The 57,671-nt window shown below is 61.1% G+C and carries 49 protein-coding genes and 2 pseudogenes (1 of these 51 running past the window's edge); 31 read left to right on the top strand and 20 right to left on the bottom strand.

Features of this window, described 5'->3' with window-relative positions:
* Positions 1–46: 46 nt before the first annotated feature.
* The 5 genes from purU to DevBK_RS12670 all read right to left on the bottom strand — a co-directional run bounded on the left by purU (position 47) and on the right by DevBK_RS12670 (position 5,536).
* The gene (purU, locus tag DevBK_RS12690) at positions 47–901 is read right to left on the bottom strand and encodes a formyltetrahydrofolate deformylase (protein ID WP_317185717.1); all 855 of its coding nucleotides are present in this window, start codon (positions 899–901) and stop codon (positions 47–49) included.
* A 372-nt stretch (positions 902–1,273) separates the two neighbouring features.
* The gene (locus DevBK_RS12685) at positions 1,274–2,086 is read right to left on the bottom strand and encodes an ABC transporter permease subunit (RefSeq protein WP_061908259.1); all 813 of its coding nucleotides are present in this window, start codon (positions 2,084–2,086) and stop codon (positions 1,274–1,276) included.
* 1 nt (position 2,087) lies between these two features.
* The gene (locus DevBK_RS12680) at positions 2,088–3,041 is read right to left on the bottom strand and encodes an ABC transporter permease subunit (RefSeq protein WP_061908258.1); all 954 of its coding nucleotides are present in this window, start codon (positions 3,039–3,041) and stop codon (positions 2,088–2,090) included.
* 175 nt (positions 3,042–3,216) lie between these two features.
* A complete protein-coding gene (locus DevBK_RS12675) occupies positions 3,217–4,371 on the bottom strand; it encodes an ABC transporter ATP-binding protein (RefSeq protein ID WP_062630685.1) in 1,155 nt (384 codons plus the stop codon).
* Positions 4,372–4,429: 58 nt separating this feature from the next.
* Positions 4,430–5,536 carry a polyamine ABC transporter substrate-binding protein gene (locus tag DevBK_RS12670; protein WP_200913650.1) on the bottom strand — a complete coding sequence of 369 codons (1,107 nt, stop codon included), beginning with the start codon at positions 5,534–5,536 and terminating at the stop codon, positions 4,430–4,432.
* 414 nt (positions 5,537–5,950) lie between these two features.
* On the opposite strand from DevBK_RS12670, the gene DevBK_RS12665 reads away from it, so the two are divergent.
* The 4 genes from DevBK_RS12665 to DevBK_RS12650 all read left to right on the top strand — a co-directional run bounded on the left by DevBK_RS12665 (position 5,951) and on the right by DevBK_RS12650 (position 9,440).
* Positions 5,951–6,898: a pseudouridine-5'-phosphate glycosidase gene (locus tag DevBK_RS12665; protein ID WP_317185716.1), complete on the top strand. Its 948-nt coding sequence runs from the start codon at positions 5,951–5,953 to the stop codon at positions 6,896–6,898.
* Positions 6,895–7,779, top strand: coding sequence for a carbohydrate kinase family protein (locus DevBK_RS12660; RefSeq protein ID WP_317185715.1), 885 nt, complete (start codon positions 6,895–6,897; stop codon positions 7,777–7,779). The genes DevBK_RS12665 and DevBK_RS12660 overlap by 4 nt, the downstream gene beginning before the upstream one ends.
* Before the next feature lie 66 nt (positions 7,780–7,845).
* Positions 7,846–8,337, top strand: coding sequence for a hypothetical protein (locus tag DevBK_RS12655; protein ID WP_317185714.1), 492 nt, complete (start codon positions 7,846–7,848; stop codon positions 8,335–8,337).
* A 134-nt stretch (positions 8,338–8,471) separates the two neighbouring features.
* Positions 8,472–9,440, top strand: a complete 969-nt coding sequence (locus DevBK_RS12650) for a zinc-binding dehydrogenase (RefSeq protein WP_317185713.1) — start codon at positions 8,472–8,474, stop codon at positions 9,438–9,440.
* Positions 9,441–9,483: 43 nt separating this feature from the next.
* Here the strand turns inward: DevBK_RS12650 and DevBK_RS12645 are convergent, their stop codons facing one another.
* The 3 genes from DevBK_RS12645 to DevBK_RS12635 all read right to left on the bottom strand — a co-directional run bounded on the left by DevBK_RS12645 (position 9,484) and on the right by DevBK_RS12635 (position 12,641).
* Positions 9,484–10,395 carry a hypothetical protein gene (locus DevBK_RS12645; protein ID WP_317185712.1) on the bottom strand — a complete coding sequence of 304 codons (912 nt, stop codon included), beginning with the start codon at positions 10,393–10,395 and terminating at the stop codon, positions 9,484–9,486.
* A 21-nt stretch (positions 10,396–10,416) separates the two neighbouring features.
* Positions 10,417–11,250 (bottom strand): hypothetical protein, encoded by an 834-nt coding sequence (locus DevBK_RS12640; RefSeq protein ID WP_317185711.1) that lies wholly within the window; start codon positions 11,248–11,250, stop codon positions 10,417–10,419.
* A gap of 74 nt (positions 11,251–11,324) precedes the next feature.
* Entirely contained in the window at positions 11,325–12,641 is a 1,317-nt protein-coding gene (locus DevBK_RS12635; protein WP_317186107.1) for an NAD(P)H-dependent oxidoreductase, read from the bottom strand.
* A gap of 151 nt (positions 12,642–12,792) precedes the next feature.
* Between DevBK_RS12635 and DevBK_RS12630 the strand changes: the two genes are divergently transcribed.
* From DevBK_RS12630 to DevBK_RS21010, 5 genes and pseudogenes are all read left to right on the top strand, one after another.
* Positions 12,793–13,083: an STAS domain-containing protein gene (locus DevBK_RS12630; protein WP_061908249.1), complete on the top strand. Its 291-nt coding sequence runs from the start codon at positions 12,793–12,795 to the stop codon at positions 13,081–13,083.
* A complete protein-coding gene (locus DevBK_RS12625) occupies positions 13,080–13,445 on the top strand; it encodes a response regulator (protein ID WP_061908248.1) in 366 nt (121 codons plus the stop codon). The genes DevBK_RS12630 and DevBK_RS12625 overlap by 4 nt, the downstream gene beginning before the upstream one ends.
* A gap of 31 nt (positions 13,446–13,476) precedes the next feature.
* Entirely contained in the window at positions 13,477–15,780 is a 2,304-nt protein-coding gene (locus DevBK_RS12620) for a chemotaxis protein CheA (RefSeq protein WP_061908247.1), read from the top strand.
* 109 nt (positions 15,781–15,889) lie between these two features.
* Positions 15,890–16,378 (top strand): chemotaxis protein CheW, encoded by a 489-nt coding sequence (locus DevBK_RS12615; RefSeq protein ID WP_061908246.1) that lies wholly within the window; start codon positions 15,890–15,892, stop codon positions 16,376–16,378.
* 1,000 nt (positions 16,379–17,378) lie between these two features.
* Positions 17,379–17,495: pseudogene (locus tag DevBK_RS21010) on the top strand (zinc-binding alcohol dehydrogenase family protein); the annotation flags it as partial.
* Between the two features lie 226 nt (positions 17,496–17,721).
* On the opposite strand, the pseudogene DevBK_RS21005 reads toward DevBK_RS21010, so the two are convergent.
* A pseudogene (locus tag DevBK_RS21005) lies at positions 17,722–18,146 on the bottom strand (VOC family protein).
* A 248-nt stretch (positions 18,147–18,394) separates the two neighbouring features.
* Positions 18,395–18,748, bottom strand: coding sequence for a hypothetical protein (locus DevBK_RS12605; RefSeq protein WP_061908243.1), 354 nt, complete (start codon positions 18,746–18,748; stop codon positions 18,395–18,397).
* 163 nt (positions 18,749–18,911) lie between these two features.
* Between DevBK_RS12605 and DevBK_RS12600 the strand changes: the two genes are divergently transcribed.
* From DevBK_RS12600 to DevBK_RS12530, 15 genes are all read left to right on the top strand, one after another.
* Positions 18,912–19,502, top strand: coding sequence for a chemotaxis protein CheD (locus DevBK_RS12600; protein WP_061908242.1), 591 nt, complete (start codon positions 18,912–18,914; stop codon positions 19,500–19,502).
* Positions 19,503–19,731: 229 nt separating this feature from the next.
* Positions 19,732–20,574, top strand: coding sequence for a protein-glutamate O-methyltransferase CheR (locus tag DevBK_RS12595; protein WP_317185710.1), 843 nt, complete (start codon positions 19,732–19,734; stop codon positions 20,572–20,574).
* Entirely contained in the window at positions 20,571–21,617 is a 1,047-nt protein-coding gene (locus DevBK_RS12590; protein ID WP_062629443.1) for a chemotaxis response regulator protein-glutamate methylesterase, read from the top strand. Before DevBK_RS12595 ends, DevBK_RS12590 begins: the two co-directional genes overlap by 4 nt.
* 106 nt (positions 21,618–21,723) lie before the next feature.
* On the top strand, positions 21,724–22,113 hold the full coding sequence (locus DevBK_RS12585) for a response regulator (RefSeq protein ID WP_061908239.1): 390 nt from the start codon (positions 21,724–21,726) through the stop codon (positions 22,111–22,113).
* 224 nt (positions 22,114–22,337) lie between these two features.
* Entirely contained in the window at positions 22,338–24,845 is a 2,508-nt protein-coding gene (locus tag DevBK_RS12580; protein ID WP_317185709.1) for a methyl-accepting chemotaxis protein, read from the top strand.
* A 146-nt stretch (positions 24,846–24,991) separates the two neighbouring features.
* On the top strand, positions 24,992–27,037 hold the full coding sequence (locus tag DevBK_RS12575; RefSeq protein ID WP_317185708.1) for a methyl-accepting chemotaxis protein: 2,046 nt from the start codon (positions 24,992–24,994) through the stop codon (positions 27,035–27,037).
* A gap of 501 nt (positions 27,038–27,538) precedes the next feature.
* Positions 27,539–29,239 carry a methyl-accepting chemotaxis protein gene (locus DevBK_RS12570; RefSeq protein WP_317185707.1) on the top strand — a complete coding sequence of 567 codons (1,701 nt, stop codon included), beginning with the start codon at positions 27,539–27,541 and terminating at the stop codon, positions 29,237–29,239.
* A 126-nt stretch (positions 29,240–29,365) separates the two neighbouring features.
* Complete coding sequence (locus DevBK_RS12565; RefSeq protein ID WP_062629447.1) at positions 29,366–30,961, top strand: globin-coupled sensor protein; 1,596 nt, start codon at positions 29,366–29,368, stop codon at positions 30,959–30,961.
* Between the two features lie 57 nt (positions 30,962–31,018).
* Positions 31,019–31,402 carry a methylglyoxal synthase gene (locus DevBK_RS12560; protein WP_062629448.1) on the top strand — a complete coding sequence of 128 codons (384 nt, stop codon included), beginning with the start codon at positions 31,019–31,021 and terminating at the stop codon, positions 31,400–31,402.
* A gap of 156 nt (positions 31,403–31,558) precedes the next feature.
* Positions 31,559–32,341: an ABC transporter ATP-binding protein gene (locus DevBK_RS12555; RefSeq protein WP_062629556.1), complete on the top strand. Its 783-nt coding sequence runs from the start codon at positions 31,559–31,561 to the stop codon at positions 32,339–32,341.
* The gene (locus DevBK_RS12550) at positions 32,341–33,045 is read left to right on the top strand and encodes an ABC transporter ATP-binding protein (RefSeq protein ID WP_061908233.1); all 705 of its coding nucleotides are present in this window, start codon (positions 32,341–32,343) and stop codon (positions 33,043–33,045) included. Before DevBK_RS12555 ends, DevBK_RS12550 begins: the two co-directional genes overlap by 1 nt.
* A 3-nt stretch (positions 33,046–33,048) precedes the next feature.
* Positions 33,049–34,053, top strand: a complete 1,005-nt coding sequence (locus DevBK_RS12545) for a branched-chain amino acid ABC transporter permease (protein WP_317185706.1) — start codon at positions 33,049–33,051, stop codon at positions 34,051–34,053.
* Positions 34,050–35,339: a branched-chain amino acid ABC transporter permease gene (locus tag DevBK_RS12540; protein WP_317185705.1), complete on the top strand. Its 1,290-nt coding sequence runs from the start codon at positions 34,050–34,052 to the stop codon at positions 35,337–35,339. Before DevBK_RS12545 ends, DevBK_RS12540 begins: the two co-directional genes overlap by 4 nt.
* A 68-nt stretch (positions 35,340–35,407) precedes the next feature.
* Positions 35,408–35,938, top strand: a complete 531-nt coding sequence (locus tag DevBK_RS12535) for an MbcA/ParS/Xre antitoxin family protein (protein ID WP_317185704.1) — start codon at positions 35,408–35,410, stop codon at positions 35,936–35,938.
* 2 nt (positions 35,939–35,940) lie between these two features.
* The gene (locus DevBK_RS12530; RefSeq protein ID WP_317185703.1) at positions 35,941–36,597 is read left to right on the top strand and encodes an RES family NAD+ phosphorylase; all 657 of its coding nucleotides are present in this window, start codon (positions 35,941–35,943) and stop codon (positions 36,595–36,597) included.
* A 100-nt stretch (positions 36,598–36,697) separates the two neighbouring features.
* Here the strand turns inward: DevBK_RS12530 and DevBK_RS12525 are convergent, their stop codons facing one another.
* Entirely contained in the window at positions 36,698–37,894 is a 1,197-nt protein-coding gene (locus tag DevBK_RS12525; protein ID WP_061908228.1) for an ABC transporter substrate-binding protein, read from the bottom strand.
* Between the two features lie 222 nt (positions 37,895–38,116).
* On the opposite strand from DevBK_RS12525, the gene DevBK_RS12520 reads away from it, so the two are divergent.
* Both DevBK_RS12520 and DevBK_RS12515 read left to right on the top strand, forming a co-directional pair.
* Positions 38,117–39,163, top strand: a complete 1,047-nt coding sequence (locus DevBK_RS12520; protein ID WP_317185702.1) for a glycine betaine ABC transporter substrate-binding protein — start codon at positions 38,117–38,119, stop codon at positions 39,161–39,163.
* A 177-nt stretch (positions 39,164–39,340) separates the two neighbouring features.
* Positions 39,341–40,876, top strand: a complete 1,536-nt coding sequence (locus tag DevBK_RS12515) for a bifunctional diguanylate cyclase/phosphodiesterase (protein ID WP_317185701.1) — start codon at positions 39,341–39,343, stop codon at positions 40,874–40,876.
* Positions 40,877–40,906: 30 nt separating this feature from the next.
* Here DevBK_RS12515 and proX read toward each other — a convergent pair whose 3' ends face one another.
* The 3 genes from proX to DevBK_RS12500 all read right to left on the bottom strand — a co-directional run bounded on the left by proX (position 40,907) and on the right by DevBK_RS12500 (position 44,260).
* Positions 40,907–41,923 carry a glycine betaine/L-proline ABC transporter substrate-binding protein ProX gene (gene proX / locus DevBK_RS12510; protein ID WP_317185700.1) on the bottom strand — a complete coding sequence of 339 codons (1,017 nt, stop codon included), beginning with the start codon at positions 41,921–41,923 and terminating at the stop codon, positions 40,907–40,909.
* 87 nt (positions 41,924–42,010) lie between these two features.
* Positions 42,011–42,937 carry a proline/glycine betaine ABC transporter permease gene (locus tag DevBK_RS12505; protein WP_317185699.1) on the bottom strand — a complete coding sequence of 309 codons (927 nt, stop codon included), beginning with the start codon at positions 42,935–42,937 and terminating at the stop codon, positions 42,011–42,013.
* A 75-nt stretch (positions 42,938–43,012) separates the two neighbouring features.
* A complete protein-coding gene (locus DevBK_RS12500; protein WP_317185698.1) occupies positions 43,013–44,260 on the bottom strand; it encodes a glycine betaine/L-proline ABC transporter ATP-binding protein in 1,248 nt (415 codons plus the stop codon).
* Between the two features lie 376 nt (positions 44,261–44,636).
* Between DevBK_RS12500 and DevBK_RS12495 the strand changes: the two genes are divergently transcribed.
* From DevBK_RS12495 to DevBK_RS12480, 4 genes are all read left to right on the top strand, one after another.
* Positions 44,637–45,053, top strand: a complete 417-nt coding sequence (locus DevBK_RS12495) for a TIGR01244 family sulfur transferase (RefSeq protein ID WP_061908222.1) — start codon at positions 44,637–44,639, stop codon at positions 45,051–45,053.
* Between the two features lie 109 nt (positions 45,054–45,162).
* Positions 45,163–48,603: a pyruvate carboxylase gene (pyc, locus tag DevBK_RS12490; RefSeq protein ID WP_317185697.1), complete on the top strand. Its 3,441-nt coding sequence runs from the start codon at positions 45,163–45,165 to the stop codon at positions 48,601–48,603.
* 362 nt (positions 48,604–48,965) lie between these two features.
* On the top strand, positions 48,966–50,819 hold the full coding sequence (locus DevBK_RS12485; RefSeq protein ID WP_410494070.1) for an ABC transporter ATP-binding protein: 1,854 nt from the start codon (positions 48,966–48,968) through the stop codon (positions 50,817–50,819).
* A complete protein-coding gene (locus tag DevBK_RS12480) occupies positions 50,816–52,714 on the top strand; it encodes an ABC transporter ATP-binding protein (RefSeq protein ID WP_317185696.1) in 1,899 nt (632 codons plus the stop codon). The genes DevBK_RS12485 and DevBK_RS12480 overlap by 4 nt, the downstream gene beginning before the upstream one ends.
* Before the next feature lie 40 nt (positions 52,715–52,754).
* On the opposite strand, the gene DevBK_RS12475 is transcribed toward DevBK_RS12480, so the two are convergent.
* Positions 52,755–53,045, bottom strand: a complete 291-nt coding sequence (locus tag DevBK_RS12475) for a YkvA family protein (RefSeq protein WP_317185695.1) — start codon at positions 53,043–53,045, stop codon at positions 52,755–52,757.
* A 179-nt stretch (positions 53,046–53,224) separates the two neighbouring features.
* Here DevBK_RS12475 and ispG point away from each other — a divergent pair, with 179 nt between their 5' ends.
* Entirely contained in the window at positions 53,225–54,466 is a 1,242-nt protein-coding gene (gene ispG, locus DevBK_RS12470) for a flavodoxin-dependent (E)-4-hydroxy-3-methylbut-2-enyl-diphosphate synthase (protein ID WP_317185694.1), read from the top strand.
* 86 nt (positions 54,467–54,552) lie between these two features.
* On the opposite strand, the gene DevBK_RS12465 is transcribed toward ispG, so the two are convergent.
* The 5 genes from DevBK_RS12465 to DevBK_RS12445 form a co-directional block, all read right to left on the bottom strand.
* Positions 54,553–54,981, bottom strand: coding sequence for a PACE efflux transporter (locus DevBK_RS12465; protein ID WP_061908216.1), 429 nt, complete (start codon positions 54,979–54,981; stop codon positions 54,553–54,555).
* A gap of 105 nt (positions 54,982–55,086) precedes the next feature.
* Positions 55,087–55,722 (bottom strand): class I SAM-dependent methyltransferase, encoded by a 636-nt coding sequence (locus DevBK_RS12460; RefSeq protein ID WP_317185693.1) that lies wholly within the window; start codon positions 55,720–55,722, stop codon positions 55,087–55,089.
* Entirely contained in the window at positions 55,719–56,186 is a 468-nt protein-coding gene (locus DevBK_RS12455) for a YbaK/EbsC family protein (RefSeq protein ID WP_061908214.1), read from the bottom strand. The genes DevBK_RS12460 and DevBK_RS12455 overlap by 4 nt, the downstream gene beginning before the upstream one ends.
* 11 nt (positions 56,187–56,197) lie before the next feature.
* Positions 56,198–56,830 carry an MOSC domain-containing protein gene (locus DevBK_RS12450; protein ID WP_317185692.1) on the bottom strand — a complete coding sequence of 211 codons (633 nt, stop codon included), beginning with the start codon at positions 56,828–56,830 and terminating at the stop codon, positions 56,198–56,200.
* A gap of 3 nt (positions 56,831–56,833) precedes the next feature.
* Positions 56,834–57,671, bottom strand: partial view of a farnesyl diphosphate synthase gene (locus DevBK_RS12445; protein WP_317185691.1) — the 3' portion only. The gene runs 65 nt beyond the window's last position; 838 of the gene's 903 nt are visible here — the last part of the coding sequence; its start codon lies off the right edge, out of view; the stop codon is at positions 56,834–56,836.

Genomic DNA, 57,671 nt, shown 5'->3' with positions numbered 1-57,671 from the left:
CCGGCCTTCGCCGGGATGACATTCTGTGGTTGTGGCGCTTAGGCGCCTAACCGAAAACCACCGTCTTCTTGCCATTGAGCATCACCCGGCTTTCGAGGTGCAATTTCACGGCTCGAGCAAGCACGCGGCTTTCGATGTCGCGGCCGGCGGCGACGAGGTCGTCGGGGCTCATGGCGTGGGTGACCCGGGCTGTTTCCTGCTCGATGATTGGGCCTTCGTCGAGATCGGGCGTGACGTAATGGGCGGTGGCGCCGATGATTTTGACGCCGCGCTCATGGGCCTGGTGATAGGGCTTGGCGCCCTTAAAACTCGGCAGGAACGAGTGGTGGATATTGATCACCTGGCCATAAAGGCGGGTGGAGAGATTGTCCGAGAGCACCTGCATGTAGCGCGCGAGGACGACGAGATCGGCGCCGACGGATTTGACGATCTCGAGCACCTGGGCTTCCTGGTCGGCCTTGGTGTCCTTGGTGACGGGCAGGTAGTGGTAGGGAATGCCGGCGTCTTCGGCGATCTTTTGCGCGTCGACGTGATTGGAGATGATCGCGGCGACATCGGCATCGAGCCAGTTGACGCGGATTTGGTAGAGCAGGTGAAGGAGCGTGTGGTCGAATTTACTGACCAGCACGACGATTCTCTTGCGGCGGCTTTCGTCGCTGAGCGCGGTCTTCATGTCAAAGCGCTCGATGGGTGAGCGGAGCGCCTTTTCGATGCGGTCGCGGCCCATGCCATCGGGCGCGGTGAAGGCGAGGCGCATGAAGAAGCGGCCGGTTTCCTTGTCCCAGAACTGATTGGATTCGGCGATATTGGCGTTGAGCGCCGCAAGTTCGGTGGTGACCGCGGCGACGATGCCCGGGCGGTCATTGCACGAAAGGGTCAGGACGAAATTGGCCGAGGACAAGGCGGGCCTCCGGAGAAAGAGTGAGGCCAGCGGTATCAATGGCCCGCGGCTTTCCGTCAAGCCCTTGCGGGCGCGGGCCGTCCCTCGGGCCAGAAAAAGGAAAAGGGCCGCTCCGCGGAGCGACCCTTCCCTGAGTGACAGGCGCTGAGCCTGAGGAGGCGCGTGCTAGCCGAGATCACTCCCTGACTGCACCGACATTCCCAGGACCTCGAGCACCGAATTCTCAAAAGACACTGGATCACCTCCTTCACGTTGGTTGAACATGTGAGGAGCTTGCGCCTCATTTTTCGGCTTGTCTAGTCACAAGATTTTCACGGGGCGGTGACCCCCACCTAACCTCCCCCTGGGAGGGGGAGGGATCGGGCCGGTGGATCAGGCTCTAGCTTTTTTCGGCTTCGTGCGGAGCTGGATGATCGTCGCGATCAGGACGCCGGTGGCCACGATGCCGATGATGATGGTGGCGAGGGCATTGACGTCGGGAGAGACGCCGAGCTTGACCTTGGAGAAGATCACCATGGGCAAGGTCGAGGAGCCGGGGCCGGAGACGAAGCTCGCGATCACCAAATCGTCGAGCGAGAGCGTGAAGCCGAGGAGCCAGCCGGACACGAGAGCCGGGGCGATGATCGGGAGCGTGATATCGAAGAAGGTGCGGACGGGCGAGGCGCCGAGGTCCATGGCAGCTTCTTCAAGGCTCCGGTCGAAATCCGATAGGCGCGACTGCACGACGACGCAGACATAGGCCATGCAGAAGGTCGAGTGGGCGATGACGATGGTCAACATGCCGCGGCCACGGGGCCAGCCGATAAAGCTTTCCATGGCGACGAAGAGCAGCAGGAGCGCGAGGCCAGTGATGACATCAGGCATGACGAGCGGAGCCGAGACCATGCCGGAAAAGAGCGTGCGACCACGGAAACGGCGGAAGCGGACGAGGGCGACGGCGGCCAGTGTGCCGAGGACGAGGGCGATGCTGGCGCTGAGCGCGGCGATCTGGAGGCTGAGCCAAGCGGCATTGAGCATCTGCGGATCGCGGAACAGCTCGCCATACCACTTGAACGAAAAGCCGGACCAGACGGTGACCAGCCGGTTTTCATTGAACGAGAAAATGACGAGCGAAACGATGGGCGCGTAAAGGAAGGTGAACCCGAGGGCCGCTGCGATGGGGAGGAACCAGCCACGACGGAACATGCTACTTCTCCACCACGGCGCTTTGGGCGCGCTGCATCAGCATGATCGGTACGACGACGACGACCAGCATGGCGACCGCCACGGCGGCGGCGCGTGGCCAATTGGCGGCGGTAAAGAACTCGTCCCAAAGGACGCGGCCGATCATCAGGGTTTCCGGCCCGCCGAGGAGCGAGGGGATGACGAATTCGCCAATGGCCGGGATGAAGACCAGCATGGAGCCGGCGATGATCCCCGGCAGCGAGAGCGGCAGGGTAATCGAGAGGAAGGTACGCATGGGGCGGCCGCCAAGATCGGCGGAGGCTTCAAAGAGCGACACGTCGAGTTTTACCAGCGTCGTATAGAGCGGCAGGATCATGAAGGGCAGGTAGGTGTAGACGATGCCGACATAGACGGCGAAATCGGTCTGCATCATCACGAGCGGTTCGATGCCGAAAAGGCCGAGGAGCTGGTTGATGACGCCGTTGCCGCGCATGAAGCCGGTGAGCGCGTAAACGCGGAGGAGGAATGAGGTGAAGAAGGGGAGGATCACCAGCATGAGAAGGATGTTGCGCCAGCGATCGTCGGCACGGGCGATGGCATAGGCCATCGGATAGCCGACCAGCAGCGTGATGACGGTCGAAATCGCCGCGATGCGGATCGAGGAGAGATAGGCCGCAACATAGAGATTGTCGGTGAAGATGCGGATGTAGTTGGAGAGGTGCAGGGTGAGTTGCACCGTGCCGTCCTCGGTCGAGAGGAGGGCAGAATAGGGCGGGCGGCCGAACTGCTTGGTCGCGAGCGAAATGCCGAAGACCACGGCAAGCGGCACGAGGAAGAAGATCAGGAGCCACAGGGCCGGCGCGAAGAGCACCAGCATGCGGCCGGAAATGCCGACCTTGGCGAGGCCACGTTCGACGGCGTTCCAGGGTTTGAGGCGCCGCGGTGGCGGGATGGTGGGGTCGTGGGTGGCGGTCATGGGGCGGCCCCATTGGTGCAAATTGGCTCGGTCCGCTCCCTCTCCCTTGGGGGAGAGGGTTGGGGTGAGGGGGCCTTGATGGCAGCGTGAAAAGGAAAGGCCCCCTCACCCGGCGCTATGCGCCGACCTCTCCCCCGAAGGGAGAGGTGGCCTTCGGCCATGTGGCACAAAATGGTCATACCGTGAGCACCGAGCCGGAGCTGTCGCCCCAGGTGACGTAGACTTTTTCTTCCCAGGTGATGGCGTCGGGGTTGCCGCGGACGGAGTTGGTTTGGCTGACGCGGATGCGTTTGCCGCTTTCGAGGGCGACTTGGTAGAGCGAGATATCGCCGAGATAGGCGATTTCTTCGACGACGCCGGAGGTGACGTTGGCGTCGTGGAGCGCTTCGGGCTTTTCGCGGCTCAGGGACATTTTTTCGGGGCGGATGGCCCACCAGAGGAGCTGGTCGGGGGCGCAATCGACGCCGTGGCCGACATAGATGTCGCAGCCGAGTTCGGCTGAGCGGATGCGGACATGGCCCGGCTCATCCTCGGTGACGACGCCTTCGACCATATTGGCCGAGCCGATGAAATTGGCGACGAAGCGGGAATTGGGGAATTCGTAGATGTCGGTGGGCTCGCCGATCATGGCGATTTCGCCCTGGTTCATGACGCCGATGCGCGTCGCGAGCGTCATGGCTTCTTCTTGGTCGTGGGTGACGACGATGAAGGTAACGCCGAGCGATTCCTGGATTTTCACCAGTTCGAACTGGGTTTCTTCGCGCAGCTTCTTGTCGAGCGCGCCAAGGGGTTCGTCGAGGAGGAGGAGTTTGGGGCGCTTGGCGAGTGCGCGGGCGAGGGCGACGCGCTGGCGCTGACCGCCGGAGAGCTGATGGGGGCGGCGGCGGCCATAGTCCTGGAGCTTGACGAGGCTCAGGAGTTCGGCGACGCGATCGGCAATCTCGCCTTTGGGCAGATGATCGCGCTTGAGGCCATAGGCAATGTTCTGCTCGACAGACATATGCGGGAAGAGCGCATAGGACTGGAACATCATGTTCACGGGACGATTATAGGGCGCGACATTGGTCATGTCCTGGCCGTCGATCTCGATGGTGCCCGAAGTCGGGGTTTCGAAACCAGCCAGCATGCGCAGCAAGGTTGACTTGCCCGAGCCCGAACCGCCAAGGAGGCAGAAGAGTTCGGAGCGGTAGATGTCGAGCGAGACGTCGTTGACCGCAGAGACGTCGCCGAATTTTTTCGTGACGTTCTTGATGCGCACGAAAGGCTTATGGTTTGCAGTATCGCGCCATGGACGCGTATCGACTGCAAGCTGCTGCGGCTTCTTGGCCATGGCTGACTCTACGAAAAAGAGTGAAGGGGCGACCCGGATGGATCGCCCCAACTTAAAATTACTGGCCCGTTTTGATGCGGGTCCAGGTTCGGGTCAAGACCTCTTCGAATTCAGGCGAATGGGCCTTCATGGTGAAGCCCTTGGCGAGGGTTTCGGCCGAGGGGTAGATCGAGGGATTGGACTTGACGTCTTCGTTCACGAATTCAAGCGAGGCCGGGTTTGGGTTGGCGTAAAACACCGTGTTGGTGATGTCGGCAACGACCTTGGGCTCGAGGATATAATTGATGAACTTCATGGCATTGCCCGGATGGGGCGCATCAGCCGGGATGGCGAGGAAGTCATAAAGGGTAGGCGCGCCTTCCTCGGGGATGAGGTAGGCAATCTCGGTGCCTTCGGCGGCAGCGTCCGCGGCGATGAACATGTCGCCGGAATAGCCCATGGCGAGGCAGATTTCGCCATTGCCCAGATCGTCGATGTATTGCGAGGAATGGAAATAGCGGATCGAGGGCTTGATGGAGTTGAGGAGCTCCTCGGCCTTGGCGAGGTCTTCTTCGCTTTCCGAGTTGGGATCGAGGCCGAGATAGTGAAGCGCGGCGCCGATGACTTCGGAGGGGCTATCCATCACGGCAACGCCGCAGGAGGCGAGCTTGCTGACGGTGGCTGGATCAAAAAGAATGTCCCAGCTCGTCGGTGCTGCATCGGTCCCGAGGGCTTCGGCGACCTTGGCCTTGTTGTAACCGAGGCCGATGGTGTTCTGCATATAGGGAATGCCATGGGCATTGTCGGGATCGAGCGCTGCGGCTGCTTCCATGGCGGCGGGATCGAGATTGCCGATATTGGTGAGCTGGGCCTTGTCGAGCGGCAGGATCAGGCCGGCCTTGATCTGGCGTTCAAGGAAATTGCCCGAGGGGACGACGATGTCATAGCCGGAATTGCCGGCGAGAAGCTTGGCATCGACGATCTCGTTATTGTCGTAGACGTCGTAATTGACCTTGATGCCAGTCTGCGCCTCGAAATTGGCGATGGTATCTTCGGCGATATAATCGGACCAATTATAGACGTTGAGGACCGGCTCTTCCTGCGCGAGGGCAGGGCTTGCGGCCAGAAGGGCGCCAAAGGCGAGGGCGAGCGTCTTGTTCATAACCTCAAAGCTCCTGATGGAAATTCGATTAAAGGCATTGGCCCAGGGCAGGGCGGTGTTGCGCCGCAAGCGGCAGGCGTCGCGGGGAAAACCGCGTTCAAGCCCGAGGGCTCATCTTGGAGTGCTCGCGGCGGAAACGTACGGCAAATCGGGATGCGTTAGGAGAGGGCGCCCAAGGGCGCCCGGGAGTGTCGCTGCGATCGGCCCATTAAGGGGCGAATATCGAGGCGCAAGGCGCGCGCCGTCAACAAATGACCTGGTCAGCGAAGTGCCCTTTCCCGCTCGGATAAGGGGCAAACTAAAGCCATTTTCCTAGGGCGACAAGACGCACCAACAGAAGTTTTTCTTGCCGCTTGACCGCAAAAAGCGGCAAGCGCAAAAGCTCGATCCAAACCGGCAGGGACAGCACCTGCCTCAACCTTTTTTTAGGGGGCACCGATGACCGGCAAGGCCTATCTCTCGATTTCGGCAGACGTGAAGGCCGCGCTTGCCGCCGGCAAGGCGGTCGTGGCGCTTGAATCCACCATCATCACCCATGGCATGCCCTATCCGCAGAACCTTGCCATGGCCAAGGAAGTGGAAGATGTGGTGCGGTCAACCGGCGCGACGCCGGCGACCATCACCATCATGGATGGGCGGCTTTGTGTTGGCGTTTCGGGCGAAGACCTCGAGCGCCTGGCGCAGGAAGGCCACAAGGCGGCAAAGGCCAGCCGGCGCGACGTGGCGGCGCTGCTCGCCAATGGCGTAATGGCAGGCACGACCGTTGCGACGACGATGCAGATCGCGGCGCTGGCCGGAATCAAGGTTTTTGCGACCGGCGGTATCGGTGGCGTCCATCGCGGGGCCGAGGACAGCTTTGATATTTCGGCTGACCTTGAAGAGCTGGGGCGGACACCGGTGGCGGTGGTTTGCGCGGGCGCCAAGTCGATCCTCGATATCGCCAAGACGCTCGAAGTGCTCGAAACCAATGGCGTGCCGGTGTTGGGCTTTGGCACCGATCATTTCCCGGCCTTCTGGGCGCGCGAGAGTGGGTTTGGCGTCGATCACCGCTTCGACGATGCGGAAGGCGTCGCCAAGATGCTGGCGATCCAGGCCGATCTCGACATGGGCGGCGTGCTGATTGCCAATCCGATCCCGGCGGAAAACGCCTGGGAGGCGAGCGCCATCGAAGGCTTTATCGCGCAGGCGCTGGCGGATGCCGATGCCAAAGGGATCAAGGGCAAGGCGACGACGCCGTTCCTGTTGCAGCGGATTTTCGAACTGACCGAAGGCAAGTCGCTCGTTTCCAACATTGCGCTCGTCAAGAACAATGCGCGGGTGGCCGGCGAGATCGCCGTGGCGCTGGCCAAGGTGCAGGCCGGCAAAGCGCCCGTTCGCCGCGCATGAGCAAACGCGTTCTCGTCGTCGGCGATGTGATGACCGACGTCATCGTGCGGCCCGAGGGGCCGGTGGTGATCGGCTCGGACCGGCGCGCGGCGATCGAGACGCGGCCGGGCGGGTCAGGGGCCAATCAGGCGGTGTGGCTTGGGGCTGCGGGGGTCGAAGTGGCCTTTGCGGCGCGGGTCGGCATGGTCGATAAGGCGAGTCACGAGGGCCGGTTTCGGCTGCGCGGGGTGACGCCGTGCCTGTCGGGCGACGAGAAACTGCATTCGGGCATGCTGGTGACGCTGGTCGATCCGAGCGGGGAGCGCAGTTTTCTCACTGATCGCGGGGCCAATCTCAATCTTTCGGCCGAGGATCTGCCGGATAGTTTGCTCGACAATACCGGGCTGGTGCTGGTTTCGGGGTATAGCTTTTTTGCGCCGGGGCCGCGGGCGGCGGTGCAGTCGCTGCTTTCCCGGGCGCGGCGGCGGGGGACGGCAGTCGCTATCGATCCGGCTTCGATCGGGTTTCTGGGTGAGGTTGGGCCGGCGTTTTTTCTCGACTGGGTCGGCAAGGCGGACTGGATCTTTGCCAATGGCGACGAGGCGGCCATGCTGACCGGGACGGAAGATCTGGTGCTGCAGATGGAGCGGCTCGGGGCGCAGTTCGAGCGGGTCGTCATCAAGCGCGGGCGGGATGGCGCGGCGCAGGGTGGGGCCGGGGGCATGGTTATGAGCCTGCCGGCGCCGACGGTCGATGTGGTGGACTCGACGGGCGCCGGCGATGCCTTTGCGGCCGGGTTTATCGCCGAACTCATGGCGGGGCGCGACCTCTCGGTCTGTCTCGCGCATGGGATCGAGAACGGCGCGCGCGCCGTACAGTTTGTCGGCGGACAACCTCGTTAGCGTTTTGCCGTCTTTTCTCCACTTTGGGTCGCGACACCTGTGGCCCGAGCATGGAGGACTTTTGTAATGCTGAAAAAAATGATCATCGCCAGTCTGTTGGTGGCGGCTGGGGTGCAGCAGGCAGCGGCGGATGGCAAGGTCTATGTCAAGCTGCCCGATCTTTCGTCCTATACCGATCATCGGGCGGAAGAATTTCTGACCGAAGTGGTGCTGGCCAATGTGGTGTCGAGCAATTGCGCGGGCTTTGAGATCACCGATGCCGAGTGGTCACTCCTAACGGATTCGGCCGATATTCTGGCTTATGGGCAGCTCAAGCTCAGCACCGACGACTATGACAGTTATTTCTATAAGCCGGCTTTCGATGCGCTCGATAAGCCTGAGACCTGCGAAGAAAAGGGTCCGGGAGTCGAGCAGGTGTTGAGCGAACTCGTGGCCCAGGGTGGGTCGCGCGATCCGCTGCCGGACCAGGAAAAGGCTTATGAAGAATGGCGCGCCTATATGGATGCGCTTGAATCAGGCGCCAGCACGCCGGCGCCGACAAAGACCAAGACCAAGTAGTTGTAACGGCCCGCGAGAAATTTGCGGGCCTTGCCCTTTCGGCACAGACGAGCCATGCGCACGACGAATAGGCGCACTGGTTGACGTTAACGGCAATTAGCCTATGTGAACCACTTAACTGAAAGGAACTCGCGATGAAGCGTGCGGTCTATTCCCAATTTGGCACTCCCGAAACCGTTCTCAAGTTTGAAGAGGCGGACCGACCGCAGCCGGGTGAGGGGCAGGTTCTGGTGAAAATGGTGCTTTCGCCCATCCATAACCACGACCTCATGACCATTGCGGGCCAATATGGTTTCAAGCCGCCGCTGCCGGCCGTGCCGGGCACCGAAGCGGTCGGGATCGTCGAGGCGCTGGGTGCGGGCGTGACCAATTTGAAGGTGGGTCAGCGCGTGGCGGGCGGGGCTGAACAGACCTGGGCCGAATTTTATACCGCCAATGCCGCGCGGCTCGTGCCGGTGCCCGATAGCGTCAGCGACGAGACTGCGTGCCAGCTCGTGGCCATGCCGCTTTCGACCAAGATGCTGCTCGATACGCTCGAGGTGAAGGACGGCGACTGGATCGCCATCAACGCCGCCAATGGCGCTGTGGGCAAACTGCTCGCCCAGTATGGCGCGGAAAAGGGCGTCAAGGTTTTGGGTCTCGTGCGTCGCGCTGCGGCGGTCGATGAACTGGCCAAGACCGGCTTTACGACCGTCGTCGCGACCGAAGGCGCCGATTGGCGCGACAAGGTCCGGGCGATTACCGGTGGTGCACGGATCGTGCGCGGCATTGAATCGCTTGGTGGCGACGGCGCCAATGAACTTTCGAGCATTCTGGCCGATGGTGCGCAGCTTGTCAGTTTTGGCGCGATGACCAATACGCCGCTCAAGATCTCGGCCGGCGAATTGCTGTTCCGCAATATCACGGTCAAGGGCTTTTGGGGCGCGAAGCCGCCAGTGAAGCCTGAGCGGGTTGGCGTTCTGCTCGGCGAACTGATCAAGGACGCGGCCGAGGGCAAATTGGTCCTCGATATCGAGGCGGCCTATACGATCGACCAGGTGGCGGAAGCCGCCAAGGCGAGCGGCGAACCGGGCCGCAAGGGCAAGATCGCCATCAAGGCTTAAGAGAAAAGACCCCGCCGATGAGGCGGGGTTTTTGTTTGGGGTTTTAGTCGGTCGGCTGGTGGGTGACGTCGAGCTTGAAGCTTGAGAGGAGTTTCAGGCCGTCGCTGAGGTCATCAAGGAGCAGCTTATGGAATGGGACAGCCGGGTTGGCCTCAAGGTGAAACCGATAATCGCCGCGCAAGCGTGGAAAGCTGTTGATCAGTGTCGTAAGGGCCGCTTTGGAATCATCAGAGATGGTGCTGTCGGGCAGGCCTGTCACAACGGCGACGGCGGCCTGTTGATAACTGGCCACGATGGCACGCGGATCGCCATCCGACGGCAGCGAGGCAATGACACCTGGACTAGTCATGACGCTGAAGAAGCGGGCGTCCTGAAGGGTAAAGGTGAGGTCTTCAATAGCCCCCGGTAGATCATCGACCCGATCGAAATCGGTGGGCGTTTTATCAAAGCCCGAGGCTTTCGCGGCTAGGGCGATCAGGCTGTCGTTGAAGCCGCGGACGCTGAGATCGTTCAGGTTGAACGTGCCAGTGGACTTGTCCCAACTATAGTCGAAATGAATGTCCATCGGCTCTGACTGGATTTCGATGATGTAGTCGTTGAGCGCGCTGCCGGTTTCGGGAGCGAAGGTAAAGCCGGTCAAGGTGATTTCCACTGCCGCGGGCAGTTCGAAATCTTCGGGTTCGACGTCGAAATCGAATTTGCCCGAAAAGAGGTCGGGCGATCGGATCACGATGTCGGCGACGCTGTAGCGGGTATAGGGACCAAAATTGACGAAGAAATTGGTGGCGTGACAGCCGTCGGGCACATCCTCGAACGTTGAATCCTTGGTCGCGTCAACGAAGCCAAGGGACTTGGCGAGGTCGACGCAGATGCCCTGAGGCTCGGGAAATGTCTCCTGGGCCAGAACTGGGGAGGCGGCAAGGATCACAAGGGCAGGCAGGAGGAGAATACGCATATCGGCTCCAGCAGTGTCAGGTTAGCGCTTGGCAGCAGTGGCTTCTATTTTGGCATCGTAGGGAATGGCATCGGCGAAGGCATCGAAGCTGCCTGCCACAAGCGTATTGATGGCAAGGCCCTCCTCGCTTTCGAACTGCAAGGTCCAGTTTCCCGATAGATTGGGCAGGGCCGTCAGGAAGCGGACGAGGGATTCCGCGCTCTTCTTGGAAATGCGGCTTTCGGGCCAGGAACGGATCGTGGTGGCGATGGCGGTTGTGTCTTCTGCCGTGGGCGAGCCGATGATGAGCATCAGGCTGGGCAAGAGGACCGCAGAAAGGCCGGTATCGACGAGGGACAGTTCGAATTCGTGCAGCAGACCTTTTTCGTTCTCCAGGGGCGAAGCCTCGAGATCGGTATTGTCGAACTGAGAAAGTTTTGCAGCGAGCGTGAATTGCCCCAGAGCGCCAGCATCGAGATGGAGGCGCTCGAGATTGGCCGTCATCGCATCGGGATCGGTGTCATAGACAAGCTGCAGATTGAAGTTCTGGCCGGGCAACAGTGCAAACCCGTTGAGAATCAGGTCAGCCGATTCAAAGACCTCGCCGGTGGGCCAGACAGCGAGGAGGTCTGGGGTCCGGATGATCATTTCATCGATGTCGATGCTGACATAGGAGTCGAAGGGCAAGCCGACATGGGTGAAGCGGCAGCCGTCCTCCAGGTCTTCGATTTCGGTTTGTGTTGTGCGGTCGATTTCCCCGCGAGCGGCTTTGAGGAGGGCGCGGCAATCTTTGAGAGGCGCAAGCGCTTCCTGGGCGTGGATCGGGGCGGATGCGAGAAGGGTGGTCGCGATCACGCTAGCCAGGAATCGCTGCATATTGTTGCCCCGCTTCAAAAATCCCCCCGGCACATGCCGGGAGAAGCAGGGCGAGATTGGGGCAGTTTTTGTTTTCAGATGAGGCCGAGGAGTTTGTCCTGTGCTTGACGCAGGGCGAAGAGGCGCGTGGATGTGTCGGGCTGGCTATTGGCGGTGGTGAGGAGGTCGCCCTTCAGGATAGGCGCCGTGACCTTGCCGCCTTCCAAAAGACCGACGGGGAGGGCGCCCTTGGCGCGGGCGTCGGCCGCGGTCATGGCATAAGAGCGGTAGCAGGTCTCGCCGATCGCATCGAGCGGTTCGCCCGGGAGAAGATCGCGCTTGGCGACGGCGCAGACTTCGGCGACGGGGCGCGGCAGCGGCACCATGTCGGGCTTGCCGGTGAGCATGATCCGCGCGCAGGTCAGCGGCACTTCAAGGCTCGTCAGGTGATAGGGGCGGAAGAAGGCGTAATAGGGCCCGTGGCCGATATGGAGATCGTCCATGCGTTCGATGATGCGCGGATGCTCAGCCTTGACGATGACGAAGACGCCGGGGGCGACGCCCTTGCCGATGGTGAAATCGACGACACCCGAGGAATTGAGAATGCCGCCATCGGCCTTGGGAATCAGCACCTTGGCCATGTCGTCGCGATCGGCCTTGGGGCCGTGCATGCCCGGAATATCGGGCATTAGGCCCGTGGCATTGGCGATGGCGGTCATTTCGACGGCGGTTTTCGAGCCATCGACGAATTCGACCAGCATGCGCGGGTTCATGTTCCGGCGGGTGGCTTCCTCGCGATAATCGTCGGGGACGGCATCATGCTTGAGCGGATTGTTCTTGCCCTTGCCGGCAGCGACGATGTCGAGGCCGAGAACGGAAACGAACTCGATCAGCTCCATGCAGGAAGAGGGTTCGTCGCCCGCGCCGACGGAGTAGACGACGCCTAGGCGGTCGGCCTGGGCCTTGAGATAAGGCCCGATGGTGACGTCGGCCTCGACATTCATCATCACCAGATGCTTGCCATGTTCCATGGCCGTGAGATCGAAATCGGCGGCGACGCCAGGCTTGCCGGTCGCGTCGATGACGACGTCGATATTTGGCGTGGTGACAAGGGTTTCAGCCGAGGTGATGGCGATCTTGCCCTGCTCGATCGCAGCGGTTGCGGCGCTTGGCGTATCGACAACCTTGCCATGGCTCTCGTCGCCATAGGCGATGGTCATGGCGGCAAGTGCCGTGTGCGGTCGGCGCGTGGCGATCGCCGCCATTTCGACGCCCTTCATCAGGCTCATCTGGGTGACGAGATCGGTGCCCATTTCGCCAGAGCCGATGACGCCGACGCGGATCGGCTTGCCGGCTTCGGCGCGGGCGGCGAGATCACGGGCGAGCCCGGTCAGGGCGATTTTGCTGGTCATGGCGTGGAGCGTCCGGTTGGTCGGGGTCTGGTTACAGGCAGTCGCCTGCCGCATCAAGCGCAGCGTCGCGTCAGGTGTTTCCCTGATTAGCACTTCTTAAACCGTTCCAGTCGATTATGGCGCTGGAGAGAAATCCGGGGGCAAGCCAAGAATGGCACAACAGGAAGCAAGCGCGGTCACCTTGCCAGAGGTCATCGACCTCGATGCATTGGACGCTATTCGCGACAAGCTGATCGATGCCGTTGAAGATGGCCCGGTAACCGTCGTCGCCAGCTCCGTGCAGCGCGTCGCCACCAATGGTCTGCTGATGCTGATCAGCGCAGCCGAGACCGCCCGCCGGAATCACAATGAATTCGCTGTTGAAGCGCCAAGTGCTGCCATGTTGGCCGCCATCGAACGGCTTGGCCTCGGCACACAGTTTTCCGGGATGATGAAGCCATGACCTTGCGCGTACTGACCGTGGATGATTCGAGAACCATCCTCGCCATGCTGCACCACACGCTGAGCAATGCCGGCTTCGAGGTGCTGCAGGCCGAAGACGGCAAGCAGGGGCTCGACGTCTTGATGAGCCACAATGTCGATGTGGTGATCACCGACATCAACATGCCCGTCATGGACGGCATCGAGTTCATCAAGAATGTGCGCGCTTCTGGCCAGTACCAGAGCCTGCCGATCCTGATCCTCACTACCGAAACCAGCCAGGACAAGCGCGATCAGGGCAAGGCCGCGGGCGGCACCGGCTGGATCGTCAAGCCTTTCGACCCCGACAAGCTGATCAGCGTCATCAACCGCGTGGTCCACTAACACACTACCTCCCGAAGGCTGGTACGCCGCCATGAGCGACCTCGACGACTTTAAGGCCACCTATTTCGACGAATGTTCCGAGCTCATGAACGAGCTTGAAGAGCAGTTTGCCGCCATCGAGAGCGGGGAGCGGGATGCGGATCGGCTCAATGCCGTGTTCCGCGCTATTCACTCCATCAAGGGTGGCGCCGGCGCTTTCGGGTTCTCCGGCCTTGTGGGCTTTGCCCATGCCTATGAAACCCTGCTCGATTATGTGCGCGACGGTCGCGTCGAGATGACCGACGATGTGGTTACGCTCTGCATCCGCGCCAATGACATCGTTGCCGATTTCATCAACGCCGCCCAGACCGGCGAAGAACTCGCAGCCGATTATGGCGCCGAGGAAAAGCAGCGCTTCGACGCCATCGCCCGCGGCCAGCGCGGTGACGAGGACGAGTGGAGCGGCGAGATCATCGAGGAATTCGATATCGAATTCACTCCGGTGCGCGTCGAACTCGCCGTCGAATCCGAGCCTGAAGTAGTCGTCGAGGCTGTGGCTGAATCCGAGGCCGATACGTTTGACGCCCCCCCTATGCCGGCCGAGCCGGGTCATTGGGAAGTGCGCTTCACGCCGTTCCGCCAGCTCTATTCACGCGCCAATGATCCGCTGCTGCTGTTCCGCGAGCTCGGTGCGCTCGGCGAGATCAACGTCAAGGCGATCCTTTCTGAAGTGCCGCCGCTGAGCGATTTCGAGCCGTTCGGGGTCTATTGCTCCTGGGAGATCTCGCTGTTTGCGCCGGATCTGACGGAAGCTGCGATCCGCGAAGTCTTTGAATTCGTCGATGGCGATTGCCGCATCGAGGTCGTGCCGCTTGGCCAGGCTGCGGCACCAGCCGCAAAGCCCGCTGCTGCGCCCAAGCCGGTTGCAGCCGCGCCTGTCGCTCCGGCAAAGGCAGAAAACTTGCTGGCGCTGACGGAAGACGAAGTCGTCGACGCGCCGGCGAAGCCCGCTACTGCCCCGGTTGTCGAAGAAGAAGCCGGTCTCAGCTTTGCCGATCTCGCGAGCGAAATCGTTGCTGCTGCACCGCCGAAGATTGTTGCGGCGCCGACACCAAAGCCTGCAGCGCCAAAACCTGCTTCCGCCGAAGGCGGCGAAGAAGGCGGCAATCGCAGCGTTGGCGTCCAGTCGATCCGCGTCGATCTCGATAAGGTCGACCGCGTGGTGAACATGGTCTCCGAACTCGTGATCACCCAATCGATGCTCACCCAGCAGATGGATGAGAACCTGCGCGCCCGCTACACCGAACTGGTGCGCGGCCTCGAAGTTCTCGCCCAGACCACCCGCGGGCTGCAGGACTCGGTCATGGCCATCCGCGCGCAGCCGGTCAAATCCGTGTTCAGCCGCATGCCGCGTCTGGTGCGTGAACTCGCGACCAAGACCGGCAAGAAGATCAAGCTCGAAACGATCGGTGAAAACACCGAAATCGACAAGACCGTCATCGAGCAATTGTCCGATCCGCTGACCCACATGATCCGCAACTCTGCCGACCACGGCATCGAGGATCCGGAAAAGCGCAAGTCGCGCGGCAAGTCCGAAATCGGCACCATCCGTCTTTCGGCTGAGCAGGCCGGCGGCAATATCCTCATTATCGTCGAGGACGACGGCAACGGCATCAACCGCGAACGCGTGTTGCAGCTTGCCCGCGACAAGGGTCTCGTTGCGCCAGACATCACTCCGACAGACGAGCAGATCGACCAATTGATCTTTGCCCCGGGTTTCTCGACGGCAGAAGCAGTCAGCGACATTTCCGGCCGCGGCGTCGGCATGGACGTGGTGCTCTCCAACATCAAGAAGATCGGTGGCTCCGTCCACGTCCGCTCCTGGACCGGCAAGGGCTCGCGCGTCACGCTCCGCCTGCCGCTGACGCTGGCCGTGCTCGACGTCATGCTCGTCAAGGTCGGCGAGTCGCCCTACGTCGTGCCGCTCTCCTCGATCGTCGAGACCATGCAGTGTTCGGGCGCAACCTTTGAACGCGTGCCGTCCGGTGGCCAGGTGCTGCAGGTGCGTGGGGAATATGTGCAGGTCATCGACGTGGCCCAGCGCTTCAACATGCACTCGACCAAGGCGGCCGACGAACGCTTCGTCGTCCTCTGCGAAAGCGAAGGCAGCCAGAAGGTGGCTCTTGTGGTCGACGACATCATCGGCCAGCAGCAGGTCGTCATCAAGTCGCTCGAAGAAAACTTCGAGCAGGTCGAAGGCATTGCCGGCGGCACGATCCTCGGCGACGGCAATGTTGCGCTGATCGTCGACGTACAGGGTCTGCGCACGACCATGATCCATCAGAACGCGGCCTAGTTGGGCCAAGTGACCCGGCCCTGTTGGGCCGAGCCAAACTAGTAAAAAGCGGCCACGAGCCGCCTTGAGTGAGTAGCCGACCTTTCGGGGCGGCAGAAAGGCCAAGAGAATGGAAGCGCTTAGCCTCCGCGAAGAGAATGGCGACAAGTCGGGCGTCGTCGGCGCCAACACGCTGCAGCTCATCGCCTTTTCAATAGGCGAGCAGACCTATGGGGTGGAAATCACCACGGTGCGCGAAATCCGCGCCTGGAACGGTGCGACCCCGCTGCCGAACACCCGCGAATTCGTGCGCGGCGTGATCAATCTGCGCGGCACCATCGTGCCGATCTTCGACCTCCGCGCCCGCTTCGGCGATGGTCAGACCTCGCCCACCAAGAACCATGTCGTCGTGGTGATGAGCGTGGGTGACAAATGGGTCGGCATCCTCGTCGACGCCGTCAGCGACATTCTCACGGTCAACCGCGAAGAGATCCACAATGTGCCGGAAGGCAATGCGATCGACACCGAACTGCTCAACGGCATCGTCACCCACGAAAGCCGCATGGTCGGCCTGATCGACCTCCACGCCGTGGTCACCGGCGCCAAGCTCGACGGCTAGTTTTTTGGGATTTTGGATTTGGAAGGGGCGCCGGGAGGTGCCCTTTTTGTTTTTGGGGTTATGTCGGAGTTGGAGTGGTTTCCGAACTGGCAGCTTCCGGTTCTTGCCATTATGAACCGGACATGGCAGCCACTCGGTCGTTCTACATTATTGATCCAATCCGGGCGCGTTAGATGTTGATGAAAGAATATGCTGGCAGGATCTGAACGCCTCTTTATCAAGGGTCCCGTTGGCAAGATCCAACTGACAATGAGTTACCCCGCAAGCATGCCGAAAGGTGTAGCCCTAGTTAGCCACCCTCAACCGCTTCTAGGCGGCTCGCCTCGGCATCCGGTGCCCCACAACGTAGCACGGCGGCTGAGTAGGGTAGGATGGATTGCCGTTAGACCTAGCTTTAGAGGGGTCGATGAAACAGACGGAGAATATTCGGATGGGGAAGGTGAGGCCGAAGACGGTCTAGCCGTCGCACAGCACATGCGCCAGCAACACCCAGGCTTGCCTTTGGCGTTGGTGGGTTTTTCTTTTGGGGCCCACGTGTATGCACGTCTTGCCTGTCTCCTTGAGAAAACCGATCCTGCTCAGAAGATCGTGCTGATGGGGTTACCAATAGGACTGGTGCCTGGAGGGCGAACTTATCCGGCGTTAGACATTCCTGCTCGCACATTGCTTCTGCATGGACAGGAAGACGCAATGGCATCACTAAGCTCCTTGCTCGATTGGGGCGCCCGCGACCATCATCCGGTCACGGTTTTTCCCCATACGGATCACTTCTTCAAAGGGTGTCTGGAGCAGGTCTTGGACCGTGTTGTGCGACACCTTGGTTGAGACGACAAAACCCGGAATTCTGTTGAGCGGTGCAAATCTTAAGCTTCGCCCTAGCGGCCTATCGTTGCTGAAGAAGCGGCACATCGTTTCGACCGAGATTCTGTTAGAAAGGACCAATGAGCCGCCACGTTTTGCCACTATGAACAGTAGCGCCTGGTCGACATAACCCCGCCAGGTTGCAAATATAGTCGATGCAGGCAAAATACGGACGACCGCCACCGAAGTTCATCCTCCGATCAATGCGGCTAACGTCAAGGCGCACGCTCTTATCGAGTGTGGCAAGGCTCGCTGAAAGGCAGCGCTCGATGTTTTTTCATCGCTTTGCGCGTGCAAGCACTCAAGACCGTATTCCACCGGCATGTCCTTGTCTGCTTAAGGGAACGCTTTCAGCGTCGTAATGGCGGGAAACGGGGTCGAATGCGGGCCGCACCTTCCAGCAAGCACGAGACTGGCGTTCCGCACGGCATTGGGTCAAGGTGGTCATGGGCATTCAGGAGCCCATGACCTAGTGGCGCTTATCAGTCTTCTGCGGGGAGCATCTGTGGATTCCAGACTATCTCCCACAGATGACCGTTCGGATCGCGGAAGTACCCAGCGTAGCCGCCATAAAACGTGTCCTGAGGCGGCTTGATAATCTCAGCACCCGCTTGCTGCGCCGCCTCAAGCGTGTTGTCGACTTCTGCTCAGTGCAGAACATTCTGCCCGATAGTGACGGCGGTCGAAGATACCGGATGTTGGGCAGACCAGTGTCGTAAGCGATATCGTCCTGAGCCCAGATCGCGAGTTTTAATCCGCCCGACAATTCGAAAAAGGCAACGGCACCATGGTCGAACTCGCGGCCCACAATACCTTCAGTCGGCAGACCGAGCCCATCTCGATAGAAAGCAAGCGATTGTTCGAGGTCGGCAACACCCAGCGTGAGAACGGAAATTCGAGGTTTCATGTCCATACCCTTTCTATCGGCGCCTGCAGGATGCAAGCGATTTGATAGTCTTGGGCCGTTACCAGAGTAACGGAAGGACCCGTTTGGACGGGGGCCGGGCCAACCTTCCCGCACCTAACCTGTTTCAGACGAGAAAAGACTAGAGCGGCGAACGCTCGGCGTCACGTGGAAGGTCCGTTTCCAGGGAGATCCTCTTCAACAGCCAAAGGCCGCAATGGGGTCGGAAGCCGTCGCCCCTTCGTCTCCGCCTAGAACAGCTCGATGTCGCCGTGGTTTTGGTTGGCCGCTATGCCTGACAGCGACGGGACGCGGAGTTCGTCGAGGGTGAGGCTCTGCCAGATTTCGTCGTAGACGCTTTCGGGGGCGGTTGGGGGGAGGAGCGAGAACTGGCGGGTGGCGAGCGCCATGTTGCGGCAGCGCTGTTCGATGCGGTCTTGGCCCTGGAGCGCCGTGATGATCATCTGCATGGCCTGGCGCACGGACGAGTCACGGCTCAGGGGCGTATCGGAGAGCACTTCGAGGGCCGCGGTGATGCCTTCGAGCAGCGAGGTCGACTGACGCGCCGTTTCGTCCAGCTCTCGTGCCAATTTCTGCAGCGACATACACTTACCCCGCGATAGATACGTTCAACCTAACTCGGTATTTCTAAACCGGTTCTTGCCGACGCAAGTCATAGAAGGGTTGCGCGCTTAGCGTGGTTAGCAATTGGCTAACGACTTATCGCTATTGTCCGACCAATTAGACGACACGGGTAGACCTTCGACTATGGGCCAGAACAGTTCCCTGCCTCCCGAATTCGACAGAGGCGTTGTAACGACGGTCCACCAGGGCGATTGCCACGTCTCCTCCGCTCAGGACGTCACCTTTTCGACCGTGCTCGGCTCGTGCATTTCCGCCTGCGTGCGGGATCGCGTCGCCAATGTCGGGGGCATGAACCACTTTCTCCTCGCCGAACAATCCGGCTCGGCCAAGGATCGCTATGGCGCCTCGGCCCGCTATGGCGCCTTTGCCATGGAGCAGCTGATCAACAAGGTGCTCTCGGTCGGCTCGGGCAAGAAGGGCAATCTCGAGATCAAGGTCTTTGGCGGGGGCAAGATCAATTCCGCGCTCGACGATGTCGGGGCCAAGAACATCGAGTTCGTCCGGCAGTTTCTTTCGGACGAAGGCTATATGGCTTCGAGCGAGGATCTGGGCGGTAATTTTGCCCGTCGCGTGCTGTTCAAGCCCCATTCGGGGCGCGCCTTCGTCAAGCGGCTCGACAGCGATGTCGGTGCCAATGTTGCGCGCGAAGAAATCGCGCTCGCGAAACGCCGCGTCGTCGTGGCGCCGCCCGTCGACGATATCGAATTGTTCTAAGCCCGTTTTGCTTAGCTGGCTTTTGGGCCAGCCGGCATTTGACACGCTTTCTTTGTCCTTGTTCACAATCGACAAATATTGGCGTCTGGCACGAGGCGAATTTACCCAATCTAAGGAATGACACCCCCAATATCGGTTCTGCTCGCCAAGCGCGGGACCAGCAGGATGATCCGCGTCGGCAGCCTGGGCACCTTGGTTGTTTCGAGCGCGTCGAGTCGGGGAATGTTTCATGGATCAGGGAGAGATTTCCCTCAGCGAGCGCGAGTTTTCGCGGATCAAGGATCGCGTCTATAAGGTCGCCGGCATTTCGCTGAGCGATGCCAAGCGGACCCTCGTCGTTTCCCGCCTCTCAAAGATCGTGCGCGCTCTCGGGCTCAATAGTTTCGACGCTTATGTCGACCATCTCGAAAAGGGTGCGTCGGGCGTTGAGGGGCAGGATTTCGTCAATGCTCTCACGACCAATCTCACGCGCTTTTATCGCGAAGATCATCATTTCGAACACCTGCGGACCCATGTCCAGGCGCTGATGAGCCGCAAGCCACGCGGCCAAAAACTGCGCATTTGGTCGGCCGGCTGCTCGACGGGGCAGGAGCCCTATACGATCGGCATGGATTTGCTTGGCGCTTTCCCCGAATTGAAGCGCTGGGATTTCAAGATCCTCGCCACCGACATCGACACCGCCGTGATCGCCAAGGCGGCACGCGGGATCTATCCCGACAACGAATTGTCCGGGCTTAGCGCCGAGCGCTCGCGGCCGTTCCAGCGCCGCAATGACGGCACGGTGGAAGTGCCGCAGGCGGTGCGCGAACTGGTCTCGTTCAAGCAGCTGAACCTCATCACCGAATGGCCGATGAAGGGCCCGTTCGACGCAATCTTCTGCCGCAATGTGGCAATCTATTTCGACAAGCCGACCCAGGGCATGGTGTTCGGCCGGTTCGGCAAACTCCTGGCGCCCGATGCCTTCCTTTACATCGGGCACTCGGAAAATCTCGGGTCTGGCGGCGAAGGGTTCCGTCTCGTCGGCAAGACCATCTACCAGTCCCGCGCGCAGGCGAAGCGAGAAGCAGCATGACAATCAAGGTTCTGGTCGTCGACGACTCGGCCCTCATCCGCGAAGTCCTGACACGCATGCTGATGCGTGAGGGCGACATCCAGGTGGTCGGGACGGCGACGGACCCCATCGAAGCGCGCGAAAAGATCAAGCAGCTCAACCCCGATGTGCTGACGCTCGATATCGAAATGCCCAATATGAACGGGCTGGCTTTCCTCGAAAAGATCATGCGGCTGCGGCCCATGCCCGTCGTCATGGTCTCGACGCTGACCAAGAAGGGCGCGAGCGAAACGCTGCTGGCGCTTGAACTTGGCGCGGTCGATTTCGTCGCCAAGCCCAATACCGATCTGTCTGGAGGCCTCGAAGCTTTTGGCGCCGGCCTTCGCGATAAGATCCGCGACGCGGCCAAGACCAATGTGCGCGGCGTCGCTGCGCGCGGCGAAATGCCCAATGTCGGGGTCAAGACTGCAGCAGCGCCCGATGGCGCGCTGATCGCGATCGGCGCATCGACCGGTGGCGTCGAAGCCATCCGCGCCGTTCTGACCAATATTCCCAAGGATTGCCCGCCGATCGTTATCGCCCAGCACATGCCGCCGGGCTTTACCGGCCGGTTTGCGGCGCGCCTCGACGAACTCTGCGCCATCAAGGTTGTGGAAGCCGAGGATCGCATGGTGCTCGAACGTGGCCATGCCTATGTGGCCAAGGGCGATTATCATCTGCGCGTCGAGCGCAGTTCGGGCCAGCTCAAGTGCCGCCTCAGCCAGGATGAGCTGACGAGCGGGCACCGGCCAAGTGTCGATGTGCTGTTCGAATCGGTCGCCAAATCCGTCGGTTCGATGGCGGTCGGCGCGATCCTGACCGGCATGGGCAGGGACGGCGCGCGTGGCCTCAAGCTGATGCGCGATGCCGGCGCCTATACGGTGGGTCAGAGCCAGTCTTCGGCCCTGGTCTACGGCATGCCGCGCGTTGCTTTCGAGGAAGGCGCGGTGGTCGAGCAGGCTGCGGTCGAACAAATTGCCGCAAAGCTGGCCAATGCGCTGGTTCGCCTGCGTTCGGCAGCGTAAGCGCGACAAGCTTAACCCTCGGGTTGAGAGAATTGTAACGCTTGTTGCCTAGGATGCTGAGAAATACCGGGACACCATGCCCGGCGCATAAGAGGTTAGAAGGTCCATGCCCAAAGCAAGTGCTGTCAGCGTTTTGATCGTTGATGACCAGCAGTCCATGCGTGGTATCTGCAAATACATTCTCAATCAGCTCGGCTTCAAGGAAATCACCGAGGCCAAATCCGGCCGTGATGCCCTTGGCAAGCTCGAAACCACCAATATCGATCTGATCATTTCCGACTGGAACATGGACGATATCGATGGGCTTACCCTGCTTAAGGTGATCCGCAAGCATCCAAAGACCCAGGCCATGCCGTTCATCATGGCAACGGGCCGTTCGGACGCCGAGCAGGTCAAGGAAGCCATTTCGGCGGGGGTGAACAACTACATCATCAAGCCGTTCGACGTTTCGACCATGAAGAAACGTATCGAAGCGGTGATCGGCGCGCTGACCTAAGTCAGTTCTGCCAATAGATTTGATCGAGACGCCCGCAGAGCCCTCTGCGGGCGTCTTGCATTTTGGCGGCATAAACCTGCGATAAGCCCAAGCGTAATAAGTGGTTAAACCTAGATATGTAACGATTGCAGCCATCTAATTTGGTCCGGCCCGGGCGGCGCAGCAGCGCTGTCCGGAGAACGGCTGGCCGAATGGTTGGGACCATTCGGGATCGGGGGGAAATCGTGAAATTCTTGCCACACCTGCGAATCGCGCAGAAGTTGCCATTGGCTCTGGTGGGTTCGGCCCTTTTGGTAAGCGCAGGCGTCGGGCTTGCCAGCTACAATATCGGGCTCGGAACGGTGCGCGAGCAGCGCGACCAGTCGATGGAGGCTGCGCTCTCGACGGCCGCGAGCCAAGTCAGCGAATATTTCTCGAGCGCGCAGGTCGATCTGCAGCTTTTCGTGCAGCGCTCGGACACGGTGACCGCGACCAAGAACCTGACGCGCGCGCTCGATGAATTGCGCATGGGGCTCAAGGAACGGGCCGCGCTGCAGCTTCAGGCCGCCTATATCACGGACAATCCCAACCAGGAGGACCGCGCCGCGCTCGATAGCGCCAATGGCAAGGGCGCGACCTATGACGCGCCGCACAAGCGCTTCCACCCCGGTTTTCGCACGCTCAAGGTCGAGCGTGCTTATTCCGACGTCTTGCTGATCAGCCCAGTGGGTGACGTCGTTTATTCGGTCGCCAAGAACACTGATTTTGCCGGCAACGTCGTGAACGATCCGGCGCTGGCATCGTCAGGTCTCGGCCAGGTCTTTGCGGCGGCAAAGGATTTGCCGGAGGGGTCGGCGGCCTTTGTCGACTACACTCAATATGGTCCGACCGGTACGCCGCAGAGCTTTATGGCCATGCCCGTCTATGAAAAGGACGAGGCGACCGGCGTGATGGTGCTGTCCATTTCGCCGGCGACGCTGAGTGCGCGGATTTCGAGCCTTTCGGGTCTTGGGCAGACCGGCGAAGTGGTGCTTGTGGGGCAGGACGGTTTGTTGCGCAGCGAATCGCCGCGCACCAATGAGCCCGATGTGCTGACGACGACGCTAACCTCCGATGTGGTGGCGGGCGCATTCTCTGGCGCAACCGGGGAAGGCACGAGCACGGATTATCGCGGCGCGACCATGGTCGTGCGCGCGGCGCCTGTGACGGTTTCCGGGGTGACCTGGGCAGTGACTGCGGTGCAGCCGGAGGCTGAAGCCTATGCGGCCGTGGTCGATATGCGCAACATGACACTCCTTGTCGGCGGTTTGCTGCTTGCGATCGCGGCGGTTGGGGGCTTCTTTTTTGCCCGCTCGATCAGCCGGCCGATTTCGCGCCTGACCGATACGATGGAAAGTCTCGCCGAGGGGGATCTTTCGGTCAGCGTCGAAGGCGGCAAGCGTCACGACGAAATCGGCGCCATGGCGCGGGCGGTCGAAGTGTTCCGCCAGAATGGCGTCCGGATCGCAGAAATGACGGAAGCCGAGGCCGCTTCGATCATTCGCGGACAGGCGGAACGCGCGACGATGATGCAGGATCTGCAGCGCTCGTTCGGCGCGGTAGTGGATGCGGCCATCGCCGGCGATTTTTCGCGCCGGGTGGATGCGGAATTCCCCGATGAGGAACTCAATGCCTTGGCGCGCTCAGTCAATGGTCTCGTCGGGACTGTCGATCGCGGTGTCGGCGAAACCGGCGTCGTCCTTTCGGCGCTCGCCAATACCGATCTTAGCCGCCGGATGGAGGGCGACTATCAGGGTGCCTTTGCGCGCCTCAAGTCGGACGTCAATGCGGTTGCCGATCGCCTGACCGATGTGGTCGGCGAATTGCGCGAGACCTCGACCACGCTCAAGACCGCGACGGGCGAAATCCTTTCCGGTGCCAACGACCTTTCGGAACGTACCACCAAGCAGGCGGCGACGATCGAGGAAACCTCGGCGACGATGGAGCAATTGGCGTCGACAGTGCTGCAGAATGCGCAGCGCGCACAGGAAGCCAGCGCTGTCGCGGCCGATGTGACGCGCTCGGCGGAAGTGGGCGGCCAGGTGATGGCCGAAGCAACCGAAGCCATGGCGCGGATCACGCAGTCGTCCTCGAAGATCTCGAATATCATCGGCATGATCGACGATATCGCCTTCCAGACCAACCTTCTCGCGCTCAATGCTTCGGTCGAGGCAGCGCGGGCGGGCGAGGCGGGCAAGGGCTTTGCGGTGGTTGCCGTCGAAGTGCGGCGCCTCGCGCAAAGTGCGGCAAGCGCCTCGGCTGACGTCAAGCAGCTGATCGAGCAGAGCGCCAGCGAAGTCAAAGGCGGGACGCGGCTCGTCGACGATGCCGCGGCCAAGCTCCATGCCATGCTCGAAGCGGCGCGCTCGTCCAACACGCTGATGACCGGCATTGCGCGGGAAAGCCGCGAGCAAGCTTCGTCCATCGAGGAGGTCAATACGGCCGTCCGGCAGATGGACGAGATGACCCAGCACAATGCGGCTCTCGTCGAGGAGATGAACGCAGCGATCGAGCAAACGGAAGCCCAGGCCACCAAGCTCGATGGTATTGTCGATATTTTCAATACGAGCGGTGGACGGTCTGCGGCTCCCGCGCGGGTCGAAGCGCCGGCAGACGGCGTGCGCGGCCTGCAGCAAAAGCTCAAGTCGGTGGCCAAGAGCTATCTCAGCCACGGCAATGCCGCGGTGAAGGCGGATGACTGGAGCGAGTTCTAAAGGCCTGATGTGAAATAAAAAGGGGCGATATCGCCCCTTTTGTCTCTCCGCTACCATACAAGAAACCCCGCATTAACCCGTAATTTCCTAGGATTGCGCCCGAGGAAATTTGAGGTGGCGCCCGCTTGGGTGCCTTGGGGGGATTCATGAAGGCATTTTCAATATTCGGCAGCATCAAGCTCACCACCGCGATCGCGGGCCTGGTGCTGACCAGTATCTTGATCACGATCACGGCTTTTTCCGTGAGCAATTATCTGGGGCTGGAGAGTCAGGCAGTGACCCAGGCGCAGATGCAGCAGCGCACCGACCTCAAGACTGCCGCGACGATTCTCGAAAAGCGGCTGGCAAGCTCGATCATCACCTGGACTGACGATAATAGCATCGGCGCGTTCCAGACCTATTCGATCCCGCGCTTTTACGACAACAGCACCATAGACTCGGTGACCCGCGTCACTGGCGGTCAGGCCGCAATCTTTGCGCTCGACCCGGCCAATGGGCAGTTCATGGCCAAGACCACGAGCTTTCCGGGCGAGGGTGACGAGCGGGCAGTTGAATTTGCGCTTGATCCAAATAGTGCTGCGGCGGCAGCGCTGGCGCAGTCCCAGCCCTATGAGGGCTCGGTCGAGATTTTGGGGACGACTTATTGGGGTGGGTTCTATCCTGTGCTCAAGCTCGACAACACGCTTTTGGGCGCGTTCTGGGTCGGCGCGGATCTGACGGCGGCGGGTGCGGCAGCGCAGGACGCCGTGCCGGGTATGCTGATGATGGGCGGCATTTTGCTTGTGGTCATGGGGTCGCTGACCATTCTCGTTGCGCGGCAATTGACCAAGCCCGTGCCGCGCCTTGCAGAAACCATGGAGGCCATCGCCGACGGGCAGTTCGAGACTGTTGTGCCCTATCTGGCGCGGCGCAACGAAATCGGCGCCATGGCGCGGGCGGTGGAAGTGTTCCGGGAAAATGGGCTGCGCGTGAGCCAGATGACCGAGGCGGAAGCCGCGCGCATCATTGCCGATCAGGCCGAGCGCCAACAGATGATGACGGAACTGCAACGCGCCTTTGGCGATGTGGTCGATGCCGCCATCTCAGGCGACTTTTCGCGGCGCGTGCATGCCGAATTCCCGGATGACGAACTCAATTCGCTGGCGCGGTCGGTCAATGGCCTTGTCGATACGGTCGATCGGGGCGTGGGCGAGACCGGGACGGTGCTGGCGGCACTCGCCAATACCGACCTGACGCAGCGCATGGAGGGCGATTTCGAAGGCGCTTTCGCGCGGCTCAAGACCGACGTCAATGCCGTGGCCGACCGCTTGAGCGATGTCGTGGGGCAATTGCGCAGCACATCGGGGACGCTCAAGACCGCAACCGGCGAAATTCTCTCCGGCGCCAATGATCTCTCCGAGCGCACGACGCGCCAGGCGGCGACGATCGAAGAAACCTCGGCCGCTATGGAGCAATTGGCGACGACCGTGATGGAAAATGCAGCGCGGGCCAAGGACGCCAGCGCCAACGCAGCGCAGGTGACGCGCACGGCGGAGGATGGCGGCGCGGCGATGCAGGACGCGACGCAGGCGATGGAGCGGATTACTCAATCCTCGTCGAAGATTTCCAATATCATCGGCATGATCGACGATATCGCGTTCCAGACCAATCTCCTCGCGCTCAATGCCTCGGTGGAAGCGGCGCGGGCAGGCGATGCCGGCAAGGGTTTTGCCGTGGTGGCCGTCGAAGTGCGGCGCCTGGCGCAAAGCGCGGCGCAGGCATCGTCGGAAGTGAAGGTCTTGATCGAACAGAGCGGCAGCGAGGTTGCGACGGGATCGAAACTGGTCGAAGAGGCCGCGAGCAAGCTGACGTCGGTGCTGGGCGCTATCCGTGAGAATACGAGCTCTCTCGAAGCCATTGCGCGCGAAAGCCGCGATCAGGCGGGCGCGATCGAAGAGATCACCGCCGCGGTCAGGCAGATGGATGAAATGACCCAGCACAATGCGGCGCTGGTCGAGGAAACTAATGCCGCGATCGAACAAACCGAAGCGCAGGCGACGGAGCTCGACCGGATCGTTGATATCTTCAAGATCGATGGCAGGCCGGCGGCTCGGAGCCTGGCCGCTGCGCGTCCGGCGCCGATGCGTGCCCCTGCGCCAGCGTTCCGCACACAGGGCAATGCAGCGATCTCGACGGATTGGGACGAGTTCTGATCCCGGTTAGTAGTTCCATGCAGACGGCGTCCTCCGGGGCGCCGTTTTTCTATTGATGACAGTGTCATAGCTGTTTACGCCGGATTAACCGTGATGCGGCATCCTGTGCTTGGACGCAGATTTGGACGGCTGGCAGCGATTTCCCTGATCGAACAGGGTATTCCTCCAACGGCCGCTATGACCTCCGGTGGAGCATGCGTCCCAGCATCACCTCCGCACCATTTTCAGAACGGCCACTTGTTGGGCTTCGTTGTCGCGCCGCTGTGCGCGCAAAAAGCGAATATTGTTCTACACTGACAAATCAATCTCCGTAATTCTACAGAGGTTTTATTGTCGTTTTCAGATTTTTCCACGTGTTTCTGCGAGGAATGTTTTCATTGCTCGGCGGAGCACTGCATCCGGAAAACCATTCCATTGGTATGAAAGGATTTTTTAACCAGGCGGGCGCAATTTTGCCTCAGGGGGACAAAGCGGCTGTCACCCCGGACAATGGGGCTAATCATGAGAACTCTGGGTTTTGGTCAGAGTGCTTCTATCCGAGACCTGGAAGCGAAAAGTGCGGCTTTGTCCCGCAGCCAGGCAATCATCGAATTCACGCTTGATGGCACGATCATCACGGCCAACGACAATTTCCTCAGCGCGATGGGTTACCAGCTCGAGGAAATCGCGGGCAAGCACCACTCGATGTTCTGCGATCCCGCTTTTGCGGCGAGCGCTGACTACAAGGCCTTTTGGGCCGCGCTGCGCAGCGGCACCTATCAGTCGGCAGCCTATCGCCGGCTTGCCAAGGGTGGGCGCGAGATCTGGATCCAGGCGAGCTACAATCCGGTGTTCGACCGGTCGGGGAAGCCCGTCAAGGTGATCAAGTTCGCGACCGACGTGACCGAACAGATGCGGTTGGCGGCTGATCACGAGGCACAGATCGCGGCGATCTCGCGCGTACAGGCCGTGATCGCCTTTAATCTCGACGGCACCATCATCGAGGCCAATGAGAATTTCTTGTCGACGGTCGGCTATCGGCTCGAGGACATCAAGGGCCGGCACCATTCGATGTTCTGCGACCCCAAATTCGTCTCGACTTCGGACTATCGTAATTTCTGGCAGCGGCTTGGCGCCGGGGAATATGTCTCGGCCGAGTTTCAGCGCTTCGGCAAAGGCGGCAAGGAAATCTGGATCCAGGCCAGCTACAATCCGATCTTCGACGCCGCCGGCAAGGTGGTAAAGGTCATCAAGTTTGCGACCGACATCACTGAGCGCAAGCGCGCCGAGGGGATCATCAAGCTTCTTACTGAAAGCCTTGCACGCATGGCGAACGGGGATTTGGGTGGGCGCATCGAGACCAGTTTTACCGGGCAATATGAAGAGCTGCGGCAGGCCTTCAATCAATCGCTGACCCAGCTCGAGGGCATTGTCGGCAATCTGCGCAGCACCTCGCGGTCGTTGAAAACCGCGACCGCTGAAATCCTGACCGGTGCCAACGATCTTTCCCAGCGCACGACGCGGCAGGCGGCTACTATTGAAGAGACCTCGGCAGCGGTCGAGCAATTGGCGACGACAGTAGCCGAGAATGCGCGGCGCGCGGCAACGGCGAGCGAAAAGGCCCGCGTTTTGGCACAGGACGCGACCAATGGCGGCACCGTTATGGGCGAAGCGACCGGCGCGATGACGGCGATCGAAGCCTCGTCGGGCAAGATCTCCAATATTATCGGGCTGATCGACGACATCGCTTTCCAGACCAATCTTCTTGCGCTCAATGCTTCGGTGGAAGCGGCCCGGGCCGGGGATGCGGGCAAGGGCTTTGCCGTGGTCGCCGTCGAAGTGCGGCGCCTGGCGCAGAGCGCGGCGCAGGCCTCGTCGGACGTCAAGGCGCTGATCGAAGCTAGCGCGGGGGAAGTGCGGACCGGGGCGCAACTCGTGGCGCAGGCGGCGCGCAAGTTGGAGGACATCTTGCGCGGGGCCGAGGACAGCTTTGGGCTGATCGAGGCCATGGCCAAGGCCAGCAGCGAACAATCGGGCGCGCTAGATGAGGTCGCCATGGCGATCCGGCAGATGGACGAAATCACCCAGCACAATGCGGCGCTGGTGGAAGAGACCAATGCCGCCATCGAACAAACCGAGGAACAGGCGGCCAAGCTCGACGGCATTGTCGATGTGTTCCGGCAGGAAAGCCGGGCTCCTCGCAAGGAAGCTTATGCGGCCTAAGGAGGGCCGCATCAACTCCAAATTTACCATAACTGACATAAGGTTCGGTGAATGATCGTGATCAAGCTTGGGAACTTGTGCGCGGTTCAAATCGAACTTTCTGATGCACGAGTCGCAGGCTGATCCATGTCCACCAATCCGAACGATTCCCTCCAATCCCGTCTTGATTTCGTCAAGCTCGATAAAGAAGCCCTTGCTGGCATCGCCCGCATTCGCCCGCTGATCGATACCCATCTCGGCGAGGCGCTCGACCGGTTTTACGCCCATCTCTCCACTGTGCCGGCCGTTACGAAATTCTTCGACGGTAAGGGGCAGATGAACCGGGCACAGGGCAAGCAGACCGGACATTGGAATTCGATCGCCGACGGCAAGCTGGATCAGGCCTATTTCGAATCAAGCACCAAGGTCGGCCTGCGCCATGCTCAGATCGGGCTCGAGCCGCGCTGGCATATCGGGGGCTATAGTCTCATCGTCGAGACGCTGGTGAGTGGGATCGTGCGCGACACGATGGCGGCGGCGCTGGAGCCGACCAAGGGCGCCTTCGGGCGCAAGGTGGCGCGCGACCCCAAGGACGTCATGCAGGATGTCGAGGCGATGACCGCTTCGCTCGTTGCTGTCCTTAAGGCGGTGATGCTCGACATCGATATCGGCGTTTCCGCCTATTTCGAAAAGCTCAACAGCGATGCGCGGGCGGCCGACGATGCGGCCAAGGCCAGCATTCAGGCAGCGGTCGCCGCGACCGGATCGGTGTTGCAAGACGTGGCGCGCGGAGATCTTCGCAGCCGTGTGACGCAGAACCTCGATCCGGAATTTGACCAGATCAAGCTCGACACCAATGCGGTGGCCGAGCGGCTGACCTCGATCGTTACGCAATTGCAGGGCACCTCGCGCCAGCTCAAGACGGCGACCAGCGAAATCCTGACCGGCGCCAATGATCTCGCCGAGCGCACGACGCGGCAGGCGGCGACGATCGAAGAGACGACGGCAGCGATCGAGCAGCTTTCCTCCGCTGTGGTCGAAAACGCAAAACGCGCCGCAACGGCCAGCGAAAAGGCGCGCAGCGTCTCGGAAAGCGCGACGACCGGCGGCCAGGTGATGAACGAAGCCAATACGGCAATGGGCGCCATCGAAGCCTCGTCGTCCAAGATTTCCAATATCATCGGCATGATCGACGATATCGCCTTCCAGACCAATCTTCTGGCCTTGAACGCTTCGGTGGAAGCGGCGCGGGCGGGGGAAGCAGGCAAGGGCTTTGCGGTGGTAGCCGTCGAAGTGCGGCGCCTGGCGCAAAGCGCGGCCAATGCGTCGTCCGAGGTCAAACAGCTGATCGAAACCTCGGCGGCCGAAGTGCGCGGCGGCACCCAGCTTGTGGCGCGAGCGGCGGAAATGTTGCTCGATATTCTGGCCGGGGCACAGGAAAGCGCGACGCTGATCGACACCATTGCGCAGGCCAATCGCTCGCAGTCCTCTTCGCTTGAAGAGGTGACGATTGCCGTGCGGCAGATGGACGAGATGACCCAGCACAATGCCGCGCTCGTCGAAGAAACCAACGCTGCCATCGAGCAAACCGAAGGCCAGGCGGCCGAACTCGACAGAATCGTCGAGGTGTTTCGCATCGACGACAGTTCGAGTGGTTCGCAGTATCGGTCTGCGCCGCAGCGCCGGCCGGCGCCGCGTGTCGCGGGCAATGCGGCCATCGCCAATGACTGGGAGGCGTTCTGACCGGCATTGCGCCGTCTCGTTCGCCGTGCTTGAAGACGGCGAACGGGGAGACGGACCATGGCGCATATCGGCCTTGTGGCGCATGACGATAAAAAGGACGATCTTTGCGCCTGGGCCGAACGGCACAAGGCCAAGCTCAGCCAGCATCAGCTCTGGGGCACTGGCACGACCGGCAGCCGCGTCATGGCGGCAACGGGGATGACCGTTACCCTTCTCAAAAGCGGTCCGCTCGGCGGGGATCAACAGCTTGGCGCGATGATCTGCGAAGGCAAGCTCGACATGCTGATCTTCTTCATCGATCCCATGTCGGCCCAGCCCCATGACGTCGACGTCAAGGCGCTGACGCGATTGGCGACGCTTTACGATGTGCCGCTCGCCAATAATCGCTCGACGGCAGACGCGGTTCTGGCCTTCCTGCCGGACCGAACGGATTCGGAATAAAGCGTTCCCACGGGAAAATCGCGCTGCTGGCGGTTTTTTGTCCCGCGCGCCGGCTGCAATGCGTTGACCGCCCGGCCCTCTTGTGAACAGATGCCGCAAATTTGCCCGGATTGAACTGGGCAGGCATGGCATTTCAGGAACATTCGGGGCCGCTTGGTGACCACCGACTTGGTGATTGACGTTCGCAACGTCACAAAACGATTTGGCGGCCTTTTGGCCGTCAACGATTGCTCGCTTTCGGTCCGGCGCGGATCGATCACCGGGCTGATCGGCCCCAATGGCGCGGGCAAATCGACCCTCTTCAATATGGTCGCCGGCAATATCGTGCCTGATAGCGGGCAGGTGATCTTCGATGGTGCAGATGTCACTGGTATGAAGCCATACCAGCTTTTCCGCATCGGCATGTTGCGCACCTTCCAGATTGCGCATGAATTCAGCCAGATGACCGCGCTCGAGAACCTGATGATGGTGCCGGGCGACCAGCCGGGCGAGCATTTGCTCGATACTTGGTTTCGGCCGGGACTCGTTAGAAGCCGCGAGACTGGGGTGCGCAAGAAGGCGCTCGATGTCATCGATTTCTTGAAGCTCGGTCATGTGCGCAATGAGCTTGCCGGCAATCTCTCCGGTGGGCAGAAGAAGCTGCTTGAGCTTGGGCGCACCATGATGGTCGACGCCAAGGTCGTGCTGCTCGACGAAGTCGCGGCAGGCGTCAACAAGAGCCTCCTCAACGATTTGGCTTCGAACATCGAGCGGATGAATCGCGAGCTTGGCTATACGTTCTTTGTCATCGAGCATGACATGGACCTGATCGGCCGGCTCTGCGATCCGGTCATCGTCATGGCGCAGGGCGAGAAGATCGCCGAAGGCCCGATGGCCGAAATCCGCGCCAATCCGCAAATCGTCGAAGCCTATTTCGGCACTCCAGTGGAGGCCGTTTGATGCCTTTGATTGAACTGAAGCACGTCGTCGGCGGCTACGGCGGCGCGCCGATCCTCAATGGCGTCAATATGGCCATCGAGAAGACCGATATCGGCGTCATCGTCGGCCCCAATGGCGCCGGCAAGTCGACGACGCTCAAGGCCATTTTCGGGCTGCTGAAAGTCACCGGGGGCACGATCGAGTTTGGCGGCGAAAACATCGCCAATTCGCTCCCGGACAAGCTTGTGCCCAAGGGCCTGAGCTTTGTGCCGCAGGAAAAGAACGTCTTCACCTCGATGACCGTCGAGGAAAATCTTGAAATGGGCGCCTTTACGCGTCCCGACGATTTTTCCGGCACGATGGAATGGGTCTACGAGATGTTCCCCGTGCTGCGCGAAAAGCGGCGGCAGCCGGCGGGTGAGCTTTCAGGCGGGCAGCGGCAGATGGTGGCCATGGGCCGCGCGCTGATGAGCAAGCCGAGCCTTCTCATGCTCGACGAGCCTTCGGCCGGGCTTTCGCCGCGCTATGTGATCGAGATTTTCGAGACCATCCAGCGCGTCAACAAGGAAGGCGTCGGCATTCTCATGGTCGAGCAAAATGCTCGTCAGGCGCTGGCTTTCGCGTCCAAGGGCTTTGTCCTCGCCAGCGGCCAGAACCGCTTCACCGGCACTGGGGCGGAGCTGATCGCCGACCCGGAAGTCGCCAAGTCTTTCCTAGGGGGCTGAGCCGTGACCGAACTCGTTTTCTTCACCAATCAGGTGATCATCTCCGGTCTCGTTCTGGGCTGCATTTATGCGCTCGGGGCCATCGGCATCACGCTGATTTTCGGCATTTTGCGCTTTGCCCATTTTGCGCATTCCGAACTTATGACCGGCGGGGCCTTCATCGCTTTCCTGCTCGCCTCGGCTTTTGCGGCCTGGGGCATTGTGACGCCGATCCCGACCGGCTTTGTCGTGCTGCCGATCGCCATGGTGCTAGCGGCCATTTTGGCGCTTGGGATCGACAAGGGCTTTTATGCTCCGCTGCGGAAGCGCGGCGCCAAACCCGTGACGCTGCTGATCGCCTCGATCGGCGTGACGCTAATGATCCAGGGTCTTATTCGCCTGTTCTTCGGCGCTGGCTCTTATTCCTTCTTTGAAAATGAGCCCAAGGAAGTTTTTCGTTTCGACCTTGCGAGCATCGGTTCGACCCGCCCGCTGGTGATCACCGAGCCGCAGGTGTTGATGATCCTTGTCACCTTCGTGTCGGTGCTGGCGCTGCACTTCTTCCTGACGCGTTCGCGTCTCGGCAAGGCGATGCGCGCCATGGCGGACAATGCCGATCTCGCGCAGGTTTCGGGCATCAATACCGCGCTCGTTGTGCGTGTCACCTGGATCATCGCCGGGGCGCTGGGCTGTATGGCCGGCACGATGCTGGCACTCGACGTGACGCTGAAGCCCGATCTTGCCTTCAACATCATCCTGCCGATCTTTGCCGCCGCCATCGTTGGTGGTCTCGGCCAGGCCTATGGTGCCATTGCCGGCGGTTTGCTGATCGGCTTCGCCGAAACGCTGGCCGTCTTCAACTGGACGATGGTTTTGCGGCCGCTCAATGCAATCCTGCCGGACTGGATGCAATTGCCGCCGACCCTGGCCCTGGTGCCCACCGAATATAAGCTTACCGTCGCCTTCGTGATCCTCGTCGTCACCCTTCTTGTGCGGCCGACAGGTATCTTCAAGGGAGCCTCATCATGATCCAGCGTTCCCTGACGCTTTTTGGCGGTCTTTTCGTCCTCATCCTCCTCATGGGATGGGTGATGGGTCTACCCTTCACCTCCTCGCGTCTCGTCGAGGCAGCGGCCTATGCGCTGATCGCGCTGGGGCTCAACATTCAGTGGGGTTATGGCGGGCTCTTCAACTTCGGCATCATGGGCTTTCTCATGGTTGGCGGGGCGGCCGTGACCTTCATCTCCTTCCCGGTCAATCCGGTGTTTTGGGCCGGTGACGGCCCAGCCATGCTCGGCAAGGCGCTGCTCGCCTTTGCGGTAGGCGCATTGATCGTGCTGGCGGCCCGGAAATCCGATCGCATCGGTATTACCGGAAAGTGGAAGACGGCGCTGACGGTGCTGGCCTGGTTCATCGGCTATTGCCTTTATCGCAGCCAGATCGATCCGGCCGCGGCCTACATCGAGTCGGCCGCCGGTGGCGGTTGGGTCGGTGGGCTTGGCGGTCATCCGGTTCTCGGTTGGCTCTTTGGGGGCGTTCTCGCCGCGGGCATTGCCTATATCGTTGGAAAGATCTGTCTTGGCCTGCGGACCGATTATCTCGCGATCGCGACCATCGGTATTTCCGAAATCATCCGCGCGCTAATCAAGAACATGGACTGGCTGACGCGCGGCACGCTCACCGTGTCGCCGATCCCGTGGCCGACGCCGCTGCCGCAGGCTTTCCAAGCCGGTGGCATGGATGGATCGACAGCGCTCCTTGCCGCGCGCTCGGGCTATCTGCTTCTGGCCGTGATCGTCTTGGCGATCGTCATGTGGTTGATCTCGCGCGCCTATGCCGGGCCGTGGGGCCGCATGATGCGCGCCATCCGCGACAACCACATCGCTGCAACCTCCATGGGCAAGAACGTCACTGCGCGGCAGCTCGAAATCTTCGTCTTCGGTTCGGTTTTGATGGGCATTGGCGGCGCCATGCTGGTCAGCTTTGTCCAGATTTTCGATCCTTCGAGCTATCAGCCGATCAACCACACGTTCCTCATTTGGGTGATGGTGATCGTGGGCGGCGCGGGCAACAACTGGGGCGCGCTGTTTGGAGCGATCCTCCTCTGGCTAATCTGGGTGATTTCTGAGCCGCTGTCGAAGGCTGTTTTCGACTTCGTCAGCACGTGGTCGACCCAATTCGGCTGGGGCGCCATTCCGGAGATCGAAGCCCGATCGGCACAGATGCGCGTCTTCGTTCTGGGGCTCGTTATCACTATCGCCTTGCGCTTTGCACCCCGCGGTCTCATTCCAGAAGTGGTCAAACGAGAGCGGTGATGTCCAGATTTGGACATGGTGCTTGAAACTTTGGGGCTTCTGGGGTATTTCTGCTTCAGGAGACCGAAATGCGCGCTGCGGGATTAGAAGAAAACCAGACCTCGTTCATCGGCAAGACGCCTGTCTTGGCGTCGGACCGGTTTTCCTCGGTCAATCGCAAGCGGCTGAGCGGGCCGGCACTGCGCACGTTTCTCAATATCGCCGAAGACTGGGGTTTGAGCGAAGAGCAGCGGCGGCTGGTGCTTGGATATCCGTCGCGATCGACCTATCACAACTGGATGCGGCTGGCGCGTGATGGGGGGGCGGTGACGCTCGATGTCGATGCGCTGATGCGGCTTTCGGCCCTTCTGGGTGTGTTTCAGGCGCTCGGCGTGTTGTTTGCGACCAAGGAGGCCGGGGTCGAGTGGCTCAAGGGGCCGCATCTTGCGCCGGTCTTTGGTGGGCAGGCGCCGCTGGCACTCATCACCAATGGCAGCATGGACGGGATCACGCTGGTGCGTCGTTTTCTCGATGCGGCGCGGGGCGGGCTTTATATGCCGCCCAATGGCATCGATGCCGTCTTCAGCCCCACGACGGATGCCGATATCGTTTGGCGCTGACGATGGATGTCGCAGCGCCTGCCGTTACCTATCGCCTCATCCCCTCGCAGTTTCCGCCGATCGGTCTTTTCGAGACGGTCGCCTCGGCCGATGATCTTGAGGCGGTGATGGAACTGTCCGGCTGGACCAATGACCGGCTGGTGACCGAGCGCATTGCGCGCCTTCCGAAAGCGGACTTGGTTTTTGGGCGGCCCAATGCCTCGATCGTCATGGCGGCTTTTCTCCATGCTCCGCCAATGGGTGCGCGCTTTTCCGGGCCGGATCTCGGCGCCTGGTATGCGGCCGCGCGGATCGAAACGGGTATTGCCGAAGTCGGACACCATCTGCGGCGCGAGGCTTTTGCGCGCGGCAAGGCCGAAGGGCAGCGCACTTTTCGCGTGTACCAGGCGCGGATCGAGGGTGCCTATCGCGATGTCCGGCCTGAGGACCGGCCGGACTGTTTTACCGACGATTATGGACCGAGCCAGGCTTTCGGCGAGGGATTACGGGCGGCCGCGAGGGATGGTCTTGTCTATCCCAGCCTGCGGCACCGCGATGGTCTTTGCCTCTGCGCCTTCCGGCCACGCAAAATCCTGGATGTAGTGCAGGCCGAGCATTTTTCGATCACGGTACGCACCGATATGCGGCAGGTCGTCGTGGATCGACTGCCTGCGGGCTAGGTCCGATAACAGTCCGAACTCAGTCGTGACTTCGCAGCTTTTGCCACCAAACAAAAAAGCCCGGGATCGCTCCCGGGCTTCGGTTTTAGCAAGACCCAGCTTACTGGATAAGGCCTTTTTCAACGAACTTGCCGCCTTCGACGGCGAGTTCGACGATGATGCCGTCGACGTCGCCGGCTGCGTCGAAGTCGAGCGAGCCGCCAGCGCCTTCATAGTTGATGTCGGTGCCGGCCTTGATCAGGTCGACGGCTTTCTTCCATTCGCCGGGGCGGATGGTTTCGCCAGGCGCGGAGGCGACGTCGCGGAGGGCTGCGGAGAGACCTTCGCGGTCGGTCGAGCCGTTCTTCTCGATGGCGAGGGCCATCAGGAAGGCAGCGTCATAGGCCTGGGGTGCGTAGGTGGCGTTGGCTTCAAAACCGTCGGAGGTGAAGGCGTTGTAGAGATCAACGGATTCACCGGTCGGGGCGCCTGCGCGGGTTGCGATCAGGCCTTCGACAGCCGAAGCGTCGATGCCGCTGAGGAGGTCGTCGCCAACCATGCCGTCACCGCCGACATAGGTGGTGAAGTTGCCGGATTCGACGGCCTGGCGGAGGATGGTGTTGCCCGAAGCGTTTGCATAGGCGAGGACGACGAGGTTCTGCGAAGCAACAAGGTTGCCAAGCTCGGCGCGATAGTCGGCCTTGCCTTCTTCGTGCGCGAGGTTGGCAGCAACGGTGCCACCGCCAGCGGTGTAGGCAGCGGACAGTGCGTCGGCAAAGCCCTTGCCGTAGTCATTGTTCACGTAAGTAATGGCGATGTCCTTGATGCCCTTGGCGAGCAGCAGGTCGGCCATCTTGACGCCCTGGAGCGCGTCGGACGGGGTCGTGCGGTAGACGAGGTCGTTGTCTTCGAGCGTCGTCAGGGCCGGTGCGGACGAAGCTGGCGAGATAAAGACGACATTGCCCGAAAGACCCGAGCCGTTGAAGGCGCCGATCGTTTCGCCGGTGCAGAGCGCGCCGACGACGCCGGTGACGTTGTCGGTGTTGATCAGGCGGTCGGCAGCCGCTGCGGCTGCGGTCGCGTCGCACGCGCCGTCGGCCGAGACGATCTTGAATTCGCCGCCCAGGATCCCGCCCTGTTCGTTGACCTGCTTCACGACGAGTTCGGCGCCGGCAAAGATCGGCGGCGTGAGCGATTCAATCGGACCGGTGAAGCCACCGATGAAACCGATGGTGGCGCCGGTGTCCTGGGCGATTGCCGGTGCGGCAACGCTAAGGGCAGTGGCGGCGACCGCCAGGGTCAGGGTTTTCTTGAACATGGACGTCCCTCTGTTGGCGTTGCACGCAGGATGGCCTTGCTGGCCTCATTCTTGCGACGTGCAACGGATGCCGGGGGCGCCACACGCGCCCCGCTGGCACGGACTGTTGCACAATTTCAAAACAGTTGTCACCGGGGGTCTTGCGCCAAATTGCCAAGGCCTGTCGGTTGCTTAAGGCAAGATGTTTGCGCATAGACTGGAGGGGAGGGAATGAGGACGCCAATGGCCTTTCGCACCACCATCATTCTTACAGCGCTTCTGACCTTGCCGGCCGTTCCGGCGCAGGCGCAGTTCACCGTGCTCGATAGCGCGCAGGATGCCCAAGCAGCGCCTGTTGAAGGTGCTGAACCGGGTGCATCGCCGCCTCCCGCGATCGCAACGCCTTGCGGCACGCAGCCGATGACGATCGCGCGGATGACCTGGCCCTCGGCGGCACTTTTGTCGGAAATTCACGCGCGCGTGCTCAAGCAAGCGTATGGCTGCGATGCGCGGGTCATTCCCGGCGATCTTGCGGCGACGACTTCATCCATGGGGTCGACCGGGCAGCCGGCGATGGCGCCGGAAATGTGGGTGACGCGCATTGCCGATGTCTGGAATGGCGCGGTCGATGCACAGATGCTGCGGAGTGCGGCGCCCACATACGATACGACGACCTTCGAAGGCTGGTTCGTCCCCTCCTATATGAATGCCAGCGATGGCAGCGCCTTGACGGCAGCGGGACTGACGACGCTCCTCGCCGGGGCAGGCACGACCCCGGTGCGCTTTATTTCCTGCCCGGCGGATTGGGCCTGTTCAGTCATCAATCGCAACCTGATCAAGGCGCAGGGTTTGGCGGATCGTCTCGAGATCGTCGAGCCGGCCAATCGGTTCGAAATGGATGCGCTGATTGCAGAGGCGGTGAGCCGGCGCGAGAATTTCGTCTTTTATTATTGGCAGCCCAATGCGGTTTTGGCGCAGCTCGATTTCAAGGCGCTCGATATGGGCGCATTTGATGAGGCGGCGATGAAATGCCTTGCGGCGGCGACGTGTGCGGATCCAAAACCGTCGGCCTTTCCAAGCGAATTGGTGGTGAGCGCCGTGGCCGAATGGGTCTTTACCGAGGCCCCCAATGTCGCGGGATATTTTCAGCGCGCCACCTTGCCAATCGCGGAAATGAATCGGCTCCTGGCGCAAGCCAATGAGCCGGGCGCGACCATCGAAGGTGTGGCCGAGCGGTTTGTCGCCGAGCATAGCGATATCTGGCAGGCCTGGACGGGCGGCACGCCCTGACCGGGGTTTTACCAGCTGTTCACCACGACCCGATGTGCCGTGCAACTTGTCTTGGTTTTGTCACCTGAGAAAACTAGGGTCGCGGCTAATTGTGGCGTCACCTATACCCCTGAACTCAATATGAATTTTCCGCCGAGAGAGCGAACCCGGCTGCCTGGAGCGCGTCTTGCGCGGCGGGTGCAGCCTGTTGGAGAAAAAGCGCCGCGCCGCGCCAATCATCTCGCCCCGATCCTCTCCAGCTACCGCAAGGTCGCACTGGGACTGGCGCTGGTTCTTCTGGCGATCAGCGCGATTGCGTTAATGGCCCTCGATCGGCCGGCCTATGTCGTCGCGCCCAATCCGACGCTTTTATTGGCTGGGGTCGCGTCGCTCCTGTCCGGAGTGGGTCTTCTCATTGCGGGCCATCGCAGCATTCGCCGCCAGCTTGCCAAGGCCGCGCAGGACACCCAGGAAATCGTCGCATCCGTCCATCGTGACGCGCTGACGGGAGTCTTCACGCGCTCCTATTTCATGCAGGCGCTGCGCGACGAAATTTTTCACGGGTCGTCACGTTCGCTCGGCTATCTGCAGCTCGACATGGACAATTTGAAGGTGCTGAACGACGGCGCTGGCCATGGTGCGGGCGATGCTGCGCTGGTGCATTTGGCGAGGGCAATTGCCGAGGTGATGCCGGGCGCGGTGATCGGCCGGCTTGGTGGGGACGAATTCGGCATAGCCGTGCTCGATTGCGACAATCGCGGTGCGCTCAAGCGGCTCGGCGAGGAACTGCTCCGCCGCCTCGATCAGCCGATTACGATTGCCGGGCGGCCGACGCGGCTTTCAGCGACGATCGGTTTTTCGCTGGCGCCGACCGATGCCAGCGATGTCGACGATCTCATCGCCAAGGCCGATCTTGCGCTCTACAAGGGCAAGCGCGCCGGGCGGCGGCAGGTGATTGCCTTTGATCCCGATATGCTGGGAGATGAGCGGCATCGCCGGTTCATCGAGCGGGAACTGCGCGCAGCGCTCCTGATGGACGAGTTGGAGCTCCACTACCAGCCGGTTGTTGGCGCCGATATGAAAGTGCGTTCGCACGAAGCGCTGTTGCGCTGGCGGCATAAGGTGCGCGGCATGATCCCGCCGGCGCAGTTCATCGGCATTGCCGAAGAGAGCGACCTAATCGACAAGCTCGGTGAGTGGGTCTTGCGGCGCGCTCTCAATGATATCCCGACACTTGGCACGCCTGTGGCGATCAACGTTTCGGCAGCGCAACTGCGTCGCGGTGATTTCGCCGCAAAATTCGCGACCATGGTCATGGACAGTGCGATCGAGCCGGGGCGGCTGATTATCGAGATCACTGAAACCGTGCCGCTTGGAGCGGGGCTGGTCGAGCAGGGCAATCTTGAAACCCTACGCAGCCTTGGCTTCAAGGTGGCGATCGACGATTTCGGCGCCGGTCACGCCAGCTTGCAATATCTGCGAGGCTTTGCCTTCGACGTCATCAAGATCGATCGGACTTATGTCGCCAATATCGGGGAGAGCCGGATCGATGCGATGATCGTCGAAGCCATCTGCGATATTGCGCGCTCGCTCGAGGTTGAGGTCATTGCAGAAGGCGTCGAGACGGAGGTTCAGCTCGACCTGTTGCGCCGGGCCGGCTGCACCGCGTTCCAGGGCTATCTGCTGGGACGACCGGGGCCATTGAAGCCGGCCAAGCTTGCCGATGCGGCATAGGACCGGGCCTGAGCCCGGTCCCGAGTTTATTTAGGACGCTGCGGCGCGGGCAGCGTCGAGCCAGCCATCGACAGCGGCGCGATTTTCTTCGATCCAGGCGGCAGCCTGGGCTTCGATATCGGTGTCGCCGTCGTTCATCGCCGAATTCTGCGCAAAGATATCTTCGAGCGGAATGGCTACTTCGTTAAGGAGAGCGCCCACGGCCGGGTTGCCGGCGAGGAACTCGGAATTGACGACCGGCACGATGTCATTGGCCGGGAAGCCGAGCTTGCACGGATCATTGATGCAGCCCTCAACGCCTTCGAGCGTCGCGGCATCGGCAAGGCTCATATCGGGCAGGTCAACTTCTGGCACTTCGATCCAGACGACATCCTTGCCGGGCACTAGCTGGTTTGCGGTCCAGTTCGGCGTCCAGGTGTAATAGAGGATGTGCTCGCCACCCTTATAGGCCGCAAGTGCGTCGGCCATGGAGGCGGAATAGCCCGCCTTGATCGTGTTGATATGGTCGCGCAGCTCATAGGCATCCATGTGATGCTCGATATTGATCTCGCAGCCCCAGCCCGGTGGGCAGGCGACCATATCTGCCTTGCCATCGCCATTGCGATCGAACGCGGCCTTGACCTCGTCGCGCTTGAAGTCTTCGAGCGAAGTGATGCCGAACTCGTCGGCTGCAGCCTTGTCGATCAGATAGCCTTCGAGCGCGCCGCCCTTGGCAACCGCACCGACGATTTCAGCGCCGCTCGAAAAGATCGGCTCGTAGGTCGAGTGGAGCGGGAACCAGCCATCGACCCACATGGTCACATCGCCCATGGCGACGGACTGATAAAACGGCGGATTGTCGAGCGTGATTGCGGGAGCGACGTCATAGCCAAGCTCCTGGAGGAGCTGGCGATAGATTTCGGTGTGGAACCAGCCGGTGTCCCAGGTGGGCTGGGCCATGGTGATCGCGGTGCCGGCGCCTGGGCCGTCCTGTGCGATTGCAGGCAGGGCGGACGTGGCGAGAAGGGCGGCGGCGAGGAAGGGAAGGCTCTTATCGAGACGGAACATTGCTGTTTTTGTCTCCTTGTTTTTGCTTTTCGGTGTTCCGCGAAAGCGGAGGCGAATGGGGGCAGAGCGCCCCCAGCGTGGCGGCGATCAGGCCGCCTTTCCCGCTTCGGCCGGCGCCGCGGCGCCTGGCTTGAACAGGGAAACGAGGGTTTGGCGGAGCGAGGTGGTTTCGAGCCTCTTCTGCTCGCCAAGGCCTTGGGTGATGCGATCGAGCACGATGGCAAGGATGACGATGCCAACGCCGCCGGCGGTGGCGCCGCCGACATCGAGACGGCCGAGACCGGTATTGACGGTGAGACCGAGGCCACCGGCGCCGATCAGGGCGGTGATCACCACCATCGAGAGCGCCAGCATCAGGGTCTGGTTGAGGCCGGCCAAAATCGTTCGCATGGCGAGCGGCAATTGCAGCTCGAACAGCATCTGCATCGGCGTCGAGCCGAAGGCGGTCGAGGCTTCTATGAGGTCGGTCCGCACATTGCGGATGCCGAGATTGGTGAGCCGGATGATCGGGGGCAGGGCAAAGATGATGGTCGCGATGATCCCGGGGGCCATGCCGACGCCGAAGAGCATGACGATGGGTACGAGGTAAACGAAACTGGGGATCGTCTGCATGATGTCGAGCACCGGGCGCGCGATCTTCCAGGTGAGATCGTTGCGGGCCGCCAAGATGCCGACGGGCACGCCGATAATGGTGCAAAAGAGCACCGAGGTCAGGATCATCGACAACGTCGTCATGGTCTCGGGCCAGAGGCCGATCATGTCGATGAAGGCAAAGCCGACAAGAGTGAAGATGGCCATGCCGCGCCCGGCATATTTGAAGGCGAGGAGCGCAAAGACCAGAGTCGTGACCACCATGGGCACGAAGGCGAGAAAGTCATCGAGGCCGTTGAGCACCACGCTGATCGGAACCTGCATGGCGCGGAAGAAGGGCCGGAAATTGGGAACAAGCCAATCGCGGACGAGGAAATTGACCCAATCGTCAAAGGGAATGATGAGGAAATCGGACGGGCTCAAGGCACGTCTCCTTGTCTTGGCGGCAAGCCCAGACGGGCTCGCGCAAAATGGGAATTTTTAGCGGAAGGGAGCTGCTCAGACGGTGTGCGCGAGTTCGCGCTTTTCGTCCTCGGCTTGCGGCTCGGTGTCCAGCGTGACCGTATCGGCCGAAAGCTGAGCAAAAACCGCTTCGGGCTCGATGACGCCGATCAAGCGATTGTCCGCATCGGTCATGGCGATGGGGAGGCCTGACGATGCTGGGGCGTAGAGATCGGCGAGTTGGGTGTCGCGATCGGCCGTCGGGAAATCGGTGATCAGCACATCGGCGAGCGGCACATCGGCCGTGCCGCTTTCGCGGTCGGCGGCGGCGGCTTGCTGATAGGTCACGACGCCAGCGATATCCTCGCCATCGAGCACATAGACCGCGCTGCGGTTCTGCTCTTCCATGGCTTTGACGGCATCGCCCGCCGTATCGCCCGTCAATTGCATGGGCAGGGCGTCGGTCGCGACGGTTGCGGCTGTGAAGACGCGGCCCCGGTCGATATCGGCCACGAAGGCGGCCACATAATCATTGGCCGGCTGCGAAACGATATCCTGGGCGCTGCCCACCTGCACGATCTCACCATCCTTCATGATGGCGATGCGATCGCCGAGCATCAGCGCTTCATTGAGATCGTGGGTAATGAAAACGATAGTCTTTTTCAGCGTGCGCTGGAGCACCAGCAGCTCTTCCTGCATTTCCTTGCGGATCAGCGGATCGAGCGCGCCGAAGGGTTCGTCCATGAGGAGAACCTGGGGGTCGGTGGCGAGAGCGCGGGCAAGCCCGACGCGCTGCTGCATGCCGCCCGAGAGATCGGCGGGAAGAGAATCGGCCCAGGCGCTGAGGCCAACCTGTTCGAGGGCGATCAGCGCCTGTTCGCGGCGCTCGTCGCTCGATACGCCTTTGACCTTGAGGCCATAGGCCGCGTTCTCGGCAATGGTGCGATGGGGGAAAAGAGCGAAATGCTGGAAGACCATGGCGATCTTCTGACGGCGGATTTCGCGCAGTTTAGCGGGAGAACAGGAGGCGACATCATCGCTATCGATCAGTATTTCGCCGCTGGTAGGGCGGATCAGGCCGTTGAGCATGCGGACAAGGGTGGATTTACCCGATCCTGAAAGACCCATGACCACAAAGATCTGGCCTTCTTTCACATCGAAGGCGGCATTCTGGACGCCGATGGTCTGGCCGGTCGCTTCGAAAATGTCATTCTTGCTTTGGCCGGACTTGAGCATCTCAAGGGCGCGGCCGGGCTTTTCGCCAAATATCTTGAAGACGTTCTTTACGCTGATCTTGCTGGTCATGAAACCTCGTCGGTTTATGCCGGGCAATCCAATTTGTCGGCGTGCCAGTCATTCAATAGAGCTGACGAAAGACAAAATAATATCGGCGCTGATACATGAAATGTGTCAACGCTCAACCCAGGCATGTTGCTGTTCTGGAGCCAACTTAACCGCGGATAATCTGCATTTCAACCTTGCGGTGGCAAAATTTGGTATTTTTCAAGGCAAGAAAATTTTAGCATCATCCATGGAACCAATTTCCAATACGGCTGAAAGCGCTGGATTTACTGGTGACTCAGCAGCGAGATTTGTCGCGATCGTCGTGCATACGTCGTGGTTGCATGGCTCCCAAGCCGGTGGATATAAGGGGAGGCACAGGCGAACGGGGAGTAGCGACTTGGACTTGAAGCGGATCAACGATCACGTCAGCGTTTCGGGGCAGATCAACCCGGAAGATGTCGCCACGCTCAAATCCCTCGGCTTTGTCGCCATCGTCAACAACCGTCCTGACGGTGAATCGCCCGACCAGCCGGCGGGTGCCGAGATCGAGGCTGCCGCCAAGGCTGCCGGTCTCAACTATTATGCCATCCCGCTGGGACGAGAAGGGGTCAATCCCGAACTCGTCGAGAAGACCAAGGCCGCGCTCGAGGGGAACGACGGCCCGGTATTCTGCTTCTGCCGCTCCGGCACACGCTCGACGACCCTTTGGGCGCTGAGCCAGGCCGGTGAAACGGATGCATCCGAGATCATCTCGCAGGCGGCCGAGGCCGGCTACGACATGAGCCATCTCGCCGGCATTCTGTCGAGAAGCTGACACGAACGACTATGGCGGCATGGATGGCCCGCCATCCGAGCCGCAGAACAAGCTGAGCCGGACCCTCTAGCCTAGGGTCCCAACCCTCTCCTGCTCGGAATTTAAATCGATGCCAATCAAGAAAATCCTCGTCGCCAATCGCAGCGAAATCGCCATCCGCGTGTTTCGCGCTGCCAATGAACTCGGGCTCAAGACCGTCGCGGTCTATGCCGAGGAAGACAAACTGGCGCTGCACCGGTTTAAGGCCGACGAGGCCTATCTGATCGGCAAGGGCAAGGGCCCGGTCGAAGCCTATCTGCAAATCGAAGAGTATATCCGTATCGCCCGGATTTCTGGCGCCGATGCGATCCACCCCGGCTATGGGCTCCTGTCGGAATCACCCGAATTCGTCGATGCCTGCGACGATGCCGGGATCATTTTCATCGGCCCGCGCGCCCAGACCATGCGCGATCTCGGTAATAAGGTTGCCGCGCGCAATATGGCGATCGCGTCCAAGGTACCGGTGGTGCCCGCGACCGAAGCGCTGCCGGACGATCCCGAGACGATCAAGAAGCTCGCGGCCGAAATTGGGTATCCGCTGATGCTCAAGGCATCATGGGGCGGCGGCGGTCGCGGCATGCGCCGGATCATGGATGAAAAGACGCTGCTTTCCGAAGTTTCGGAAGGCAAGCGCGAAGCCAAGGCCGCCTTCGGCAAGGACGAGATGTATCTCGAAAAGTTGATCGAGCGCGCCCGCCATGTCGAAGTGCAGCTCATTGGCGACGATCACGGCAATCTCGTCCATCTCTATGAGCGCGATTGTTCCGTGCAGCGCCGCAACCAGAAGGTCGTTGAGCGCGCGCCTGCGCCTTACCTCTCGGATGCCGTCCGCACCGAACTGACCGATGCCGCCGTGCGCCTTGGCAATGCTGCCAACTATCGTGGTGCCGGTACGGTCGAATTCCTGATGGATGCGGATACCGACAAGTTCTACTTCATCGAAGTGAACCCGCGCATTCAGGTCGAGCACACGGTCACCGAAGAGGTGACGGGGATCGACATCGTCAAGGCGCAGATTCACCTGCTCGATGGCGCCGTGATCGGGACGCCGGAATCCGGTGTGCCGGTTCAGGAGAACATCAAGCTCAACGGCAATGCCATTCAGTGCCGCGTGACGACTGAAGATCCGGAACAGAATTTCATTCCGGACTATGGCCGCATCACCGCCTATCGTGGTGCGACGGGTTTTGGCGTGCGTCTCGACGGCGGCACGGCTTATGCTGGTGCGGTCATCACCCGCTACTACGATCCGCTCCTTGAAAAGGTCACCTGCTGGGCGCCCTCGGCCGAAGAGGCCATTGCGCGCATGCATCGCGCCTTGCGCGAATTCCGTATCCGCGGTGTCTCGACCAATCTGGCATTCCTCGAAAACATCATCACGCATCCCGATTTCGTCGAGAACCGCTATACGACGCGCTTCATTGACACGACGCCGGAACTCTTCAACTTCAAACCGCGCCGCGACCGCGCGACGAAGCTCCTGAGCTATATCGCCGACGTGACCGTGAACGGGCATCCCGAGGTGCGCGATCGTCCGCGGCCGCCAGCCGATGCCGCTGCGCCCTTCGTGCCCGATTTCCCGCCGCTTGCGACGATCGATGGCAGCCGGCAGGTGCTCGATCGCGATGGTCCTGTCGGTCTTGCCAGGTGGATGAAGAGCCAAGAGCGCGTGCTTTTCACCGACACCACCATGCGCGACGCGCACCAGTCGCTGCTCGCGACACGCATGCGCTCTTTCGATATCACGCGCATTGCCCAGGCCTATTCGCGCGGGTTGCCGAATCTGCTCTCCCTCGAATGCTGGGGCGGGGCGACGTTTGACGTCTCGATGCGCTTCCTCAACGAAGACCCATGGGAGCGTCTGGCCAAGGTGCGCGAAGGCGCGCCGAATATCCTCACCCAGATGCTGCTGCGCGGCTCCAATGGCGTCGGCTACACCAATTATCCGGACAATGTCGTCAAATTCTTCGTCAAGCAGGCGGCCAAGGGTGGCGTCGACATATTCCGCATTTTCGACTGCCTCAACTGGGTCGAGAACATGCGCGTCTCGATCGATGCGGTGGCGGCGGAAGGCAAGGTCGCCGAAGGCGCGATCTGCTATACCGGCGATCTCTTCGATCCTGATCGCTCCAAATACGATCTGAAATACTATGTCGGCCTCGCCAAGGAGCTGGAGGCTGCCGGCGTCCATGTGCTTGGGATCAAGGACATGGCGGGGCTCTTGAAGCCGGCTGCGGCCAAGAAGCTGATCGAAACGCTGCGCAACGAGACCGATCTGCCGATCCATCTCCACACCCATGACACCTCGGGCGCTTCGGCGGCCACAGTGCTGGCGGCAGTGGCGGCAGGGGTAGATGCGGTCGATGCGGCGATGGACGCCCTGTCGTCGACGACCTCGCAGCCGACGCTCGGCTCGCTCGTCGCCGCACTCGAGGGCGACGCGCGCGATCCGCACTTGGACGCCAAGGCGATCCGCCAGATTTCATTCTATTGGGAAGCCGTTCGCACGCAGTACCGCGCGTTCGAGAGCGATCTCAAGGGTGGCGCTTCGGAAGTCTATCTCCACGAAATGCCGGGCGGCCAGTTCACCAATCTCAAGGAGCAGGCGCGTTCGCTCGGGCTTGAAACCCGCTGGCACGAGGTTGCCCAGACCTATGCAGACGTCAACAAGATGTTTGGCGATATCGTTAAGGTGACGCCATCGTCCAAGGTCGTGGGCGACATGGCGCTCGCCATGGTCTCGGCGGGTATCGCTCGGGCCGATGTCGAAAACCCGGACAAGGACATTGCCTTCCCCGATTCGGTGGTTGGTTTCTTTGCCGGCGATCTCGGCCAGCCGCCCGGTGGCTTCCCGGAGAAGCTGCAGAAAAAGGTACTCAAGGGACGTACGCCGCTGACTGAGCGGCCGGGTTCCTATTTGAAGGATGTCGATCTCGAAGCCGAGCGGAAGAAAATCTCGGAAGAGGTCGGCGTGCCGGTCGATGATTTCCGGCTCGCCTCTTACCTCATGTACCCAAAGGTCTATTCGGACTTCGAAAAGACCCAGGATCGCTACGGCCCGACCGAAGTGCTGCCGACTCCGGTCTATTTCTACGGGCTCGAGGAAGGCGACGAATTGCTCGTCGATATCGAGAAGGGCAAGACCCTCGTCGTCAACTATCTCGGCCGCGCCCCGACCAATGAAAAGGGTGAAGTCCGCGTGTTCTTCGACCTTAACGGTCAGCCGCGCACTATTGCCGTGCCCGATCGCTTGAAGGCGGGTGAGGTCAAGGTCCGCGCCAAGGCCGCGGTGGGTGATCCCAAGCAGGTTGGTGCGCCCATGCCGGGCGTCATCTCGACCCTTGCCGTCAAGGAAGGCCAGAGCGTACAGGCGGGCGATGTGCTGTGTTCGATCGAAGCCATGAAGATGGAAACGGCGATCCATGCCGAGGTCGATGGCGTGGTGGCGGAGCTGCTGATCCGCCCAGGCGATCAGATTGATGCGAAGGATTTGTTGGTTCGGTTGGAGTAGGGGCACCCCCACCTAACCTCCCCCTTTAGGGGGAGGGATGGATGGGGTGGTGGCTCCCGGGCATCGCGCCAAGCTCAATAGGTCCCTCCCCTTTTAAGGGGAGGCTAGGTGGGGAAGACGTCTGCCTTGCCATCGAGCAAGCCATTCGACCATAGGTCTCATGGCCTTTTCGGCTTGAAAGGCTCCACTGGAGCCTTTCACCCGCGTAGCGGGACGCCGAAAAGTTGCAAAAATTGCGCAATTTGCACCTTGAATGGTAGGCGCAATGCGCATTTTATAGGCGGGCTTTGATTTGCCCGATCGCTGGCCGACGGTTTTTCCCGCCTCCCCTTCGGGCCTCATTTTTATGTCTGGATACTGTCTTGGCTACCCTCAAGGCCGGCCGCGCCCGTTCACGCGGCGATGCACGGGTTCACGTTGCTGCCGTCCATGACGGTGTAGGCCGGAGCCCCCTGATAAGGATCACGCTGTTCTCGCTGCGGCATTATTGGCAAGCGAGTCTGGCTATCGGCGCGACCATTATCGCCGCTGTCTTGCAGCTCATGATTCCGCGGCTGCTCGGCCACGCCGTCGATCAGGCGCAAAATGTGGTCAGCGTTGCAGCCGATGGCGCGCAACAGGCGCTGCTCTGGAGCGCGGCGACATTGCTGCTGGTCTCGGTGGCGCGCGGGTTCTTTACTCTCGTGCAGAACTATTATTCGGAATCGGTCGGCCACCATGTCGGCTACGAATTGCGGCTCGCCTTTTACGATAAGGTGCAGCGCCTCTCCTATTCCTATCACGACCGCGTCCATTCGGGCGATCTGATCACGCTCGGTCTCCTCGATCTCGATGGCGTCCGCATGTTCTTTTCGACCGGTTTCGTGCGCACGATCCTGCTCACCGTCTTGATCGGCGTTGGTGCCTATATGCTGCTGACGACCGATGTGGTGCTCGGCCTTCTGGCGCTGAGCTTCGTGCCGTTCGTTGCCTGGCGGTCCTCGGTGGCGCAATTGCTACTGCGCGGCACCTGGATCGTTTTGCAGGAAAAGCTCTCGGTGCTGACCCGCGTGATGGAAGAAAACCTTGGCGGTATTCGTGTCGTCAGGGCATTTTCGAGCCAGACGCATGAACTGGGCAAATTCGACACCGCTTCTGCGGCGGCGCTGGACCTTGCGCATGAGCGCGTGATGATCCGCGTCAAGAATACGTCGATGATGACCCTGTCGTTTTTCGTTGCCATGGGTCTGGTGCTCTGGGTCGGGGGGCAGAAGGTCATCGCGGGTGAAATGACCGTCGGGACCCTTGCGAGCTTTCTGACCTTCATGACCATCCTTCAGATGCCGGTGCGTCAGCTTGGCTTGATGGTCAATTCTTTCGCTCGCGCCGATACCTGCGGGCAGCGGTTCTATTCCTTCATCGATCAGGCCGAAGAGATCATCGACAAGCCCGGGGCTCTGCCGCTCGAGATCACCAAGGGCACGCTACGCTTCGAGGATGTGCATTTCACCTATCCCGGTGCCGCGCATCCCACACTGACCGGCGTCACCTTCGAGGGGCGTGCCGGCCAGACGATCGGCATTGTCGGCGCGCCGGGGAGCGGGAAATCGACTATCGCTCACCTGATCCCGCGCTTTTACGACGTCACATCCGGTCGCATCACGCTCGATGGTCAGGACATCAGCCAAGTGACGCTCGAAAGCCTTCGGCGCCAGGTCGCCGTCGTGCAGCAGGATTCGTTCCTCTTTACGACGACAATCGAAAACAACATCGCCTATGGCGATCCATGGGCCAAAGAAACCAAGATCGAGCGCGCCGCAGAAAGCGCGCAGCTCCACAATTACATCATGGGCCTGCCCTCCGACTATGACACGGTGGTGGGCGAGCGCGGCGTATCGCTGTCAGGTGGCCAGCGGCAACGCCTCGCCATTGCCCGAAGCCTGGTTTTGCGGCCGGCGGTGATGGTGTTCGACGATTCGACCGCCGCCATCGATGCCGGCACGGAGCATCGCATTCGTTCGGCCATCAAGGCCTATGCGAGCGATCGCGTGACGATCATCATCGCGCATCGTCTTTCATCGCTCATGCATGCGGATCTGATCCTCTTTCTGGACGACGGGAAAATCGTCGAGCGCGGTAGCCATGCCGAGCTTCTGGCCGAGGGCGGGCGATATCGCGCACTCTACGATCTGCAGACGCGCCCAACGGATATCGATATCGGGGAGGCCGCCCAATGAGCGTCATCGAAGAAGACGAACGCGACAGCGCCACGTTCCCGGGTCAGAGGCCGCCTCGCGCCAGCGTCGGCAGCCACAAGATCGAGGAAGAGGTTTTTGGGAAGGCTTACGACCCCAAGACCGTCCGCCGGATCTGGGCCTTCGTAAAACCCTTTCGTGGTAAGATCTATCTGTCGGTCGCTGCGGTGCTGGTTTTCACCGCGACGCAATTGGCAATCCCGCTCATCATCGGCTGGGCCATCGATGGGGCCATGGTTGCGGGCGGCAATGCCAATAATCTGATGATCGCCGTCGGCGCTTTTGCCGTGGCGGTCCTGCTCAATTTTGGCGCGTCCTATGTGCAGGAAACGCAGGTGGGGCAGGTTGCGGAGAACGTGCTCTTTGAAATGCGACGGGCCATGTTTGCCCAGCTCCAGCGCGTGTCCCTGAGCTTCATGGACAAGACCGAGGTTGGCCGGCTGATGAGCCGCCTTCAGGGCGACGTCAATTCCATGCAGGAATTTTTGGAGACCTCGGTCATCTCGGTGGGCGATATTGTCCTCCTGATCGGCATTGTTGTTGTCTTGCTCACGCTCGATCCATGGCTCGGGCTGCTGACGCTCGTCACCATGCCAATCCTCTTCATCGTCCGCATCTTCTGGTTGCCGCCGGCAAAGCGTGCCTTCTGGGCGGCGCATGAGACGAATTCTCTGACCAATGGCGCCATGGCCGAGGGCATCAACGGCGTGCGCACGGTGCAGAACCTCGAGCGCCAGCAGGTCAATTTCGACCTCTACGACGACAAGGCCTACCACAATCTCGAAACTCAGCTTACGGGCTCTAAATTCGCCCAGGTCATGGTGCCGATCGTCGACAGCCTCACCGGTATCTCGATGGCGACTGTGGTTCTGGTCGGTGGCTCGCTCGTGCTCAATGGCTCGCTGCAGGTCGGTGTCATCGTCGCGTTCCTCTTTTACATCCAGCGCTTCTTCGATCCGATCCGGTCGCTGACCATGCAGTATTCGATCATGCAGCGTGCCATGACCTCAGGCCGTCGCATCACCGAAGTTCTGGACTTGCCGGTGACCATCACCGACAAGCCCAATGCGGTGGAGCTCAAGAGCGACATGGATGGCTCCGTCGCCTTCCACGATGTGGTCTTTGGCTATGATCCCGAGCGGCCAGTGCTCAAACACGTGTCTTTCCGGGTCAATCCGGGTGAGACGGTGGCGCTTGTCGGGCCAACGGGTTCGGGCAAAACCAGCGCCATGGCGCTCGTGCATCGCTTTTATGAAGTGCAGGGCGGGGCAGTGCTGGTCGGCGGGCACGATGTGCGCAATGTCACCCAGGAGAGCCTTGGCGAACAGGTCGCCATGGTGCTGCAGGAGCCGTTCCTGTTCACTGGCACCGTCTTCGACAATATCCGCTACAACAAAACGTCTGCGACACGCGAGGATGTCATCGCGGCGGCAAAGGCCGTGGGCGCGCATGAATTCATCGAGCGCTTGCCGGATGGCTATGACAGCAAGCTCGAACAGCGCGGCTCGAACCTGTCTCTGGGACAGCGGCAGCTTCTCAGCTTTGCCCGCGCGCTAGTGGCGGACGCGAAAATTCTCGTCCTCGACGAGGCAACGGCCAATATCGACAGCTATACCGAGCGGCAAATCCAGAAGGCGCTGGAAACGCTCCTCGAAGGACGCACGGGGCTCGTGATCGCGCATCGTCTGGCGACCATTCGCGGGGCCGATCGGATCATCGTGCTGCAAAACGGGGAAAAGATCGAAGAGGGCAATCACGACGCGCTCATGGAGCTCGGCGGGCTTTATTCGCGGCTCTACAACATGAACTATGCCAGCTTCGACGATATTCCCGATGAACTCGTCGCCGAGGCCAATGCCAAGGCGGCAAGCACATAAGGAAAAGGCGCCCAGTGGGCGCCTTTTTTATTATCAGCGATCAGATGCGGCGGGCGCGACCATCGACGGTCTTGCCATACTTGCCGGCATAAACGCGGGCCGGAACAGGCAGGCGGGAGACGATCCAGCTCACCATCAGCGGCACGAGGACGATATCATCGACCCAGCCCACGAACGGGATGACGTCGGGAATGATATCGAGCGGATTGATCAGATAGAACGCAACGAACAGGGTTGCCGCCTTCAAATAGAGCGGGGTCTCAGCAGCCCAAAAAGCCTTCCAGAGCTGCACAACTTCCTTGCGGAACAGAACGAGGCGGGGGAGGAGCATCTTTATCATGATCCATAAATGGTCTCGCCCGGTTTCGGTTCAAGATCACGCCGATCACGAATTTGCGCCAGGTGCATTCACATGACTTTGCCGTTGCCGTGCTAGGCATTCGATACGGCAATATTGCGCGGCCATCCCGTCGGGCTTATGTGTCGTTGAGAAATTTCGAAGGTGATCCCATGGCCGGTCCGGCACCCCGCAGAAAATCGGTAGGCGTCAATGTCGGCGGGGTCATGGTCGGCGGGGGCGCGCCTGTCGTCGTCCAGTCGATGACCAATACCGACACAGCCGATATCGATGCGACCGTGAAGCAGGTGATGCAACTGGCGCGCGCCGGTTCAGAAATCGTCCGCATTACCGTCGATCGTGACGAGAGCGCGGCGGCTGTGCCTATTATCCGCGATCGTCTGGCCTTCATGGGCTACGATGTGCCGCTTGTTGGCGATTTTCACTATATCGGCCACAAGCTTCTTACCGACCACCCCGCCTGCGCCGAGGCGCTGGCGAAATATCGCATCAATCCAGGCAATGTCGGCTTCAAGGCCAAGCGCGACACGCAATTTGCGACGCTGATCGAGATCGCCAAAAAATACAACAAGCCGGTGCGGATCGGGGTCAATTGGGGCTCGCTCGACGAGGAGTTGCTCACCAAGCTGATGGACGAGAACGCCGTGTCGGAAACGCCGATTTCGGCTGCGGCCGTACAGCGCGAGGCGATCATTCAATCCGCGCTCCTCTCGGCGACGCGCGCCGAAGAGCTGGGCATGCGGCGCGATCAAATCCTGCTCTCGACCAAGGTGTCGGATGTGCAGCACCTGATCGCGGTCTATCAGGACCTTGCGGCCCGCTGCGACTATGCGCTGCATCTGGGGCTGACTGAGGCCGGCATGGGCTCAAAGGGCATTGTCGCCTCGTCGGCTGCGCTCGGCATCCTGCTGCAGCAGGGGATTGGCGACACGATCCGCATTTCCCTGACGCCCGAGCCCGGTGGGGATCGCACGACCGAAGTGAAGGTCGCGCAAGAATTGCTGCAGACCATGGGTTTTCGCCAGTTCCTCCCTGTTGTGGCCGCGTGCCCCGGATGCGGGCGCACCACGTCGAGCACGTTCCAGACGCTGGCCAAGGAAATCCAGGATCACCTGCATGTCTCGATGCCCGAATGGCGCGAGCGCTATCCTGGGGTCGAAACGCTGTCGGTCGCCGTCATGGGCTGCATCGTCAATGGGCCCGGGGAAAGCAAGCATGCCAATATCGGCATTTCGCTGCCCGGCACCGGGGAAACCCCGGCGGCGCCTGTGTTCGTCGATGGCGAAAAGGTCGCGACGCTGCGCGGGGCCGACGTCGCTGACCAGTTCAAGGTGATGGTGGCCGATTATATCGAGCGCAAGTTCGGCACTGGCAGGCAGAACGCGGCCGAATGAACGAACGCAATACCCGCCGGCTCTTCTGGCTCGCTATATTGATCCTGGTGCTCGGTACGCTAAAGCTGACCGGGCACCTGGGCTGACTAAGCCGCTTCCTGCCACTCGGGGAGCGGGAAGACACGGTCATAGGCCCAATTGAAGACGAACGCATAGGCCATGTAGAAAAGGGCCAGTGCGATATCCATGATCAGCGCCTGCCAGATTGAGATCTGCAGATACCAGGCGACGAGCGGTAGCATGATGGCGAGCAAGCCAAGCTCGAACAGCACCGCATGAAGGATGCGAATGCGTGTGGTCTTGGCGGTGCCGCCGGTCTGGCTCTGCATCGCGTGGTCAAAGCCAAGATTGTAGATGTAATTCCACCCCATCGCGACGGTGGCGCTGGCGATGACGATCACGGCCGAGTCGCCGCCCGGAAGATGGAAAGCAAAGGCCGCGAGTGGCGTTGCGAGGATGATGCCGATCGCTTCAAAGCTGATGGCGTGACGGATACGATCTGCGGTGGTCCGCATGGGACTTCCCCTAAAATGTCGGGTCGTCCCGAGCGATAGCCCAGTCAGGGGGAGGTCGTCCTCGCTTGTCCTCGATATAGAATTTGCCCGGTTTCCCGGCAAGGCCTATGGGGCATTTCCGATATTCTCGGGGCGCAGGGCGAAGACGCCCGCCCGCACCGGCTCGCCACCGCCCATGTCAGGCACCTGATATTCGGCCAAGAGGTCGAGGTGGTCGAGCGGCAGGTCGCGGCGGAAGGGATCGCCGACAAGAACTGGGGTTTTGGTGGCTGCTGCCGAGAGAGTGCGCAGGGTCTCCTGAGCTACTCTCGCGTCATAAAAGACGTCGCCGGCGAGGATCAGGTCGACCTCGGGCATACCGAGCTCGGTCCAGGCGTGCAGCGTTGCTCCATTGGCTTCGGCATTGAGCAGCATGGCGGCATGCGCGAGGGGATCGGGCTCGATGGCCCAGACTTGCGTCGCGCCAGCCTTGGCGGCGGCAATACCGACGAGACCGGAGCCAGCGCCAAAATCGAGCACCGTTTTTCCGGCAACAAGTTTTGAATTTTGCGAGAGATGCACGGCTAGGACGGCGCCACCGGCCCAGGCATAGGCCCAATAAGGCGGCTCATCGGCGCGGCCTTCTTGAGCGAGAAAGGAGATCAGCCCGCTCTTGGGCGTGGGGCGATAAAGCGAAATATCCGGAGGGGCCGAGAGGGGCGTCAGCGCGAAGTGGCCAAGGATATAGTCCCTGGCGCTCACTCGGGGAGCTGGCACGCATCCACCCATCTGTTGCCGCAAAGCTCGGCCAGCCGCGCGACGGTGAGGCGCACTGAAGCGTGGGTATCGCCGCCGGCGGGAATGACCACGTCATAAATCTTGAGCGAGGTATCGAGATAGATTGGCAATGGCGCGGGGAGGCCAAAGGGGCAGACGCCGCCGACGGGATGGCTTGTCAGCCGCAGCACATCCTCGGCGCCCAGCATGCGTGGACGGCCGCCAAACGCGGTCTTTGACTTCTGATTGTCGAGCCGTGCATCGCCGCGGGTCACGAGCAGCACTTCTTCGTCGCGGATGCGGATGCAGAGCGTCTTGGCGATCTGGCCGGGTTCGACGCCATGCACGGCCGCGGCAAGTGGCACGGTGGCGGTCGATTCCGCAGTGACTTCAACCGACAGGTCGGGCGCGCGGTTGGCAAGGTCGATGCGAACGGAATCAAGGCTCATCGGGAAAAGACTCAGAACAGGTCGGCGAGACGGGTTTCGTATTTGAACCGCGTCTGTTCGCGGATCGGCGTCATCACGGCACGGCGGAGAAAGTCGAGCGGGATATTTTTCGTCGTATCGAAAGCCATGAGCTCGGAGACCGTCACCCGCTCGCCCGCATAGGGCGTGACGGAGACATCCATACCGGCTTCGACAGTGCCGGGCTGCAGCACGCGGCAATAGGCGCCGGGGCGATTGGCGCGGTGAAAGCGCTTGACCCAGAACTTGTCGCCCATCTTGGCGGCAAAGGTCATGCAGGGGGTGCGATGATAGGCGACTTCGAGGAGGCAATCGCCGATTTGGTAGCGGTCGCCGATGGCGGTTTCAGCGCTGACCGGACCGTCGATGACGAGGTTTTCGCCGAAGAGACCGGGCGTGTTCGCCACCCCGTCTTGGGCCCACCAATCGTAATCGCCCTGGAAATAGACGTAGATGGCCTGGTCGTTGCCGCCGTGATGTTTGCGATCGAGCACGGCGTCCTCGGCAATGCCTTGCAGATCGATCGCCACCGGCCTAGCGACCGGGCGCTTGTTGATGCCGGTCAGGGGGCGATAGCCCTCGATATGTTCAGCCTTGCCGATGCAGACAGCGAGCAGTTTTGCCATTTCTCAGTTCTTCCGGCTGGCAAAGAATTTTGCGGTGGCGCGGAGGCCGTCGGCCTTGGGGCCGAAGGTGCGGAGCGCGAGGAGCGCCTCATTGACGGTATTGTCCAAGACCTTCCTGGCGCCTTCAAGGCCGAGGGTCGAAACGAGCGTCTGCTTGCCGGCTTCGGCGTCCTTGCCAGTGGCCTTGCCCATGGCTTCGGGCGTGGCGGTGACGTCCAAGATGTCGTCGGCGAGCTGGAAGGCGCGGCCGGCTGCTTCCGCATAGGCGGTGAGCGCCGATAGCGCGCGCGGATCGGCGCCACCAATGATGGCGCCCATGCGGACGCTGGCGCGGATGAGGGCGCCTGTTTTCATCGCCTGCATGATGGCAATCTTACCATCGGAAAAGCCGCCCTTTTCGCCTTCGATATCGCGCATCTGTCCACCCACCATGCCGCCAGCGCCGGCGCCGAGGGCGAGTTCGGTGACGAGGCGGATGCGGACGGCGGGGTCGGCATGGGTCGTCGGTTCGCCGAGAAGGGCAAAGGCGTGGGTGAGGAGCGCGTCACCAGCGAGAATGGCGGTGGCGTCGTCATAAGCCTTATGGACCGTCGGGCGGCCGCGGCGGAGATCGTCATTGTCCATGGCGGGCAGATCGTCATGGATCAGCGAATAGCAATGGATCATTTCGACCGCGAGGCCGGCGGGGAGAGCGGCCTCCGGCGGCACCGAAAAGATCGCGGCGGCCTGGCGCACCAGCAGCGGGCGCAGGCGCTTGCCGCCTTCGAGGCTGCCGTGGCGCATGGCGGCGACAACGCGATCGGCGGCTGGGCCGGGGCCGGACAGCCGTGGGCCAGTCAGG

Origin of the sequence: Devosia sp. BK (assembly GCF_032907385.1) — a bacterium.
Classification (GTDB): Bacteria; Pseudomonadota; Alphaproteobacteria; order Rhizobiales; family Devosiaceae; genus Devosia.
The sequence above is the reverse complement of the archived record's forward strand: the minus strand, read 5'-3'. Positions and strand labels throughout refer to the sequence as shown.

Coding starts and splice junctions, on each gene's coding strand:
- DevBK_RS12640 (WP_317185711.1), bottom strand. CDS start 11,250: ATGCAGCGATTCCTGGCTAGCGTGATCGCGACCACCCTTCTCGCATCC.
- DevBK_RS12560 (WP_062629448.1), top strand. CDS start 31,019: ATGGCGCATATCGGCCTTGTGGCGCATGACGATAAAAAGGACGATCTT.
- DevBK_RS12605 (WP_061908243.1), bottom strand. CDS start 18,748: ATGTCGCTGCAGAAATTGGCACGAGAGCTGGACGAAACGGCGCGTCAG.
- DevBK_RS12635 (WP_317186107.1), bottom strand. CDS start 12,641: ATGACCAGCAAAATCGCCCTGACCGGGCTCGCCCGTGATCTCGCCGCC.
- DevBK_RS12615 (WP_061908246.1), top strand. CDS start 15,890: ATGGAAGCGCTTAGCCTCCGCGAAGAGAATGGCGACAAGTCGGGCGTC.
- DevBK_RS12575 (WP_317185708.1), top strand. CDS start 24,992: ATGAAGGCATTTTCAATATTCGGCAGCATCAAGCTCACCACCGCGATC.
- DevBK_RS12630 (WP_061908249.1), top strand. CDS start 12,793: ATGGCACAACAGGAAGCAAGCGCGGTCACCTTGCCAGAGGTCATCGAC.
- DevBK_RS12645 (WP_317185712.1), bottom strand. CDS start 10,395: ATGCGTATTCTCCTCCTGCCTGCCCTTGTGATCCTTGCCGCCTCCCCA.
- DevBK_RS12450 (WP_317185692.1), bottom strand. CDS start 56,830: ATGGCAAAACTGCTCGCTGTCTGCATCGGCAAGGCTGAACATATCGAG.
- DevBK_RS12660 (WP_317185715.1), top strand. CDS start 6,895: ATGAGCAAACGCGTTCTCGTCGTCGGCGATGTGATGACCGACGTCATC.
- DevBK_RS12620 (WP_061908247.1), top strand. CDS start 13,477: ATGAGCGACCTCGACGACTTTAAGGCCACCTATTTCGACGAATGTTCC.
- proX (WP_317185700.1), bottom strand. CDS start 41,923: ATGTTCCGTCTCGATAAGAGCCTTCCCTTCCTCGCCGCCGCCCTTCTC.
- DevBK_RS12455 (WP_061908214.1), bottom strand. CDS start 56,186: ATGAGCCTTGATTCCGTTCGCATCGACCTTGCCAACCGCGCGCCCGAC.
- DevBK_RS12680 (WP_061908258.1), bottom strand. CDS start 3,041: ATGACCGCCACCCACGACCCCACCATCCCGCCACCGCGGCGCCTCAAA.
- DevBK_RS12570 (WP_317185707.1), top strand. CDS start 27,539: ATGAGAACTCTGGGTTTTGGTCAGAGTGCTTCTATCCGAGACCTGGAA.
- DevBK_RS12565 (WP_062629447.1), top strand. CDS start 29,366: ATGTCCACCAATCCGAACGATTCCCTCCAATCCCGTCTTGATTTCGTC.
- DevBK_RS12600 (WP_061908242.1), top strand. CDS start 18,912: ATGGGCCAGAACAGTTCCCTGCCTCCCGAATTCGACAGAGGCGTTGTA.
- DevBK_RS12525 (WP_061908228.1), bottom strand. CDS start 37,894: ATGTTCAAGAAAACCCTGACCCTGGCGGTCGCCGCCACTGCCCTTAGC.
- DevBK_RS12500 (WP_317185698.1), bottom strand. CDS start 44,260: ATGACCAGCAAGATCAGCGTAAAGAACGTCTTCAAGATATTTGGCGAA.
- DevBK_RS12480 (WP_317185696.1), top strand. CDS start 50,816: ATGAGCGTCATCGAAGAAGACGAACGCGACAGCGCCACGTTCCCGGGT.
- DevBK_RS12655 (WP_317185714.1), top strand. CDS start 7,846: ATGCTGAAAAAAATGATCATCGCCAGTCTGTTGGTGGCGGCTGGGGTG.
- DevBK_RS12475 (WP_317185695.1), bottom strand. CDS start 53,045: ATGCTCCTCCCCCGCCTCGTTCTGTTCCGCAAGGAAGTTGTGCAGCTC.
- DevBK_RS12625 (WP_061908248.1), top strand. CDS start 13,080: ATGACCTTGCGCGTACTGACCGTGGATGATTCGAGAACCATCCTCGCC.
- DevBK_RS12665 (WP_317185716.1), top strand. CDS start 5,951: ATGACCGGCAAGGCCTATCTCTCGATTTCGGCAGACGTGAAGGCCGCG.
- DevBK_RS12650 (WP_317185713.1), top strand. CDS start 8,472: ATGAAGCGTGCGGTCTATTCCCAATTTGGCACTCCCGAAACCGTTCTC.
- DevBK_RS12585 (WP_061908239.1), top strand. CDS start 21,724: ATGCCCAAAGCAAGTGCTGTCAGCGTTTTGATCGTTGATGACCAGCAG.
- pyc (WP_317185697.1), top strand. CDS start 45,163: ATGCCAATCAAGAAAATCCTCGTCGCCAATCGCAGCGAAATCGCCATC.
- ispG (WP_317185694.1), top strand. CDS start 53,225: ATGGCCGGTCCGGCACCCCGCAGAAAATCGGTAGGCGTCAATGTCGGC.
- DevBK_RS12685 (WP_061908259.1), bottom strand. CDS start 2,086: ATGTTCCGTCGTGGCTGGTTCCTCCCCATCGCAGCGGCCCTCGGGTTC.
- DevBK_RS12535 (WP_317185704.1), top strand. CDS start 35,408: ATGCGCGCTGCGGGATTAGAAGAAAACCAGACCTCGTTCATCGGCAAG.
- DevBK_RS12550 (WP_061908233.1), top strand. CDS start 32,341: ATGCCTTTGATTGAACTGAAGCACGTCGTCGGCGGCTACGGCGGCGCG.
- DevBK_RS12595 (WP_317185710.1), top strand. CDS start 19,732: ATGGATCAGGGAGAGATTTCCCTCAGCGAGCGCGAGTTTTCGCGGATC.
- DevBK_RS12520 (WP_317185702.1), top strand. CDS start 38,117: ATGGCCTTTCGCACCACCATCATTCTTACAGCGCTTCTGACCTTGCCG.
- DevBK_RS12540 (WP_317185705.1), top strand. CDS start 34,050: ATGATCCAGCGTTCCCTGACGCTTTTTGGCGGTCTTTTCGTCCTCATC.
- DevBK_RS12590 (WP_062629443.1), top strand. CDS start 20,571: ATGACAATCAAGGTTCTGGTCGTCGACGACTCGGCCCTCATCCGCGAA.
- DevBK_RS12530 (WP_317185703.1), top strand. CDS start 35,941: ATGGATGTCGCAGCGCCTGCCGTTACCTATCGCCTCATCCCCTCGCAG.
- DevBK_RS12675 (WP_062630685.1), bottom strand. CDS start 4,371: ATGGCCAAGAAGCCGCAGCAGCTTGCAGTCGATACGCGTCCATGGCGC.
- DevBK_RS12465 (WP_061908216.1), bottom strand. CDS start 54,981: ATGCGGACCACCGCAGATCGTATCCGTCACGCCATCAGCTTTGAAGCG.